Annotated in this window: 52 protein-coding genes, 2 pseudogenes and 1 other annotated feature (2 of these 55 only partly in view); of the genes and pseudogenes, 25 read left to right on the forward strand and 29 right to left on the reverse strand. The window is 57.1% G+C overall.

The window, feature by feature from the left end:
• Positions 1-71, forward strand: the 3' end of a protein-coding gene (locus ACZ6J2_RS13290) for a LacI family DNA-binding transcriptional regulator (protein WP_471725919.1). The gene continues 1,000 nt to the left of window position 1, outside the view; 71 of the gene's 1,071 nt are visible here — the last part of the coding sequence; its start codon lies beyond the left edge, outside the window; the stop codon is at positions 69-71.
• A gap of 102 nt (positions 72-173) precedes the next feature.
• Complete coding sequence (locus tag ACZ6J2_RS13295) at positions 174-3,266, forward strand: beta-galactosidase (RefSeq protein WP_471725920.1); 3,093 nt, start codon at positions 174-176, stop codon at positions 3,264-3,266.
• A 35-nt stretch (positions 3,267-3,301) separates the two neighbouring features.
• On the opposite strand, the gene ACZ6J2_RS13300 is transcribed toward ACZ6J2_RS13295, so the two are convergent.
• Entirely contained in the window at positions 3,302-4,117 is an 816-nt protein-coding gene (locus ACZ6J2_RS13300) for a nickel/cobalt efflux protein RcnA (protein ID WP_471725921.1), read from the reverse strand.
• Between the two features lie 134 nt (positions 4,118-4,251).
• On the opposite strand from ACZ6J2_RS13300, the gene ACZ6J2_RS13305 reads away from it, so the two are divergent.
• Positions 4,252-4,524 carry a metal-sensing transcriptional repressor gene (locus tag ACZ6J2_RS13305; protein ID WP_023310594.1) on the forward strand — a complete coding sequence of 91 codons (273 nt, stop codon included), beginning with the start codon at positions 4,252-4,254 and terminating at the stop codon, positions 4,522-4,524.
• On the opposite strand, the gene ACZ6J2_RS13310 is transcribed toward ACZ6J2_RS13305, so the two are convergent.
• Entirely contained in the window at positions 4,517-6,082 is a 1,566-nt protein-coding gene (locus tag ACZ6J2_RS13310; RefSeq protein WP_069303748.1) for an EAL domain-containing protein, read from the reverse strand. The genes ACZ6J2_RS13305 and ACZ6J2_RS13310 overlap by 8 nt on opposite strands.
• 219 nt (positions 6,083-6,301) lie before the next feature.
• Between ACZ6J2_RS13310 and ACZ6J2_RS13315 the strand changes: the two genes are divergently transcribed.
• Positions 6,302-6,562 carry a type B 50S ribosomal protein L31 gene (locus ACZ6J2_RS13315; RefSeq protein ID WP_006176933.1) on the forward strand — a complete coding sequence of 87 codons (261 nt, stop codon included), beginning with the start codon at positions 6,302-6,304 and terminating at the stop codon, positions 6,560-6,562.
• 2 nt (positions 6,563-6,564) lie between these two features.
• Positions 6,565-6,705 (forward strand): type B 50S ribosomal protein L36, encoded by a 141-nt coding sequence (gene ykgO / locus ACZ6J2_RS13320; protein ID WP_003859006.1) that lies wholly within the window; start codon positions 6,565-6,567, stop codon positions 6,703-6,705.
• Here the strand turns inward: ykgO and ACZ6J2_RS13325 are convergent.
• Positions 6,702-7,412 (reverse strand): GNAT family N-acetyltransferase, encoded by a 711-nt coding sequence (locus ACZ6J2_RS13325; protein WP_471725922.1) that lies wholly within the window; start codon positions 7,410-7,412, stop codon positions 6,702-6,704. The genes ykgO and ACZ6J2_RS13325 overlap by 4 nt on opposite strands.
• A 101-nt stretch (positions 7,413-7,513) precedes the next feature.
• Here ACZ6J2_RS13325 and pdxR point away from each other — a divergent pair, with 101 nt between their 5' ends.
• Positions 7,514-8,974: a MocR-like pyridoxine biosynthesis transcription factor PdxR gene (gene pdxR / locus ACZ6J2_RS13330; RefSeq protein WP_471725923.1), complete on the forward strand. Its 1,461-nt coding sequence runs from the start codon at positions 7,514-7,516 to the stop codon at positions 8,972-8,974.
• Here the strand turns inward: pdxR and ACZ6J2_RS13335 are convergent.
• The 6 genes from ACZ6J2_RS13335 to acrA all read right to left on the reverse strand — a co-directional run bounded on the left by ACZ6J2_RS13335 (position 8,946) and on the right by acrA (position 15,782).
• The gene (locus tag ACZ6J2_RS13335; protein WP_023310598.1) at positions 8,946-9,413 is read right to left on the reverse strand and encodes a YlaC family protein; all 468 of its coding nucleotides are present in this window, start codon (positions 9,411-9,413) and stop codon (positions 8,946-8,948) included. The genes pdxR and ACZ6J2_RS13335 overlap by 29 nt on opposite strands.
• Positions 9,414-9,530: 117 nt before the next feature.
• Entirely contained in the window at positions 9,531-10,082 is a 552-nt protein-coding gene (gene maa / locus ACZ6J2_RS13340; protein ID WP_471725924.1) for a maltose O-acetyltransferase, read from the reverse strand.
• A gap of 205 nt (positions 10,083-10,287) precedes the next feature.
• Positions 10,288-10,506, reverse strand: a complete 219-nt coding sequence (locus tag ACZ6J2_RS13345) for an HHA domain-containing protein (protein ID WP_008499287.1) — start codon at positions 10,504-10,506, stop codon at positions 10,288-10,290.
• A gap of 27 nt (positions 10,507-10,533) precedes the next feature.
• Positions 10,534-10,908: an Hha toxicity modulator TomB gene (tomB, locus tag ACZ6J2_RS13350; protein ID WP_008499288.1), complete on the reverse strand. Its 375-nt coding sequence runs from the start codon at positions 10,906-10,908 to the stop codon at positions 10,534-10,536.
• Between the two features lie 520 nt (positions 10,909-11,428).
• On the reverse strand, positions 11,429-14,566 hold the full coding sequence (gene acrB / locus ACZ6J2_RS13355) for a multidrug efflux RND transporter permease subunit AcrB (RefSeq protein ID WP_471725925.1): 3,138 nt from the start codon (positions 14,564-14,566) through the stop codon (positions 11,429-11,431).
• 22 nt (positions 14,567-14,588) lie between these two features.
• Positions 14,589-15,782, reverse strand: coding sequence for a multidrug efflux RND transporter periplasmic adaptor subunit AcrA (gene acrA, locus ACZ6J2_RS13360; RefSeq protein ID WP_029741963.1), 1,194 nt, complete (start codon positions 15,780-15,782; stop codon positions 14,589-14,591).
• Positions 15,783-15,923: 141 nt separating this feature from the next.
• Between acrA and acrR the strand changes: the two genes are divergently transcribed.
• Together acrR and mscK are read left to right on the forward strand one after the other, a co-directional pair.
• A complete protein-coding gene (gene acrR, locus ACZ6J2_RS13365) occupies positions 15,924-16,577 on the forward strand; it encodes a multidrug efflux transporter transcriptional repressor AcrR (protein ID WP_023310602.1) in 654 nt (217 codons plus the stop codon).
• 113 nt (positions 16,578-16,690) lie between these two features.
• Positions 16,691-20,038: a mechanosensitive channel MscK gene (gene mscK / locus ACZ6J2_RS13370; RefSeq protein WP_471725926.1), complete on the forward strand. Its 3,348-nt coding sequence runs from the start codon at positions 16,691-16,693 to the stop codon at positions 20,036-20,038.
• 11 nt (positions 20,039-20,049) lie between these two features.
• Here mscK and rsmS read toward each other — a convergent pair.
• Positions 20,050-20,248, reverse strand: a pseudogene (rsmS, locus tag ACZ6J2_RS13375) (pleiotropic regulatory protein RsmS).
• Positions 20,249-20,262: 14 nt separating this feature from the next.
• Positions 20,263-20,790, reverse strand: coding sequence for a primosomal replication protein N'' (gene priC / locus ACZ6J2_RS13380; protein WP_471725927.1), 528 nt, complete (start codon positions 20,788-20,790; stop codon positions 20,263-20,265).
• Positions 20,791-20,840: 50 nt separating this feature from the next.
• Here priC and ACZ6J2_RS13385 point away from each other — a divergent pair, with 50 nt between their 5' ends.
• The 9 genes from ACZ6J2_RS13385 (at position 20,841) to ACZ6J2_RS13425 (ending at position 30,207) form a co-directional block, all read left to right on the forward strand.
• Positions 20,841-21,218 (forward strand): DUF454 family protein, encoded by a 378-nt coding sequence (locus tag ACZ6J2_RS13385; protein WP_471725928.1) that lies wholly within the window; start codon positions 20,841-20,843, stop codon positions 21,216-21,218.
• A 150-nt stretch (positions 21,219-21,368) separates the two neighbouring features.
• The gene (gene apt / locus ACZ6J2_RS13390) at positions 21,369-21,920 is read left to right on the forward strand and encodes an adenine phosphoribosyltransferase (RefSeq protein WP_000127359.1); all 552 of its coding nucleotides are present in this window, start codon (positions 21,369-21,371) and stop codon (positions 21,918-21,920) included.
• Positions 21,921-22,008: 88 nt separating this feature from the next.
• Positions 22,009-23,937 carry a DNA polymerase III subunit gamma/tau gene (gene dnaX, locus ACZ6J2_RS13395; RefSeq protein WP_471725929.1) on the forward strand — a complete coding sequence of 643 codons (1,929 nt, stop codon included), beginning with the start codon at positions 22,009-22,011 and terminating at the stop codon, positions 23,935-23,937.
• Positions 23,267-23,331: a sequence feature (DnaX frameshifting element), on the forward strand. It overlaps the preceding gene by 65 nt.
• Positions 23,938-23,991: 54 nt before the next feature.
• Positions 23,992-24,324 carry a YbaB/EbfC family nucleoid-associated protein gene (locus ACZ6J2_RS13400; protein WP_003858972.1) on the forward strand — a complete coding sequence of 111 codons (333 nt, stop codon included), beginning with the start codon at positions 23,992-23,994 and terminating at the stop codon, positions 24,322-24,324.
• Complete coding sequence (recR, locus tag ACZ6J2_RS13405) at positions 24,324-24,929, forward strand: recombination mediator RecR (RefSeq protein WP_008499298.1); 606 nt, start codon at positions 24,324-24,326, stop codon at positions 24,927-24,929. The genes ACZ6J2_RS13400 and recR overlap by 1 nt, the downstream gene beginning before the upstream one ends.
• A gap of 110 nt (positions 24,930-25,039) precedes the next feature.
• Positions 25,040-26,914 carry a molecular chaperone HtpG gene (htpG, locus tag ACZ6J2_RS13410; protein ID WP_471725930.1) on the forward strand — a complete coding sequence of 625 codons (1,875 nt, stop codon included), beginning with the start codon at positions 25,040-25,042 and terminating at the stop codon, positions 26,912-26,914.
• Between the two features lie 194 nt (positions 26,915-27,108).
• Positions 27,109-27,753, forward strand: a complete 645-nt coding sequence (gene adk, locus ACZ6J2_RS13415; RefSeq protein WP_006809841.1) for an adenylate kinase — start codon at positions 27,109-27,111, stop codon at positions 27,751-27,753.
• Between the two features lie 124 nt (positions 27,754-27,877).
• Complete coding sequence (hemH, locus tag ACZ6J2_RS13420; RefSeq protein WP_045400736.1) at positions 27,878-28,840, forward strand: ferrochelatase; 963 nt, start codon at positions 27,878-27,880, stop codon at positions 28,838-28,840.
• Between the two features lie 62 nt (positions 28,841-28,902).
• On the forward strand, positions 28,903-30,207 hold the full coding sequence (locus ACZ6J2_RS13425; RefSeq protein WP_029741032.1) for an inosine/guanosine kinase: 1,305 nt from the start codon (positions 28,903-28,905) through the stop codon (positions 30,205-30,207).
• A gap of 181 nt (positions 30,208-30,388) precedes the next feature.
• On the opposite strand, the gene ybaL is transcribed toward ACZ6J2_RS13425, so the two are convergent.
• The gene (ybaL, locus tag ACZ6J2_RS13430) at positions 30,389-32,065 is read right to left on the reverse strand and encodes a YbaL family putative K(+) efflux transporter (protein WP_087822111.1); all 1,677 of its coding nucleotides are present in this window, start codon (positions 32,063-32,065) and stop codon (positions 30,389-30,391) included.
• Between the two features lie 229 nt (positions 32,066-32,294).
• Positions 32,295-33,503, reverse strand: coding sequence for an MFS transporter (locus ACZ6J2_RS13435; protein WP_471725931.1), 1,209 nt, complete (start codon positions 33,501-33,503; stop codon positions 32,295-32,297).
• A gap of 169 nt (positions 33,504-33,672) precedes the next feature.
• Between ACZ6J2_RS13435 and ushA the strand changes: the two genes are divergently transcribed.
• Positions 33,673-35,325, forward strand: coding sequence for a bifunctional UDP-sugar hydrolase/5'-nucleotidase UshA (gene ushA / locus ACZ6J2_RS13440; protein ID WP_471725932.1), 1,653 nt, complete (start codon positions 33,673-33,675; stop codon positions 35,323-35,325).
• Positions 35,326-35,434: 109 nt separating this feature from the next.
• Here the strand turns inward: ushA and ybaK are convergent, their stop codons facing one another.
• The 3 genes from ybaK to copA form a co-directional block, all read right to left on the reverse strand.
• On the reverse strand, positions 35,435-35,914 hold the full coding sequence (gene ybaK, locus ACZ6J2_RS13445) for a Cys-tRNA(Pro)/Cys-tRNA(Cys) deacylase YbaK (RefSeq protein WP_471725933.1): 480 nt from the start codon (positions 35,912-35,914) through the stop codon (positions 35,435-35,437).
• Between the two features lie 199 nt (positions 35,915-36,113).
• Positions 36,114-36,908 (reverse strand): TraB/GumN family protein, encoded by a 795-nt coding sequence (locus ACZ6J2_RS13450; RefSeq protein ID WP_471725935.1) that lies wholly within the window; start codon positions 36,906-36,908, stop codon positions 36,114-36,116.
• Positions 36,909-36,958: 50 nt separating this feature from the next.
• The gene (gene copA, locus ACZ6J2_RS13455) at positions 36,959-39,457 is read right to left on the reverse strand and encodes a copper-exporting P-type ATPase CopA (protein ID WP_471725936.1); all 2,499 of its coding nucleotides are present in this window, start codon (positions 39,455-39,457) and stop codon (positions 36,959-36,961) included.
• A 108-nt stretch (positions 39,458-39,565) separates the two neighbouring features.
• Here copA and cueR point away from each other — a divergent pair.
• Positions 39,566-39,975 (forward strand): annotated as a pseudogene (gene cueR / locus ACZ6J2_RS13460) (Cu(I)-responsive transcriptional regulator).
• Here the strand turns inward: cueR and ACZ6J2_RS13465 are convergent.
• Genes ACZ6J2_RS13465 through ACZ6J2_RS13475 form a run of 3 tightly spaced genes read right to left on the reverse strand, consistent with a single transcriptional unit; the run spans position 39,972 to position 42,231 of the window.
• Complete coding sequence (locus tag ACZ6J2_RS13465) at positions 39,972-40,424, reverse strand: NfeD family protein (protein WP_023310619.1); 453 nt, start codon at positions 40,422-40,424, stop codon at positions 39,972-39,974. The pseudogene cueR and the gene ACZ6J2_RS13465 overlap by 4 nt on opposite strands.
• Entirely contained in the window at positions 40,421-41,335 is a 915-nt protein-coding gene (locus ACZ6J2_RS13470; RefSeq protein WP_023310620.1) for an SPFH domain-containing protein, read from the reverse strand. The genes ACZ6J2_RS13465 and ACZ6J2_RS13470 overlap by 4 nt, the downstream gene beginning before the upstream one ends.
• Before the next feature lie 44 nt (positions 41,336-41,379).
• Entirely contained in the window at positions 41,380-42,231 is an 852-nt protein-coding gene (locus ACZ6J2_RS13475; RefSeq protein ID WP_471725937.1) for a hypothetical protein, read from the reverse strand.
• 143 nt (positions 42,232-42,374) lie between these two features.
• Between ACZ6J2_RS13475 and fetA the strand changes: the two genes are divergently transcribed.
• Together fetA and fetB are read left to right on the forward strand one after the other, a co-directional pair.
• Entirely contained in the window at positions 42,375-43,046 is a 672-nt protein-coding gene (gene fetA / locus ACZ6J2_RS13480; RefSeq protein WP_471725939.1) for an iron efflux ABC transporter ATP-binding subunit FetA, read from the forward strand.
• Entirely contained in the window at positions 43,039-43,821 is a 783-nt protein-coding gene (gene fetB, locus ACZ6J2_RS13485; RefSeq protein WP_023310623.1) for an iron efflux ABC transporter permease subunit FetB, read from the forward strand. Before fetA ends, fetB begins: the two co-directional genes overlap by 8 nt.
• A 49-nt stretch (positions 43,822-43,870) precedes the next feature.
• On the opposite strand, the gene ACZ6J2_RS13490 is transcribed toward fetB, so the two are convergent.
• From ACZ6J2_RS13490 to tesA, 3 genes are read right to left on the reverse strand one after another with little or no spacing between them, the layout of a single operon-like run.
• Complete coding sequence (locus ACZ6J2_RS13490) at positions 43,871-44,725, reverse strand: co-chaperone YbbN (RefSeq protein ID WP_023310624.1); 855 nt, start codon at positions 44,723-44,725, stop codon at positions 43,871-43,873.
• Between the two features lie 58 nt (positions 44,726-44,783).
• The gene (locus tag ACZ6J2_RS13495; RefSeq protein ID WP_048991462.1) at positions 44,784-45,554 is read right to left on the reverse strand and encodes an SDR family oxidoreductase; all 771 of its coding nucleotides are present in this window, start codon (positions 45,552-45,554) and stop codon (positions 44,784-44,786) included.
• Between the two features lie 28 nt (positions 45,555-45,582).
• Positions 45,583-46,206, reverse strand: a complete 624-nt coding sequence (gene tesA, locus ACZ6J2_RS13500; protein ID WP_032661743.1) for a multifunctional acyl-CoA thioesterase I/protease I/lysophospholipase L1 — start codon at positions 46,204-46,206, stop codon at positions 45,583-45,585.
• Between tesA and ybbA the strand changes: the two genes are divergently transcribed.
• From ybbA to ACZ6J2_RS13515, 3 genes are all read left to right on the forward strand, one after another.
• Positions 46,177-46,863 carry a putative ABC transporter ATP-binding protein YbbA gene (gene ybbA, locus ACZ6J2_RS13505; RefSeq protein WP_126796966.1) on the forward strand — a complete coding sequence of 229 codons (687 nt, stop codon included), beginning with the start codon at positions 46,177-46,179 and terminating at the stop codon, positions 46,861-46,863. The two genes, tesA and ybbA, sit on opposite strands and share 30 nt — an antisense overlap.
• A complete protein-coding gene (gene ybbP, locus ACZ6J2_RS13510; protein WP_471725941.1) occupies positions 46,860-49,274 on the forward strand; it encodes a putative ABC transporter permease subunit YbbP in 2,415 nt (804 codons plus the stop codon). Before ybbA ends, ybbP begins: the two co-directional genes overlap by 4 nt.
• 183 nt (positions 49,275-49,457) lie before the next feature.
• Entirely contained in the window at positions 49,458-50,603 is a 1,146-nt protein-coding gene (locus ACZ6J2_RS13515; RefSeq protein WP_023334757.1) for a porin, read from the forward strand.
• A 123-nt stretch (positions 50,604-50,726) separates the two neighbouring features.
• On the opposite strand, the gene mnmH is transcribed toward ACZ6J2_RS13515, so the two are convergent.
• From mnmH to ppiB, 7 genes are all read right to left on the reverse strand, one after another.
• Entirely contained in the window at positions 50,727-51,797 is a 1,071-nt protein-coding gene (gene mnmH, locus ACZ6J2_RS13520) for a tRNA 2-selenouridine(34) synthase MnmH (protein ID WP_471725942.1), read from the reverse strand.
• A gap of 84 nt (positions 51,798-51,881) precedes the next feature.
• Positions 51,882-52,949: a 5-(carboxyamino)imidazole ribonucleotide synthase gene (gene purK, locus ACZ6J2_RS13525; RefSeq protein WP_058841201.1), complete on the reverse strand. Its 1,068-nt coding sequence runs from the start codon at positions 52,947-52,949 to the stop codon at positions 51,882-51,884.
• Entirely contained in the window at positions 52,946-53,455 is a 510-nt protein-coding gene (gene purE / locus ACZ6J2_RS13530) for a 5-(carboxyamino)imidazole ribonucleotide mutase (RefSeq protein ID WP_023310631.1), read from the reverse strand. Before purE ends, purK begins: the two co-directional genes overlap by 4 nt.
• Before the next feature lie 161 nt (positions 53,456-53,616).
• Entirely contained in the window at positions 53,617-53,802 is a 186-nt protein-coding gene (locus ACZ6J2_RS13535; protein WP_029741050.1) for a hypothetical protein, read from the reverse strand.
• A 68-nt stretch (positions 53,803-53,870) separates the two neighbouring features.
• Positions 53,871-54,080: a YdgH/BhsA/McbA-like domain containing protein gene (locus ACZ6J2_RS13540; protein WP_023310633.1), complete on the reverse strand. Its 210-nt coding sequence runs from the start codon at positions 54,078-54,080 to the stop codon at positions 53,871-53,873.
• 137 nt (positions 54,081-54,217) lie between these two features.
• Positions 54,218-54,940 carry a UDP-2,3-diacylglucosamine diphosphatase gene (gene lpxH, locus ACZ6J2_RS13545; RefSeq protein WP_471725945.1) on the reverse strand — a complete coding sequence of 241 codons (723 nt, stop codon included), beginning with the start codon at positions 54,938-54,940 and terminating at the stop codon, positions 54,218-54,220.
• Between the two features lie 3 nt (positions 54,941-54,943).
• Entirely contained in the window at positions 54,944-55,438 is a 495-nt protein-coding gene (ppiB, locus tag ACZ6J2_RS13550; RefSeq protein ID WP_023310635.1) for a peptidylprolyl isomerase B, read from the reverse strand.
• A gap of 174 nt (positions 55,439-55,612) precedes the next feature.
• On the opposite strand from ppiB, the gene cysS reads away from it, so the two are divergent.
• Positions 55,613-56,312: the 5' portion of a cysteine--tRNA ligase gene (gene cysS / locus ACZ6J2_RS13555; protein ID WP_029741052.1), read on the forward strand. It continues 686 nt past the right edge of the window; the window shows 700 of its 1,386 coding nt (coding positions 1-700); its start codon is at positions 55,613-55,615; its stop codon lies beyond the right edge, outside the window.

Below are 56,312 nucleotides of genomic sequence, written 5' to 3' on the forward strand. Positions count from 1 at the left end.
CCGAACGCGAGGATCTGGCGCAGCAGCTCAGAAGCCTGGCACTGCTTGCCGAGCAGATTGCCCGCAAATAAAACTTTGTGATCGGACTCTCTACCCTGCGATCGCGTGCTTTACCGTCGCAGGATGCCAGGGCATGTTAACTAAAATTGTGAGCGCTTCGCAAAGAGGTTACTATGTCCACCACTTCACCGCTGACCCTCAGCGCCATTCTGGCCCGTCGGGACTGGGAAAATCCTGGCGTCACCCAGTGGAACCGTCTGGCCGCACACGCGCCGTTACACAGCTGGCGTCTTGAACAGCCTGCCCTGGATGATGCTGCATCCGCCAGCAGACGCTCCCTCAATGGGGTGTGGCGATTTAACTACTTTCCTGCACCTGAGCAAATCCCGGAGGCGTGGGTAACCGAAGATTGTGCAGACGCCGTTGCGATGCCCGTGCCGTCGAACTGGCAGATGCAGGGGTTTGACACGCCCATCTACACCAACGTCACCTATCCTATCCCCGTTAATCCGCCTTTTGTGCCGCAGGAAAACCCAACCGGCTGTTACTCGCTCACATTTAATGTGGATGACGCGTGGCTTCAGAGCGGGCAGACCCGCATCATCTTTGACGGCGTGAACTCTGCGTTTCATCTGTGGTGCAACGGGCGGTGGATGGGCTATTCCCAGGACAGCAGGCTGCCTGCCGAATTCGATCTCTCGACGGTCCTGCGGCCCGGTGAGAACCGCCTGGCGGTCATGGTGTTGCGCTGGTGCGACGGCAGCTATCTGGAAGATCAGGACATGTGGCGCATGAGTGGTATTTTCCGCGATGTGACGCTACTGCATAAACCCGAAACGCAGATTGCCGATTATCGCGTGGTGACGGACCTGAATGCGGAACTGGACCGCGCGGTGCTTAAGGCAGATGTCGCGCTGGCAGGGGCGGGCTTTGCAGACTGCGAGGTGGTCTTTACCCTGTGGCGCAAGGGTGAAAAATGCGCCAGCGTTTCCCGGCGTCCGGGGTCTGCCGTTGTGGACGAGCGCGGCAGCTGGGACGAACGCTTAACGGTGGCGATCCCCATTGACCGCCCCGCGCTCTGGAGTGCTGAAACGCCGGAACTGTATCGCCTGACGATGGCGCTTCTCGGCCCGCAGGGTGAGGTGCTGGAGGTTGAGGCGTGCGATGTGGGCTTCCGCCGCGTTGACATCAGCAACGGCCTGCTGAAGCTTAACGGTAAGCCGCTGCTGATCCGCGGGGTTAACCGACACGAGCATCACCCGGAAAATGGCCAGGTGATGGACGAAGCGACCATGCGCCGCGATATCGAAATCATGAAGCAGCACAACTTCAACGCCGTGCGCTGCTCGCACTACCCGAACCATCCCATGTGGTACCGGCTTTGCGACCGCTACGGGCTGTACGTCGTTGACGAAGCCAATATCGAAACGCACGGCATGGTGCCGATGAGCCGCCTTGCTGACGATCCGCGCTGGCTGCCCGCCATGAGCGAGCGCGTGACCCGCATGGTGCAGCGCGATCGTAATCATCCCTCGGTTATCATCTGGTCCCTGGGCAATGAGTCGGGCCACGGCGCGAATCACGATGCGCTGTACCGCTGGCTGAAAACCACCGATCCTACGCGTCCGGTGCAGTATGAAGGCGGCGGCGCGAACACGGCGGCGACCGATATTGTCTGTCCGATGTACGCCCGGGTCGATCGGGATCAGCCCTTCCCGGCAGTGCCAAAATGGTCAATCAAGAAATGGATCGGCATGCCGGACGAAACGCGCCCGCTGATCCTCTGTGAATACGCCCACGCGATGGGAAATAGCTTTGGCGGGGTTGCGAAATACTGGGAAGCGTTTCGCAGCCATCCTCGCCTGCAGGGTGGGTTTGTCTGGGACTGGGTCGATCAGGCCCTGACGAAACGGGACGAAAAGGGCAACGCGTTCTGGGCCTACGGCGGAGACTTCGGCGATAAGCCGAACGATCGGCAGTTCTGTCTTAACGGGCTGGTGTTCCCCGATCGCACGCCGCACCCGGCGCTGTACGAGGCGCAGCGCGCCCAGCAGTTCTTTACCTTTACGCGGGTCAGCACCTCTCCGCTGGTGATTGAGGTGCAAAGCGGCTATCTGTTCCGCCACACCGATAACGAAGTGCTGAACTGGACGGTTGCCCGGGACGGGGACGTGCTGGCCGCGGGCGAGGTGACGCTCTCGATGGCGCCTGAAGGCACCCAGCGTCTGGAAATTGACCTGCCGGCGCTGAACGCCGGGCCGGGAGAGCTCTGGCTGAACGTTGAAGTACGCCAGCCGCGGGCAACGCCGTGGTCTCCGGCTGACCATCGCTGCGCGTGGGAGCAGTGGCCGCTTCCGGCTCCCCTCTTTATTGCTCCGCCAGTCCCGGCGGGCGAGCCGCCGGTGTTAACGCAAAGCGATCGCATTCTGGAGATCGCCCATCGTCAACAGCGCTGGCAGTTCGATCGCGCAACCGGAAACCTGTCCCAATGGTGGCGAAACGGCGTTGAAACGCTGCTTTCACCTCTGACGGATAACGTCAGCCGCGCGCCGCTGGATAACGACATTGGCGTGAGTGAAGCGACGCAGATCGATCCGAACGCCTGGGTTGAACGCTGGAAAGCGGCGGGCATGTACGAACTCACCTCGCGCGTTCTGCACTGTGAGGCACAGCAGCACGCAGGCGACGTGGTGGTCACAACCCAACACGTGCTTGAGTATCGCGGCAAAGCCCTGTTCATGAGCCGTAAAGTCTGGCGGGTGGACGATCGGGGCGTTCTGCATGGCGATATTCAGGTCGATATGGCATCTGATATCCCTGAACCCGCGCGCGTTGGCCTGAGCGTTCATCTTGCCGAAACGCCGGAAAATGTTCACTGGCTGGGGCTGGGGCCGCATGAAAACTACCCGGACAGAAAGCTGGCGGCGCAGCAGGGTCGCTGGACATTACCTCTCGAGGCCATGCACACGCCGTATATCTTCCCGACGGAAAATGGTTTGCGCTGCGATACCCGGGAACTTGTGGTGGGAACGCATCAGCTGAACGGCCGGTTCCATTTCTCGGTGAGCCGCTACGGCCAGCAGCAGCTGCGTGAGACAACCCATCATCATCTGCTGCGCGAAGAGCCGGGATGCTGGCTCAATCTCGATGCGTTCCATATGGGCGTGGGCGGCGACGACTCCTGGAGCCCCAGCGTCTCTCCGGAATTCCTCCTGCAGACACGCCAGCTTCGCTATACCTTCAGCTGGCAGCAGACCCTTAGCTGACCATGAAGATGCGGCCACAGAGCGTGGCCGCAGTCTTACGCCAGAATGCCGCTCAGGCCATGCAGGCTCATGTAAATCCCTACTACGGTAATCAGCGCAGCGGAGATCCACGGCGCTTTACGGGAGAATTCGCTAAACCCGGGCCAGCGTTTGGTCGCGTGCTTGAGGCTTAAGGCGGCAATCGCGCCGGAAGCGACCAGCGTTAACGCCAGACCAATGCTGAAGCTGAACACCAGCGCCGCGCCGAGGGCGAAATGCTTCAGCTGCAGGCAGATCAGCAGTACGGTGATGGACGCCGGGCAGGGGATAAGCCCGCCGGTCAGGCCAAACATCACGATCTGTCCGGTAGTGACGTTTTGACCGCTGAAGCGCCGGTTAATATCCTGCGCGTGAGCGCGCTGGTGGGCGTCCTGCCACTCTTCTTCAACCAGCGTGTGTTCGTGGTGATGATGATGATTATGATGGTGGTCATGGTCATGGTGGTCGTGGTGGTGATGATGATCGTGCGGCTGGCTCTCTTTCCAGGTTCGCCACGCCATCCACAGGGCGATCGCAACGATCAGCACTCCGGAGATCAGCTGGAACCAGGGTTCGGACGTGTGTGCATCCCAGCCCCGACCAAACCATAATCCCGCCATCGCAACGAGCCAGACCACCGCCGTATGGGAGAGCGTGGCCGCCAGGCCGAGCAGCACCGCCTGTTTCAGCGTGCCTCGGATGGCAACAATAAAGGCGGCCATCATTGTTTTTGAATGGCCCGGTTCCAGGCCATGTAGCGCACCGAGCAGGATAGCGCTGGGAACAAACAGCCAGGCGTTGCCCTGCTGAAGGAGTGAAGCAAAATCGGTCATGGGAAATTCCGGAGTGGAAAGCGTGCGGAGATACTACTCCCCCCCAGTAGCGTAATACTACCCCCCAGTAGAAAAATACTCAGGGGGAGTAGCGCGTGGTATGCTTTAAAAGCCAAAAAATAAGGGGTACAGAGATGTCACATACCGTTCGAGACAAGAAGATGCTACTGACTCGCCTGAAGAAAATTCAGGGACAGAGCACCGCGCTGGAAAAAATGCTCAACAGCGATCACGAATGCGCCGAGGTGTTACAGCAGCTGGCGGCGATCCGCGGGGCGGTCAATGGCATGATGATGCAGGTGATCGAAGGGCATTTAACCGATCATGTGGTGAAAGAGCCTGAAGAAGCGCAGCGTGAAGCCGATCTTGGCGTGGTGTTGCGGGTGATGAAATCCTATCTTAAGTAGAATGCATGCCGAGGTTATTTTCTGCCCAAAGAATAAATTCCGTCTTTGGCAGCGCTTTGCTGTAGTACCACCCCTGCCCGTACTGCACGCCGTGGCGGTGTAGCCAGGCGAGTTGCCCTGCGGTTTCGACGCCCTCCGCTACCATCGCCAGCTTCAGCGACTTCGCTATTTCAATGATGTGCGGCGTCACATTTTTATACTCCAGCGCATCCACGAACGATTTATCAATTTTTAGCGTATCGACGTCCAGATCCTGCAGATAGCTCAGGCTGGAATAGCCCGTGCCAAAATCATCAATATAGACAGGGTGGCCCGAACGACGAAATGCGGCGATAGCCGGTGCGCTAATTTTGGGATCGGCAAAGCCGCGCTCGGTGAGCTCCAGGGCGATTTGCCGGGGGTGGATCTGCCACTTGTTCAGGAGCTGACTCAGCAGAGGCGGCAGGATGCCGGAGGTTAAATCGGCAGGGGCGAGGTTAATGGAGATATGCTGATCCGGATAGCGTTGCAGCCAGTGGCCCATATCTTCAAACACCTTTTCGATGACTAACTGCGTCAGCTTCGAGATGAGCCCCGTTTGCTCGGCAAGGGGGACAAAAATATCCGGCGAGAGGCAGCTTCCGTCTGGCTGTGGCCAGCGCGTCAGCGCCTCAGCGCCCACAATTTTTCCGCTACAGAGCGCCACGATGGGTTGATAGTGCACCACAAAATCCCGGCTGTTAATGGCGTCAAGCAGGCGATTGCGCGGCGACTGGATACGCCGCAGGATCCGCAGGACAAACAGTGCGGCGAGCAGGCTTATCAACATGCCGAACGGTAACCAGAAAAGAAGCTGCCGGTGCCAGGTTTCAGCCAGCGGTTTGAGCGTTGCCCATGCAACGACGGTAAACCCAAGCTCAGGTACAGACTTCATGACGTACATTGAACCGTTGTACTGCACGCTTTTCACACCCCGCTCCTGAACCATGTCGCGGATGTGAGAGTCGAGCTTGCTGCTGCTGGCGAATATGCGGTGCGTTGCGCTTCCTACCAGGGCGGCATCAATCGCTATCTCGCCGAAAGGGATCACGTCCACCAGCGAGGCAGGATCGATCATGACAAGGTAGTGGCCTTTTCCCAGCACCGTCATGTAGCGGTTAAATCCAAGATCGTTTTGCGTGGTCAGCCACGCGCTGTAACCATCTTCGGTAATGCGCATTGGAGGAGGGAAAGGGGATGCATGGCTGGTTTGCTCCAGGGAGGAGCAGAGCGGTCGAAGGTTGTCGATATAAATCACTTCCTGGACATATCGCCACGAGAAAGCGACCCGGCGCATTTCCCGTAATTGCAAGGGGCTACACGGCACTCCCTCAAAGGCCTGCAGGTGATCGAGCGCTTCTTTTGCCTGATCCACAACCCTGTCGGTGCGTACCAGCACGCGGGAGGCATAGTTATCCAGCGCATCGGCAAATTTATCTTCCGCCTGGCGGTGGGCCAGCCAGATGCTCAGGCAAATGGGGACCAGCACAGAAAAGATAAGTACGCCAGTCACCAGACTGACCAGATGTCGGGTTTTCATGCTGTCGTGTCCTTCCTCGTATACCCGTTCCTGGGCATTGAGTTCCCTGCCTGAAGAGAAAGATTTTACCGCGAAATGATATAGTTATAGCACGTGGTTGGCATGGTTTTCATTTTATCTCAGGCATACGAGAAATTATCGTCAGAAGAGAGGGGTTGTTTTTTCAAACTGGCCTGGATATTATTTTGTTATGTTATAACAAAACATAAAGGATTTACGATGAAACCCAATATCCACCCAGCCTATCGCACCGTGGTATTCCACGACACCAGCGCTAATGAATACTTTAAAGTCGGCTCAACCATTAAAACCGACCGCGAAATTGAACTCGACGGTGAGACATATCCGTACATCACCATCGAGGTTTCTTCAAAATCGCACCCGTTTTATACCGGTAAGCAAAAAACGTTCTCCACGGACGGCAGCGCAGCGCGCTTCCGCAAGCGTTTTGGCGGTTTTCTCAATGCGAAGCGGGGCTAACCATGCAGGTACTTAACTCATTACGCAGTGCAAAGCAACGTCACCCGGATTGCCAGATAGTCAAACGCAAGGGACGCTTATACGTGATTTGTAAATCTAATCCGCGCTTTAAGGCGGTTCAGGGACGTAAAAAAAGACGCTAAACGCGCGTTTCTCGCCAGCTTTCCAGGGATCTTTTCTGTTTGCCATCGGCAGTAAAATTGTCGGTGGCAAGCCAGTTTTCAAAGGCGTTAGCCAGCGCCGGCCACTCTTTGTCGAGAATCGAAAACCAGTCGGTATCCCGGTTACGGCCTTTTATGACCAGCGCCTGGCGAAAGCGTCCTTCAAACTGAAAGCCCAGACGCAGCGCCGCTTTACGGGAAGGCTCGTTCAGGCTATTGCACTTCCATTCATAACGCCGGTACCCCAGGGTATCGAATACGTATCGCATCAGCAGATACTGCGCTTCTGTCGACCCTGGCGTGCGGCTTAACAGAGGAGAAAAGTGAACGTGACCCACTTCCACGACCCCGTTTTTAGGATCGATCCGCATCAGGGACAGCGTCCCGACAGGAGACTGGGTCCGGTTGTCCATAACGGTAAAGTGGATGGGATCGGATAACTCACTCACCCTCGCCACCCATTCGGCAAACTCCTCTGCGGTGGCATCGGGTTCACGCAGCAGCCACGTCCAGCTTCGGGTATCTCCGGCCAGGGAGTAGGCTGAGAACAACGCGTGGGCATGCTCCACGCGCAGCGGCTCAAGCCGACAATAGTGACCCTGAAGGACCACCCGGGACGGGTGCTGACGAGGCTGCCAGTCGATAAGGGCTTCGCCTACAGGTTGTCCAAACTCGTTGAATGTATTCATCTTTATTTCCATGACGTTGAAAAGATCTCCAGATTAGTGAATTGCTGGTTCCTTAAAAAGAACCACCAGGCTATGTTTTTCTGGTACCACAAGGAGGGAAGATGAATATACCGGGTGATGAGCTTTACACTTTGCTTCATGCTGCGCTGAAAAAGCGTGGGCAGGAGACGCTTCAGCGCGCGCTCTATCTTGCTTTGCGGGAGGCCATACTGGGCGGAAGGCTTCGGTCCGGCAGCCAGCTGCCCGGTTCGCGAACGCTGGCGCAGCAGATCTCGGTTTCCCGAAACACCGTCAATGCGGCGCTGGACCAGCTCACGCTCGAAGGCTATTTGCTGCGTAACCGTCAGGGTACGCGGGTGGGGCAATTCGCTCATCGTACGATTGCCCGGACATTGCCGGATCCTGACGTCAGTCTGACAAAACGGGTCGCCCTGCTGCCCGCGCCCGTGCCGCGCGACACCCCGGTGATGGCGTTTACGCCGGGAACGCCTGCCATTAACTATTTCCCCTTGCCGCTGTGGCGGCGATTGTACGATCGCGTCCTGCGCGAGGCGGGGAGTGCCCTGTTAGGCTATGGCGACCCGGCCGGCGAGCCGTCGCTGCGCGCCGCGATTGCCCGGCATCTCGCTCTGTCCCGCGGTATCGACTGCGACGCCAGCCAGATTGTGATAACCGAAGGAGCGCTTGAGGGCGTCAACCTCTGCACGATGCTGTTAAGCGAGCCTGGCGATGTCGCCTGGGTAGAAAACCCCGGCTATAGCGGGGCAAAGAGTGCGTTTGTTAAAACCGGCCTGGCAATGACGGGAATACCGGTAGATGACGAGGGAATGTGCTGGGAAGGGTTGAATTCGCCCGCTCCTTCACTGATTTTTACCTCACCTTCGCATCAGTTCCCTTACGGGAGCGTGCTCAGCGCGCGGCGGCGGCTGGCGCTGCTGGAGCTGGCCCGGCAGCACAACGCGTGGATCATTGAAGACGATTACGACAGCGAGTTCCGCTTTGCCGGTGAGCCCGTACCGGCGATGCTGGGAATGGTCAACAATGCGCCCGTTGTGTATCTGGGGACGTTCAGTAAAACGCTATTTCCGTCACTTCGAATGGGGTTTATGGTTTTACCGCCAGCGCTGGCGAAAGCGGCTCGCCCGGCCATCGGCTCGCTGTTGCGCGGGGGGCATCGTGCGGAGCAGCGTACCCTGGCGCTGTTCATTGAAGAAGGTCACTATGCCCGTCATCTTGCCGCCATGCGTCGGCTCTATCGTAAACGCTACCGCCAGCTGCGGGAGGTGCTGAGCGCAGAGCTTCATTCTCCGCACCGTATTCTGGCAGGCGAAGGGGGAATGCATCTGGCGCTGGCGATAGACGGTATTGACGACCAGAAGCTGGTAGAGCAGGCGAGGGCGTTTCAGCTGGCACCCGCTGCGCTGAGCGGGTACTACCTGGAGGCGAAGCAGGGGCAAACCGGTCTGGTTTTAGGTTACGGCAATACCTCTGCTTCTCAGTTTGCGCCGGGGATCCGACGTCTACAGGCGTTAATTACGCAGCAGCAGGGCGGGAAAGGGTAAAGACATCATAGAAAGAGAGTTGACCTTTGGTGGAGACCATTTTCTGCAGCTTCTCTTTTTGCCCGGCTTCAACCGCCGGAGAGTGCATGATGTTTTCGATCAGCTCCTCTGGCACGTAACGCGTGTTGTACCATTCGCCGTTATAGCAGACCCGGAAATCGAGCACGTCGATATCTTCGTAACGGTAGCGCGGATTCACGTCGAAAAAGAAAAAGGCGTTAAAGACGACAAACAGTACAACCAGCAGCCAGACGGAGTCCACCAGCGTTTCGGACTTCAGCATCACAATCAGCGTCGCCAGCCAGGCGGCATACATGGCGACAAACAGTCCAGGATGTTTGCGAATAAAGCTAATGCTAAAGCGCGGGCGATTGTCGCGCTTTTCGCGGAGGTTAAGATCGTCGATGGTGGCGGTAAGCAGGCGCTGTATCTCGGTCATTTTTTGCCTTCATAAGAGTTGACAATACAGGGGGTCTGCCAATTTTAGGGGAGCCATCAGGCTGAAAAAAGTAACAGTCTGGCGCTAAAAGACTATAACAGTTGACTCCCCGCAACCTCACAGCGTTTTGATGATTTTTGCCGGGTTGCCGCCAACGACGACGTTAGCCGGGACGTCTTTCGTCACGACGGCCCCGGAGGCTACCACCGCATTATCACCAATGGTGACGCCAGGGTTAATGACAGCCCGGCCGCCAATCCAGACGTTATTGCCAATATTGACGGGTTTTCCAAACTCCACGCCGCTGTTTCGTTCTTCCGCGTCCAGGGGGTGGGTAGCCGTATAAATATGAACACCCGGCGCGAGCATGCAGTTATCGCCAATATGCACAGGGCAGACATCCAGCATCACGCAGTCGAAGTTAGCGTAAAAGTTTTTGCCCAGATAAATGTTATATCCGTAGTCGCAGCGGAAGCTCGGCTCAATATAAGCGCCTGCGCTTTGTCCCAGAAGTTCCGCCAGAATGTTCTGGCGTTCTGTTTTTTCATCAGGCGCGGTGTGGTTATAGCGGTAAACCAGATGGCGGGCCCGCAGTCGGTCAGCCCGTAACGTCTCATCGCCGGGGCGGTAATGTTCACCGGCAATCATTTTCTGTTTTTCTAAGCTCATAGGAAACCTCTCTGGATGTTATTACCGAAGGGTAATCGGAACAGGCCAGAAGGGGAACGTTCCCGAAAAGCCGATGTGACTGACGTCACAACATTGCTGCTGATGAACACGTTTTACACGGAGACCTGGCTTACGCACAGGGAGCATAACGGGACAGGTAAATACTCAGAACGAGGCGTAGAACTCTACAGACACCCTTCAAAGATTAACGGACAAATTTCCACACAGAAGTAGGGATTTTGTCATACAGTTTATTCATTGTCAGTTCAGCAAGACGATGGTCAGCGGCTGAATAAAATACCGCCAGTTCATTATCAGAAAGCTCGTATTTATTCTTTTCAATGACGCGCTCAAGCGTGTCAATTGACTGACAACGTCGTAAGCGCATCAAATAATCGATTTTTGTGAGTGGTTTATCAGACATAAATTCACCTTAGTAATTGTAATAATTTTAACAGGAAAGACTAACCGGGTTAGCTCTGCTCACGTTGACGAAACAGCGGAATAGCCGGTTTCCCGATTTACGCCATTTTTGCAAATCCTGGGCGTTAATGCCGTAACTGCTGAACAACATAAAGGTGTCGTCCAGGTATTCATCAATTTGCTCAATGAGCTTATTATCTTCATTGTACTTAATTTTATAATTAAGTGCGAAGGTTGCGATATGCTCTATCAGCTCATTCAACTGTAAATTGATAGCAGAAGTTGGATCGTTTACCCAGCCATGGTTGCTTTCATCAAGGTTGGCAAGGCAGTCATGGTACAAGGATTCGCAGAGAAATTTCAACTGCGCGATATCATGCCTTTTTGGCGAGTACTCGTCCATAGCGCATCCCCTTCTGAGTGATTTCTTACTCACCGAACATCATTGTCGGGATGGATACAACTGACTTAGCTACATGAGTGCTGTGTTCCTGATAACCTAACTATAAGCCACTCCTTCCTGGATTTCACCGCGCTATTACGAAAAATTACAAATAAAAACCGCAGGCTGGGAGCATGCACGCAAATGGTCACCCTGGACTCAACGTTTTTATCCAAATTAACGACGGGGTTTTATCCCTTCCTTACGTTTCATCGGCTTAGCAAAAATGATGAGAAAAGTTCAGATTCAGACTTATCTTTGTAAGAACTTCTTATTAGGAATATTCCTAATACCTTAAGCGGGGAAATGAAATTAAAAAAATCCTGAATTCACCGATTAAGGTATCAGTTAATTATGATATGTCTATTTAAGATGGCAGAAAATAAATAGAGCCACAATAAGCGTAATTTATGATTTTTTCTGAAAATGAAAAAGGCCGCTAATGCGGCCTTTTTATCATGTGGAACCGGTATCAGTGAGGTTATACCGAATGACTGTGTTCAACATCTTCATTCTTGCGGCTAAAGCGGCGGCGAACCACCACGAAGAACACCGGTACGAAGAAGATAGCCAGTACGGTCGCGGTAACCATACCGCCCATTACGCCTGTACCTACCGCGTTCTGCGCGCCGGAGCCCGCACCGGAGCTGATAACCAGCGGCATTACGCCGAGGATGAACGCCAGAGAGGTCATCAGGATTGGACGCAGACGCATACGCACCGCTTCAAGCGTCGCCTCGATAAGCCCTTTGCCTTCTTTCTCCATCAGATCTTTGGCGAATTCAACGATAAGTATCGCGTTCTTCGCCGACAAGCCAATGGTTGTCAGCAGGCCTACCTGGAAGTACACATCGTTGGTCAATCCGCGGAACGTTGCGGCAAGCAGCGCACCGATAACCCCGAGCGGAACCACCAGCATAACGGAGAACGGAATTGACCAGCTCTCGTACAGTGCCGCCAGACACAGGAAGACCACAATCAGTGAAATGGCGTACAGGGCAGGGGCCTGGTTACCGGACAGACGTTCCTGATAGGACATACCGGTCCAGTCATAGCCGATACCCGCAGGCAGTTTGCTTGCCAGCTCTTCCATCAGGTTCATGGCTTCACCGGTGCTTCGGCCCGGCGCGGCCTGACCCAGGATTTCCATCGACGGCAGACCGTTGTAACGTTCCAGACGCGGTGAACCGTATTCCCAGCGCGACGTCGAGAAGGCTGAGAACGGCACCATCTGGCCATTGCTGCCGCGAACGTACCAGTTGTTAATATCGTTCGGCAGCATACGGTACTGCGCCTCTGACATCACGTACACTTTCTTCACACGACCGCGGTCGATGAAGTCGTTAACGTAGCTACCGCCCCAGGCTGCGCCCAGCGTGGTATTGATGTCACTGATGGATACGCCCAGCGCCTGCGCTTTCTCCTGGTCGATATCGATCTTGTACTGCGGCGTATCTTCCAGGCCGTTTGGACGTACGCCAACCAGCAGGTCAGGGTGTTTAGCCACTTCGCCGAACAGCTGGTTACGCGCCTGCGTCAGTTTCTCGTGACCCAGACCGCCCTGGTCGATCAGCTGGAAGTCGAAACCGGTTGCCGTACCCAGTTCAACAATCGCTGGCAGGTTAAAGGCGAAGACCATCGCATCTTTAATCTGCGAGAAGGTTCCCATTGCACGGCCGGTGATGGCTTCAACCTTGTTCTTTTCGCCTGGACGTTCAGACCAGTCTTTCAGAGAAACGAAGGCAATACCGGTGTTCTGACCACGACCCGCAAAGCCAAAGCCGTTAACCGCAAACACGGACTCAACGTTGTCTTTCTCTTTGGTGAGATAGTAGTCCGTCACTTCATCCAGCACTTTCTGGGTACGCTCTTGCGAGGCACCCGCTGGAAGCTGTGCCATCGTCAGGAACACGCCCTGGTCTTCATCTGGCAGGAACGAGCTTGGCAGACGAACGAACAGGAAGGCCATGCCCACCACGATGATGATATAGAGCAGCAGGTAACGACCGGTGCTGCGCAGGATGTTACCCACGCTGTCGGTGTAGTGATGCGTGCTCTTATCGAACATGCGGTTAAACCAGCCGAAGAAGCCTTTATGCTCGCCGTGACCGCCTTTCTGAATCGGCTTCAGCATGGTGGCACACAGCGCAGGCGTCAGGATCAACGCCACCAGCACCGACAGCGCCATCGCGGAAACGATGGTAATGGAGAACTGGCGGTAAATCGCACCGGTAGAGCCCCCGAAGAAGGCCATCGGGATAAATACCGCAGACAGCACCATCGCGATACCGACCAGCGCGCCCTGGATTTGACCCATTGATTTACGGGTCGCTTCCTTCGGCGGCAAACCTTCCTCCGCCATTACGCGTTCGACGTTCTCGACCACGACGATGGCGTCATCCACCAGCAGGCCGATGGCGAGCACCATCCCGAACATCGTCAGGGTGTTTATCGAGTAGCCAAATATCGACAGGATCGCAAAGGTCCCGAGCAATACCACCGGCACGGCAATCGTTGGGATAAGCGTCGCGCGGAAGTTTTGCAGGAACAGGTACATCACCAGGAATACCAGGATGATCGCCTCAACCAGCGTCTTAACCACTTCATGAATCGAGATTTTCACGAACGGCGTGGTGTCGTACGGGTAAACGATTTTCAGACCTGACGGGAAGAACGGTTCCATCTTCTTCAGCTCTGCGCGGATCGCCGTGGCGGTGTCCAGGGCGTTAGCGCCTGTCGCCAGTTTGATACCCAGACCGGAAGCCGGTTTACCGTTAAACTTCGCGATGATGTCGTAGTTCTCACCGCCCAGCTCAACTTTCGCCACGTCGCGCAGGCGAACCTGCGAACCGTCCTGATTCACTTTCAGCAGAATTTTGCTGAACTCATCGGCAGAGGTCAGACGGGTCTGCGCGATGATCGAGGCGTTAAGCTGCTGGCCTTTCACCGGTGGTGTACCGCCTAACTGACCGGCCGCTACCTGGGCGTTCTGCGCTTTAATCGCGCTGATCACGTCAACCGGCGTCAGCTGGAAGTTGTTCAGCTTGTTCGGATCCATCCAGATACGCATCGCGTACTGGGAACCGAACAGCTGCACGTCGCCCACACCGGAAGTACGGCTAATAGCGTCCTTCATGTTGGCGCCCACGTAGTCGGAAATATCCTCCTGCGTCATGGTGCCGTTAGTGTTGATAACGCCGACAACCATCAGGAAGCTGCTGGACGATTTCTCGACGCTCACACCCTGCTGTTGTACTTCCTGCGGCAGCAAAGGCATCGCCAGCTGCAGTTTGTTCTGCACCTGAACCTGCGCAATGTCAGCATCCGTACCTGACTGGAAGGTCAGGGTGATCTGCACCGTACCGGTGGAGTCACTGTTTGAGGACATGTACATCAGGTTATCGATACCGTTCATGTTCTGTTCGATAACCTGGGTGACGGTGTCCTGCACCGTTTTCGCATCAGCCCCCGGGTAGGTTGCGGAAATTGTCACCGCCGGTGGCGCAATCGTTGGATATTGCGCAACAGGCAGCTTCAGGATCGCAAGTCCCCCGGCCAGCATGATGATTATGGCGATCACCCACGCAAATATGGGGCGATCGATAAAGAAATTAGGCATGTCTTAACGGCTCCTGTTTAAGTTAAGACTTGGTTTGTTCTGACTGGCCAGCGGCCGAAGCTTGTTGTTTATCGTCAGATTTCACTTCCTGTGCTTTAACCTGCGCGCCAGGACGAACTTTTTGCAAACCAGTAACAATCACGCGATCGCCATCTTTCAGACCTTCCGTCACCAGCCATTTATCGCCAATCGCCTGGGTGGCGGTGATATTGCGCGTTTCGACTTTGTCATCAGCCCCAACAACCAGCGCGCTCGCATCGCCGCGTGGCGTACGGGTCACACCCTGCTGTGGAACCAGAAGTGCGGTTGGATTCGTTCCTTCTTCCAGACGCGCGCGAACGAACATACCTGGCAGCAGATTCTTGTCAGGGTTCGGGAAAATCGCACGTAAGGTGATGGAACCGGTGGTCTGGTCGACCGTCACGTCAGAGAATTCCAGGGTACCTTCCTGCGGGAACTTGATACCGTCATTGGTAATCAGCTCCACTTTGGCTTTGCCGTTTTCCTGTTTCAGGGTGCCGTTAGCCAGCTCCTGTTTCAGGCGCAGGAAATCGTTGCTGGACTGCGTCACGTCAACGTAGATCGGATCAAGCTGCTGCACGGTTGCCAGCGCATTGGTCTGACCGTTCTGCACCAGCGCCCCTTCCGTGACGGAAGATTTACCAATACGACCGCTGATAGGAGAGGTCACTTTGGTATAGGCCAGGTTAATACGCGCGGTTTCGACGGCCGCTTTGGCTGCCACCACGGCCGCGTTAGCCTGCTGTGCGTCTGCCAGGGCGGTATCGTAATCCTGTTGGCTGATGTACTTGGTACCGAGCAGCTTTTGGTAGCGGTTCAACGTCAGCTGAGCAATTTTGGCCGCGGCTTGTGCTTTCGCCAGGTCACCTTTCGCACTTTCATAAGAGGCCTGATAGGTTGCTGGATCAATCTGATACAGAGACTCACCGGCTTTCACATCACCACCTTCGGTGAAGTTACGCTTCAGGATAATGCCGCTAACCTGAGGACGCACTTCCGCAATGCGGTAAGCATTGGTACGGCCTGGTAATTCGGTGGTGATTTGTAGAGGTTCAGATTTGAGCGTAACGACGCCTACTTCTGGCGCCTGCTGAGCTCCTTGTTGAGCTGGTTTGTCGTCACATCCTGTTAGCGCTAAGCTGCCTGAGAGCATCAGAACGACCGCCAGAGGCGTTAACCCTCTGTTTTTGTTCATATGTAAACCTCGAGTGTCCGATTTCAAATTGATCAAGGGTCCTGAGTCTAAAAACCCATTGCTGCGTTTATATTATCGTCATGCTATGGTACATACATTCACAAATGTATGTAAATCTGACTCCTGTAAATTCACCCACCTATGGCACGAAAAACTAAACAACAAGCGCTGGAAACCCGACAACATATTCTGGATGTGGCAATACGTTTGTTCTCGCAGCAGGGTGTTTCATCCACCTCGCTGGCGCAGATTGCTCAGGCTGCCGGTGTGACGCGAGGAGCGATTTACTGGCATTTTAAAGATAAGTCAGATCTGTTCAGTGAAATCTGGGAGCTTTCAGAGTCCAGCATTAGCGATCTCGAGAGTGAGTATCGGGCAAAATTCCCTGACGATCCACTCTCAGTATTGAGAGAAATATTAGTATATATCCTTGAAGCAACGGTAGTTGAAGAACGTCGCAGATTAATGATGGAGATTATTTTTCATAAATGCGAGTTCGTGGGCGAGATGGCGGTGGTGCAGCAGGCGCAACGCAGCCTTAGCCTGGAGAGCTATGATCGTATTGAACAGAACCTGAACCTGTGTATGCAGGCAAAACTATTACCGGCCAATCTCTTGACCCGACGGGCGGCAATCCTGATGCGCAGCTACATTTCAGGTCTGATGGAAAACTGGCTTTTCGCGCCGCAATCCTTTGACCTCAAAGAGGAAGCCCGCAGCTACGTGGCGATTTTACTGGAAATGCTACAGCTCTGCCCCACGCTGCGCAGCGACGCGCCTTCGCTAACGGCCTGATCCCTTTCCAGGATTTATCTCAGAGGATAACGTTCGCGCTATTCTGCTTTCAGCGAGCGTGATATTCTTCACGCCGGACTATTTTCGGTCATCTTCTGACATCATTCACAACTATGCTGCCCATCAATCGCTCGCAACATCCTGTTTTTGCATTGCTCTTTGCGATGCTGTTTTTCTTCGCCACGGCGCCGCTGACCTGGGCCCGCGCCGATAACAGCAATGATATTCCCTCGCGCAGTGAAATTCAGTCGCAGCTCGACACGCTGAACAAACAAAAAGAGCTTTCTCCTCAGGATAAGCTCATCCAGCAGGATCTGACGGAAACGCTGGAAACGCTGGATAAAATTGAACGCGTCAAAGCAGAAACCGTCCAGCTTCGTCAGAAGGTGGCGCAGGCGCCTGAAAACATGCGTAAGGCCACCGACGCGCTGAATGCCCTCAGCGATGTGGATAACGACGACGAGACGCGCAAGACGCTCTCGACGCTCTCTTTACGCCAGCTGGAGTCCCGCGTCGCGCAACTGCTCGACGACCTGCAAACCGCGCAGTCGGATCTCGCAACCTATAACAGCCAGCTTGTCTCCCTGCAGACCCAGCCCGAGCGCGTGCAAAACGCGATGTACGCCGCGTCTCAGCAGCTGCAGCAAATCCGCAACCGTCTGAACGGCACGACGGTAGGTGAAGGCACGCTGCGCCCGACGCAGCAAACCCTGCTGCTGGTACAGCAGACCTTGCTCAATGCGCAAATCGAACAGCAGCGTAAAAGCCTTGAAGGGAATACGGTGCTGCAGGACACGCTTCAGAAACAGCGTGATTACGTCACCGCGAACATTAATCGCCTGGAACACCAGCTTCAGCTGTTGCAGGAGGCGGTAAACAGCAAACGCCTGACCCTGACGGAAAAAACCGCCCAGGAGGCCGTATCGCCTGACGAAACCGCCCGCATTCAGGCGAATCCGCTGGTGAAACAGGAGCTCGAGGCCAACCACCAGCTTAGCCAGCGCCTGATACTGGCGACGGAAAACGGTAACTCGCTGGTTCAGCAAAATATCAAAGTGAAGAACTGGCTGGATCGCGCGCTGCAGGCTGAGCGCAACATCAAAGAGCAGATTGCGGTCCTGAAGGGCAGCCTCCTGCTGTCGCGTATTCTCTACCAGCAGCAGCAGACGCTCCCGTCCGCCGATGAGCTGGAAGACATGACCAACCGCATTGCGGATTTACGTCTGGAACAGTTTGACGTCAACCAGCAGCGCGATGCCCTTTTCCAGAGCGATGCCTTTGTCGCCAAAATTGAAGAGGGGCATTCCAGCGACGTGAACCCGGAAGTGCACGACGCGCTGCTCCAGGTCGTCGATATGCGTCGCGAGCTGCTGGACCAGCTCAACAAACAGCTGGGCAACCAGCTGATGATGGCCATTAACCTGCAAATCAACCAGCAGCAGCTGGTGAGCGTCTCGAAAAGTCTGCAGGAGATCCTGACCCAGCAGATTTTCTGGGTGAACAGCAACAAACCGATGGACTGGGACTGGATTAAATCCTTCCCGGAGACGCTGAAAACGCAGATTAAGAGCATGAAGATCACCGTAAACTGGGAGAAAGCCTGGCCTGCGGTAATGATTGCTTTCCTGGCCGGTTTACCGCTGCTGCTGATTGCCGGCCTGATCCGCTGGCGTCTGGGCTGGCTGAAAAAATATCAGGCGAAGCTGGCCTCCGAAGTGGGGCAGCTGCGCAACGATAGCCAGCTCCATACGCCAAAAGCGATTCTCATCGATCTCATCCGCGCCCTGCCGGTGTGTCTGATTATTCTGGCTGTGGGCCTGATTCTGCTCACCATGCAGCTCAACGTCAGCGATCTGCTGTGGGCGTTCAGTAAAAAACTGGCGCTGTTCTGGCTGGTCTTTGGCGTGTGCTGGAAGGTGCTGGAAAAGGACGGCGTGGCGGTGCGTCATTTCAACATGCCAGCGCAGCTGACTAGCCACTGGCGTCGTCAGATTGTGCGCATCAGCCTGGCGCTCCTGCCGCTGCACTTCTGGTCGGTTGTCTCTGAACTTTCTCCGCTGCACCTGATGGATGACGTGCTGGGCCAGCTGGTCATTCTGCTGAACCTGCTGCTGATTGCGATCCTGATGTGGCCGATGTGCCGCGACAGCTGGCGTGATAAAGAGTCCCACAATATTCGCCTGGCCACCGTGACGGTGCTGGCGATCATTCCGCTGGCGCTGATGGTGCTGACGGCAACGGGCTACTTCTATACCACGCTGCGCCTGTCCGGGCGCTGGATTGAAACGGTCTATCTGGTGATCGTCTGGAACCTGCTCTATCAGACCGTGCTGCGCGGCCTGAGCGTGGCGGCTCGCCGCATTGCCTATCGCCGTGCTATCGCGCGTCGTCAGCATCAGGTGAAAGAGGGGGCCGAAGGCGCGGAGCCGCAGGAAGAGCCGACCATCGCCCTGGAGCAGGTTAACCAGCAGACGCTGCGCATCACCATGCTGGTGATGATCGCCCTGTTTGCGGTGATGTTCTGGGCCATCTGGTCCGATCTTATTACCGTTTTCGCCTATCTCGACAGTATTACCCTCTGGCAATACAACGGTACCGAAGCGGGCGCGGCGGTCATGAAAAGCGTGACCATGGGCAGCCTGCTGTTTGCGCTGGTGTCGTCGGTGGTGGCCTGGGCGTTGATTCGCAACCTGCCTGGCCTGCTGGAAGTGCTGCTCCTGTCACGTCTGAATCTTCGCCAGGGGGCATCCTACGCCATTACCACGATCCTCAACTACGTGATCATTATTGTTGGGGCGATGACGGTCTTCGGCTCGCTTGGCGTCTCGTGGGATAAACTGCAGTGGCTGGCGGCCGCCCTCTCGGTCGGTCTTGGTTTTGGCCTGCAGGAGATCTTCGGTAACTTCGTGTCCGGCCTGATCATCCTGTTCGAACGTCCGGTACGAATCGGCGATACCGTCACCATCGGCACCTTCTCCGGTACGGTCAGCAAGATCCGTATTCGTGCCACCACCATCACCGACTTCGATCGCAAAGAGGTGATCATCCCGAACAAAGCGTTCGTGACCGAGCGCCTAATCAACTGGTCGCTCTCGGATACGGTAACGCGCGTGGTGATCCGCCTGGGCGTAGCCTATGGATCGGATCTGGAGAAGGTGAAAGAGGTGCTGCTCAAGGCGGCGTCAGAACATCCGAAAGTGATGCACGATCCGGCTCCGGCGGTCTTCTTCACCACCTTTGGGCCGAGCACGCTGGATCACGAGCTGCGTTTATACGTGCGCGAGCTGCGCGACCGCAGCTACACGGTGGATGAACTCAACCGCTCTATCGATCGTCTGTGTCGTGAAAACGATATTAATATCGCTTTCAACCAGCTCGAGGTTCACCTGCGCAACGAGAAAGGTGATGAGCATACGGAAGTGAAGCGCGACATTAAGGGTGACGATCCTACACCTGCTTAATCTATTTTCTCTCAGCCCTCAGGGGCGAGGGAACGATTTTCCCCCTCTCCCTCAGGGAGAGGGCTGGGGTGAGGGTAATTTACCTTCAAAATCCCGCCGCACAATCTCCAGCGCCTTGAGTACCGTCTCGGCGGGGATCTCATGATTCTCGAGAAGCATAATCAAATCGACGGCCAGCTTGACCTCATCGGGTGCATTTTCCAGTGACATGGGTGTGGCTCCTGTTAACGGGTCAAACGTTCGATGACGCGCTCAATTTCATCCCGCGCCTGACGGCAGCGGACGATACGTCCTTCCAGCGCGCTAATCTCGCGCATCAATAGCTGCTGCTCTTCCAGCGTCTCGCTGTTGTTTAGCCGCGTCTCGCGCTCGCGCTTCATCTCAAAGAGCCGGCGCTCAAACTCCTGGTTCTCCAGCCGCTTGCGCTGCCATTTACCGAGCCCCGGCGAGGCGCTGTCCCAGGCGCGCAGCGGCCAGGCGGCGATTTCGCGATGCAGAGCGGTGATCTGCTCTGTGAGATGCTCCGCAAGCCACGCCACCTGTTCCTGCTGTTCATTTTCAACCGCATGGCGAAGCTCGTCGAGGTTGGTCTGCGCTTCCGCCAGGTAATCCTGAATGACGGTGCTGCGGGTACGAAATAGCTGCCGGTCAAAGCGCGGTTTCAGCGTGGCGTGGCCCATCAGCGGTGTGGCCTGCTCCCGCAGAGCAATCAGCTGATTTTGCAGCCTCTCAAGAAGCAGTGCTGTTTTCAAGGCGCTCTCCAGTGGTAAAGTAGCCGTTCAGTTTGATAACGATTCGCATTATGAAGCGTACTATTTTAATCATCATTGGCTGGCTCGCGGTAGTGCTTGGCACGCTGGGTGTGTTTTTACCCTTGCTGCCGACCACCCCGTTTATCCTGCTGGCGGCCTGGTGCTTCGCCCGCTCGTCGCCGCGTTTTCACCACTGGCTGCTCTATCGCTCGTGGTTTGGCGGCTATCTGCGGCACTGGCAAAAACACCGGGCCATGCCGCCAGGCGCGAAGCCGCGCGCGATCGCGGTGATCTTCATCACCTTCGCTATTTCATTATGGCTGGTGAAAATGATGTGGGTACGTATTCTGCTGCTGGCGATCCTCTCCTGCCTGCTTTTCTTCATGTGGCGGATCCCCGTGGTTGATGAAAAGCAACAAAAGCACTGAAGCCTCATCATGGCTGTTGCAATTATCACGCGCAGCCAGTAAATTCGACCGTTTTCGAGCACAGGTGCGCCTGGTCAAAGGTTAAACAATTGTTGCCTTGGCCGACTCGTTGCGCGCTGTGAGTAACACTGTTTCATTTAGGCAAAACCGATGACCGCAACTGCACAGCAGCTTGAATATCTGAAAAACAGCATCAAAAGCATCCAGGACTATCCAAAGCCTGGCATTCTTTTCCGTGATGTCACCAGCTTGCTGGAAGACCCGAAAGCGTACGCGCTCAGCATTGAACTGCTGGTCGAGCGTTATAAAAACGCCGGGATCACCAAAGTAGTAGGTACCGAAGCCCGTGGCTTCCTGTTTGGCGCACCGGTTGCGCTGGCAATGGGCGTGGGTTTTGTGCCGGTGCGTAAGCCGCGCAAACTGCCGCGTGAAACCATCGCAGAAAGTTACGAACTGGAGTACGGCACCGATCAGCTTGAGATCCACGTTGACGCGATCAAGCCTGGCGACAAAGTGCTGGTGGTGGACGATCTGCTGGCGACCGGCGGCACCATTGAAGCGACCGTAAAGCTGATCCGCCGTCTGGGTGGGGAAGTGACCGACGCGGCCTTCATCATCAACCTGTTCGATCTCGGCGGTGAACAGCGCCTGGAAAAACAGGGCATCACCAGCTACAGCCTGGTGCCTTTCCCGGGTCATTAATCCCGGTTTTCACAACCTCGCTCAATGGGTGAGGTTGTGATAGCATTCCCCTCCATAAATTCACCTTCCAGCGTTGCAGAGCCTGCCCATGAGTTATCAGGTGTTAGCCCGTAAATGGCGACCACAAACCTTTGCTGACGTTGTCGGTCAGGAACATGTGCTGACGGCCCTGGCGAACGGCTTGTCGCTAGGTCGCATCCATCACGCCTATCTTTTCTCCGGCACCCGCGGCGTCGGTAAGACCTCTATTGCCCGTTTGCTGGCAAAAGGTCTCAACTGCGAAACCGGGATCACCGCCACGCCGTGCGGCGTGTGTGATAACTGCCGGGAGATCGAGCAGGGGCGTTTTGTCGATCTGATCGAGATCGACGCCGCCTCGCGCACCAAAGTGGAAGATACGCGCGATCTGCTCGATAACGTGCAGTACGCCCCGGCGCGCGGCCGCTTCAAGGTCTACCTGATCGATGAAGTGCACATGCTGTCGCGCCACAGCTTTAACGCCCTGCTGAAAACGCTGGAAGAGCCGCCTGCGCACGTGAAGTTCCTGCTGGCGACCACCGATCCGCAAAAGCTGCCGGTCACGATTTTGTCGCGCTGCCTGCAGTTCCACCTGAAGGCGCTGGACGTTGAGCAGATCCGCGCGCAGCTTGAGCACATTCTTGATGAAGAGAAAATTGTCCACGAACCGCGCGCCCTGCAGCTGCTGGCCCGCGCGGCGGACGGTAGCCTGCGTGATGCGCTCAGCCTGACCGACCAGGCGATTGCCAGCGGTGACGGCAAGCTCTCCACCGAGGCGGTCAGCACCATGCTCGGCACGCTGGATGACGATCAGGCGCTGTCGCTTATCGAGGCGATGATCGCCGCCAACGGCGAACGCGTGATGTCGCAGGTGAACGCGGCCGCTGCCCGGGGTATCGAATGGGAAGGACTGCTGGTTGAGATGCTCAGTCTGCTGCACCGCGTGGCGATGCTGCAGCTTTCTCCGTCCGCCATCGGTGCGGATATGGCCGCCATTGAACAGCGGATGCGTGAACTTGCCCGCACCGTGCCGCCTGCTGACGTGCAGCTGTACTATCAGACGCTGCTGATTGGCCGCAAAGAGTTACCTTTCGCGCCGGATCCACGAATGGGCGTTGAAATGACGCTGCTGCGCGCGCTGGCGTTCCACCCGCGCATGCCATTGCCGGAGCCGGAAGCGCCGCGGCAGTCTTTCGCGCCGGTCGCCCCTACGGCGGTGATGTCGCCGCAGCAGGTGCCACCGCAGCAGACACCGCCGCCACAGCAGAACGTTCCGCTGTCGGATGCCACCAGTTCGGTGCTTGCCGCACGCAGCCAGCTGCAGCGTGCGCAGGGAGTAACCAAACCAAAAAAGAGTGAACCGGCAGCGCCAGGAAGAGCGCGGCCGGTGAACAACGCCGCGCTTGAACGACTGGCCTCGGTAACGGAGCGCGTACAGTCGCGTCCTGCACCGTCCGCGCTCGAGCAGAAAGCCCCGGTGAAAGAAGAGGCTTACCGCTGGAAGGCAACCACCATCACCGAAGAGGTGAAGGAAGAGGTCGCCACGCCGAAAGCGCTGAAAAAGGCGCTGGAGCATGAGAAAACGCCGGAGCTTTCCGCGAAGCTTGCCGAAGAGTCCATTGCGCGCGACGCCTGGGCCGCCGAGGTCAGCAAACTCCAGCTGCCGAAGCTGGTCGAGCAGGTCGCGCTGAATGCCTGGAAAGAGCAGGACGGCAATCAGGTGCGTTTGCACCTGCGTCCGGGCCAGCGGCACCTCAATTCCCCTGGCGCGCAAAAGGCGCTGGCCGAGGCGCTCACCGCATTACAGGGTGCGCCGGTTGAATTGACTATCATTGAAGATGATAATCCGGCAGTGAAAACGCCGCTCGAGTGGCGCCAGGCCATTTATGAAGAAAAGCTCGCGCAGGCGCGCGAGGCGATTATTGCGGATAACAACATTCAGACCCTGCGCCGGTTCTTCGACGCCGATCTGGATGAAGAGAGTATTCGCCCCATTTGATCGTGAGTCTGACTTACGGTTGTAATCCTTAAACGTGAAAGAAGAGAGAAGCCTATGTTTGGTGGAAAAGGCGGTCTGGGTGGCCTGATGAAGCAGGCTCAGCAGATGCAGGAAAAAATGCAGAAGATGCAGGAAGAGATCGCTCAGCTGGAAGTCACGGGTGAGTCCGGTGCCGGTCTGGTCAAAGTGACCATCAACGGTGCGCATAACTGCCGTCGCGTGGAAATCGACCCGAGCCTGCTCGAAGACGACAAAGAGATGCTGGAAGATCTGGTTGCAGCCGCGTTTAACGATGCCGCTCGCCGTATAGACGAAACTCAGAAAGAGAAAATGGCCTCTGTTTCCAGCGGTATGCAGCTGCCGCCTGGCTTCAAGATGCCATTCTGATGCAAACCAGTCCGCTGCTCACGCAGTTAATGGAAGCACTGCGCTGCCTGCCGGGCGTTGGCCCGAAGTCGGCGCAGCGCATGGCGTTTACGCTATTGCAGCGCGACCGCAGCGGCGGGATGCGCCTGGCGCAGGCTTTAACCCGCGCCATGTCAGAAATTGGTCACTGTGCGGATTGTCGCACCTTTACCGAGCAGGACGTGTGTAACATCTGTACGAACCCGCGTCGTCAGGAAAACGGTCAGATTTGCGTGGTGGAGAGTCCGGCGGACATCTACGCCATCGAACAAACCGGGCAGTTTTCCGGCCGCTACTTCGTGCTGATGGGGCATCTCTCCCCGCTGGACGGTATTGGCCCGGATGATATCGGTCTTGACCGCCTTGAACAGCGTCTTGAGTCCGAAACCATCAAAGAGGTGATCCTCGCCACCAACCCGACGGTGGAAGGGGAGGCAACCGCCAACTACATCGCCGAACTGTGTTCGCAGTACGGCGTTGACGCCAGCCGCATCGCCCACGGCGTGCCGGTGGGCGGCGAGCTGGAAATGGTCGACGGCACCACGCTGTCGCACTCTCTGGCCGGGCGACACAAGATTATTTTCTGACCAAACGGAGGCTGCGCGCGCGGCCTCCGCTTGAAAATTTCCCCCCTTATCCCCATCTCTCACTCAACGTTTTAAAACCCCATTAAATGGCATTGTTGAGGTCGACATAGATGAAAGGACAAGAAACCCGTGGTTTCCAGTCAGAAGTAAAACAGCTTCTGCACCTGATGATCCATTCCCTGTATTCCAACAAAGAAATTTTCCTGCGTGAGCTGATTTCCAACGCCTCGGACGCGGCGGACAAGCTGCGCTTCCGCGCGCTGTCTAACCCGGACCTGTACGAAGGCGACGGCGAGCTGCGCGTGCGCGTCTCGTTCAATAAAGAGAACCGCACCCTGACCATCGCCGATAACGGCATCGGGATGAACCGCGACGAGGTGATCGACCACCTCGGCACCATCGCCAAATCCGGCACCAAAGCGTTCCTTGAGTCCATGGGCTCTGACCAGGCGAAAGACAGCCAGCTCATTGGTCAGTTCGGCGTCGGTTTCTACTCGGCGTTTATCGTGGCCGACAAAGTTACCGTCCGTACCCGTGCTGCAGGCGACAGCGCCGAGAACGGCGTCCTGTGGGAATCCAAAGGGGAAGGCGAATATACCGTTGATGACATCACCAAAGCGGATCGCGGTACCGAAATCACCCTGCACCTGCGTGAAGGGGAAGATGATTTCCTGAACGACTGGCGCGTGCGCTCCATCATCAGCAAATATTCTGACCACATCGCGCTGCCGGTTGAGATTGAAAAACAGGAAGAGAAAGACGGTGAAACCGTGGTTTCCTGGGAGAAGATCAACAAGGCGCAGGCGCTGTGGACGCGCAATAAGTCTGAAATTAAAGACGACGAATACAACGAGTTCTACAAGCACATCGCCCACGACTTTACCGACCCGCTGACCTGGAGCCACAACCGCGTGGAAGGTAAGCAGGAGTACACCAGCCTGCTGTACATCCCGGCACAGGCACCGTGGGACATGTGGAACCGCGATCACAAGCACGGCCTGAAGCTGTACGTGCAGCGCGTGTTCATCATGGACGACGCCGAGCAGTTCATGCCGAACTACCTGCGCTTTGTGCGCGGTCTGATAGATTCTAACGATCTGCCGCTGAACGTCTCCCGTGAGATCCTGCAGGACAGCACCGTCACCCGTAACCTGCGCAACGCCCTGACCAAACGTGCGCTGCAGATGCTGGAAAAACTGGCGAAAGACGATGCGGAAAAATATCAGACCTTCTGGAAACAGTTCGGCCTGGTGCTGAAAGAAGGCCCGGCAGAAGACACCGCGAACGTTGAAACCATCGCCAAACTGCTGCGCTTCGCCTCTACGCACACCGACTCCTCCGCGCAGACCGTGTCGCTGGAAGAGTACGTCTCCCGCATGAAAGAAGGGCAGGAGAAGATCTACTACATCACCGCCGACAGCTACGCGGCGGCGAAGAGCAGCCCGCACCTGGAGCTGCTGCGTAAGAAAGGCATCGAAGTGCTGCTGCTTTCTGACCGCATCGACGAGTGGATGATGAACTACCTGACCGAGTTCGACGGTAAGGCGTTCCAGTCCGTTGCCAAAGCCGACGAGTCTATCGACAAGCTGGCGGATGAAGTGGATGAGAACGCGAAAGAAGCCGAGAAGGCGCTGGAGCCGTTCGTTGAGCGCGTGAAAACCCTGCTGGGCGACCGCGTGAAAGAGGTGCGCTTCACTCACCGTCTGACCGATACCCCGGCGATTGTCACCACCGATGCGGACGAAATGAGCACCCAGATGGCGAAACTGTTCGCTGCGGCGGGCCAGGCGATGCCGGAAGTGAAATATATCTTTGAGCTTAATCCGGATCATCCGCTGGTGAAACGCGCGGCGGATACCCAGGACGACGCCCGCTTTGCCGAGTGGGTTGAGCTGCTGCTGGATCAGTCCCTGCTGGCCGAGCGCGGTACGCTGGAAGATCCTAACCTGTTCATTAAACGTGTGAATGCGCTGCTGCTGGCGTAACTGACCACGCCTCCCCTGGTCTTCTCCCTCTCCCGTGGGAGAGGGCCGGGGTGAGGGCTCCATACCTTACTAACCCAAATATTCTCCCCCCGTTAACCGTTTCAGCCTTCCCGCCTTCCTTGAGCGATGCCCGTTCTGGTGGTATTGTTTAGCGCTTTTGAAAAATTGAAACGACTTTTGAGGGGATTTTCGCAATGCGTATTATTCTGCTTGGCGCTCCGGGCGCGGGTAAAGGAACTCAGGCTCAGTTCATCATGGAGAAATACGGTATTCCGCAAATCTCCACCGGTGACATGCTGCGCGCCGCTGTTAAATCTGGCTCCGAGCTGGGTAAACAAGCGAAAGACATCATGGACGCAGGCAAGCTGGTGACCGACGAGCTGGTTATTGCTCTGGTCAAAGAGCGCATTGCGCAGGAAGACTGCCGTAACGGTTTCCTGCTGGACGGCTTCCCACGCACCATTCCTCAGGCTGACGCCATGAAAGAAGCGGGCATCAACGTGGACTACGTTCTGGAGTTCGACGTACCGGACGAGCTGATCGTTGACCGTATCGTTGGCCGTCGCGTACACGCTGCTTCTGGCCGCGTTTACCACATCAAATTTAACCCGCCTAAGGTTGAAGGCAAAGACGACGTGACCGGCGAAGAGCTGACCACCCGTAAAGACGATCAGGAAGAGACCGTGCGTAAACGCCTGGTGGAATACCATCAGATGACCGCGCCGCTGATCGGCTACTACACCAAAGAAGCGCAGGCGGGTAACACCAAATACGCCAAAGTTGACGGCACCAAAGCCGTGGCTGACGTACGTGCAGAGCTGGAAAAAATCCTCGGCTAATCGCGCGCCTCTCACCCGGGCTCCCGGGTGAGAAATATTCTCATCTTACCTATTACAGCAATGGGTTTCGTTTAAACGCATTTCCGCTACAATTGACAACCTATCAAATGGTTAAGAGGCGTGAATGAGTCAGGCGAAAACCGGCATCCTGCTTGCCAATCTGGGCACTCCAGAAGCACCTACATCAGACGCGGTAAAACGCTACCTGCGACAATTTTTAAGCGACACGCGCGTCGTGGATTTCCCGAGACTGCTGTGGTGGCCGCTGCTGCGTGGCGTCATTCTGCCGATTCGTTCTCCGCGCGTCGCCAAACTCTATCAGTCCGTCTGGATGGAAGAGGGCTCGCCGCTGATGGTATACAGCCGTCGCCAGGAAAAAGCGCTGGCCGCCCGCCTGCCGGAGATGCCCGTCGCGCTCGGCATGAGCTACGGAAAACCGTCCCTCGAAAGCGCGGTTGAATCACTGCTGGCGCAGGGCGTGGACCATATCGTCGTGCTGGCGCTTTACCCGCAGTACTCCTGCTCGACGGTGGCCGCCGTCTGGGACGAGCTGGCCCGCATTCTGGCGACCCGCCGCCGCATTCCGGGCGTGACCTTTATTCGCGACTACGCGGATAACGATCTCTACATCAAGGCGCTTGCCAACAGCGCGCGTGCGTCGTTTGAAAAGCACGGCGAGCCGGATCTGCTGCTGCTCTCCTATCACGGTATCCCACAGCGTTTCGCCAATGAAGGGGATGATTATCCGCAGCGCTGCCGCGATACCACGCGCGAGCTGGTCTCCGCCCTTGGCCTGCCGCCGGAGAAGGTGATGATGACCTTCCAGTCGCGCTTCGGCCGCGAGCCGTGGCTGACGCCTTATACCGATGAAACCCTCAAAATGCTGGGCGAGAAGGGCGTGAAGCACATTCAGGTGATGTCGCCGGGCTTCTCGGCTGACTGTCTGGAAACGCTGGAGGAGATCGCGGTGCAAAACCGGGAATTTTTCCTTGAGGCTGGCGGCGAAAAGTACGAGTACATTCCGGCGCTTAACGACTCGCCTGAGCATATCGACATGATGGTCTCGCTGGTAACGAACAGCCGCTGATCGCACTCCGGGTCGGGTTTATGCTAACATTCCCGGCCCATATTCTTCGTACAGTTCAGACCATGAAATTTCCCGGTAAACGCAAATCCAAACACTACTTCCCCGTCGATGCCCGCGACCCGCTCCTGCAGCAAATCCAGCCAGAAAACGAAACCAGCGCGGCATGGGTCGTCGGTATCGATCAGACGCTGGTGGACATTGAAGCGAAAGTGGATGATGCGTTTGTCGCCCGTTACGGTCTGAGCGCCGGTCACTCGCTGGTGATTGAGGACGACGTTGCCGAAGCGCTGTACCAGGAGCTGGTGCGCGAAAACCTGATTACCCATCAGTTCGCCGGTGGCACCATCGGCAATACCATGCATAACTACTCCGTGCTGGCCGACGACCGCTCGGTGCTGCTCGGCGTGATGTGCAGCAATATCGAAATCGGTGGCTATGCCTACCGCTATCTCTGCAACACCTCCAGCCGTACCGATCTGAACTACCTTCAGGGCGTCGACGGGCCTATTGGCCGCTGCTTTACGCTGATTAGCGATTCCGGCGAGCGTACTTTTGCCATCAGCCCGGGCCATATGAACAAGCTGCGCGCCGAGAGTATTCCGGAAGAGGTGATTGCGGGCGCCTCGGCGCTGGTGCTGACCTCCTACCTGGTGCGCTGTAAGCCGGGCGAGCCGATGCCGGAAGCGACCATGAAAGCGATCGAGTACGCGAAGAAATACAACGTGCCGGTCGTTCTGACGCTGGGCACAAAATTCGTTATCGCCGATAACCCGGAGTGGTGGCAGGCCTTCCTGAAAGAGCACGTCTCGATTCTGGCGATGAACGAAGAAGAGGCCGAAGCGCTGACCGGCGAAAGCGATCCGCTGCTGGCGTCTGACAAAGCGCTGGACTGGGTGGATCTGGTGCTCTGCACCGCCGGCCCGGTGGGGCTGTACATGGCGGGCTTCACGGAAGAAGAGAGCAAGCGCAAAACCCAGCATCCGCTGCTGCCCGGTGCGATTGCCGAGTTCAACCAGTACGAGTTCAGCCGCGGCATGCGCTACAAAGATTGCGTGAATCCGCTGCGAATCTACTCTCATATCGCGCCGTATATGGGCGGGCCGGAGAAGATCATGAACACCAACGGTGCGGGCGACGGCGCGCTGGCCGCGCTGCTGCACGACATCACCGCTAATGCCTACCATAAAACCAACGTGCCGAACTCCAGCAAGCACAAGTTCAGCTGGCTGACCTATTCCTCGCTGGCACAGGTGTGTAAATATGCCAACCGCGTGAGCTATCAGGTGCTAAACCAGCACTCCCCGCGCTTAACGCGTGGGTTGCCGGAACGGGAAGACAGCCTCGAAGAGGCTTACTGGGACAGATAAAAGCAAAACGGCAACCCTGGTTGCCGTTTTTAGTGTTTGTTCCCTCTCCCTGTGGGAGAGGGTGAGGGCATCAGGCCGCACAAGGTAAAAGCAAAACGGCAACCTGTGGTTGCCGTTTTTAGTGTTTATTCCCTCTCCCCGTGGGAGAGGGCCAGGGTGAGGGCATCAGGCCGCTCAAAACTTACCCCGTCACCCCTTCTTCAACCGGCGGATTCTCCAGCAGCGTCAGCATCGTATTCGCAATCTCGCGCTCGCCCATCACCACCTTATTCGCACCGCGCTCGGTAATGTACTCCACCTCATCGTCATAGTGCGCCCGGGCGATAATCTCAATCGTTGGGCACTTCTCGCGCGCGGAAGCCACAATCTCGCCCGCTTCATAGCCGTTCGGGATGGTCAGCAGCAGCCAGCGCGCGCAGTCCAGGTGCGCCAGATTCATGATCTCTTCGTTTGCCGCATTGCCCAGCACCGCACGAATACCGCGCTCGCGCAGCTCGTCGACGCGGGTGCGTGAGGTCTCGATCACCACCAGCGGAATGCCCTGCGCCATCAGCTTCTCACCGAGCAGGCTGCCCACGCGGCCAAAGCCGACCAGCAGGGCGTGATTGCAAATATCCACCGGGATCTGCTTCTCTTCTTCGATGGCCTCTTCCAGCGTCTGTTCTTCCAGCGTTTCGGTTTTATCGAGGTATTTTTCCAGCAGGGCAAACAGCACCGGGTTCAGCATAATCGACAGAATCGCCCCCGCCAGCACCAGGTTTTGCCCCGCCTGCGGCAGCAGGTTCAGGGCCATGCCCAGACCGGCCAGAATAAAGGCGAACTCACCGATCTGCGCCAGGCTGGCGGCGATGGTCAACGCCGTGCGCGGGGAGTGGCCGAACATTCTCACCAGGAAGAAGGCGGCAAGCGACTTACCAAAGATGATGATCGCCAGCGTGCCCAGCACGGCCAGCGGCTGGTGAATCAGGACCATCGGGTCAAACAGCATCCCGACGGAGACGAAGAACAGCACGGCGAAGGCATCGCGCAGTGGCAGCGTGTCGTGCGCCGCGCGGTGGCTCAGCTCGGACTCGTTCAGCACCATCCCGGCGAAGAACGCGCCCAGGGCAAAGGAGACATCAAACAGCTCTACGGCACCAAAAGCGATACCCAGCGCCAGCGCCAGCACGGAGAGGGTAAATAGCTCGCGTGAGCCGGTTGCCGCGCTGCGGGACATGATCCACGGCACCAGACGGCGTCCCACCAGCATCATGATGGCGATAAACGCCACCACCTTACCGATGGTGATACTCATATCCAGCGCCAGCGAGGCAAAGCCGACGTTGTCTTTTTCCATCATCCCGGCGACGGCTGGCAGCAGCACCAGCGTCAACACCATCACCAGGTCTTCCACAATCAGCCAGCCTATCGCGATTTGCCCGCGCTGGCTGTCTATCAGCTGTCTCTCTTCAAGCGCGCGCAGCAGCACCACGGTGCTGGCGGTTGAGAGACACAGCCCAAATACGATACCGGTCATTAACGACCAGCCCAGCACCGCCGAAAGCGCCATCCCCAGCAGCGTCGCCACCCCAATCTGGGCGATCGCTCCCGGTATGGCGATCGACTTTACCGCCATCAGATCCTTCAGGGAGAAGTGCAGGCCGACGCCAAACATCAGCAGAATCACGCCCAATTCCGCCAGCTCAGGGGCCAGCTTGGTATCCGCCACGAAGCCTGGCGTAAAGGGTCCCGCCAGTACACCCGCTAACAGATAGCCGACAAGAGGAGAAATACGCAGCTTATTGGCAATCATGCCGAGGATAAAAGCGAGCACAAGTCCACCAACAATGGTGGTGATAAGCGGTGTGGCGTGGTGCATTCCGTCTCCTTTCGTTGTGGGTGTTCCTTTTTGGCAAAAACCAAAAAACCGAGTAATAGTTTATGACAATTTTTACCCTTATGTTTATGAATTATTGTTGAAGTTTGAATAAAACAGCAATATGCACGTAAAAAAGCGCGTTTTGATAAATTCAGCGAGGGGAAGAAGAAGAAACCCTTATGGCATCAGGGTATCAGGTAGCCAAAGTTAAACTTTGGCTACCCGTAATTTACGCTTTATGACGGTTATCAGGCAGGAATATGGTCAACATCCCAAGAAGCGGCAGGAAAGCGCAGATTTTATAAACCAGGAAGATGCTGGTGTGATCCGCCACCATCCCCAACACCGCCGCGCCAAGCCCGCCCATGCCGAAGGCGAAACCGAAAAAGAGCCCGGAAACCATACCGATACGGCCAGGCATCAGCTCCTGGGCATAGACCAGAATGGCGGAAAAGGCGGATGCGAGGATAAAACCAATAATCACGGTTAAAATCCCCGTCCATTCAAGGCTCGCGTACGGCAAAATAAGGGTAAACGGCGCCACGCCGAGGATAGAGCCCCAAATGACATATTTACGCCCAATCTTATCACCCACAGGCCCGCCAATAACCGTACCGGCCGCGACGGCGAACAGGAAGGCAAACAGGTGGATTTGCGCATTCTGTACCGTTAATCCGAATTTTTGCATCAGATAAAAGGTGTAATAGCTGCTGATGCTCGCCATATAGAAGTATTTCGAGAAAATCAGTACCAGCAGCACGGAAACCGCCAGGATAACCTTGTTGCGCGGAAGGGGATTGATAACCTTCGCTTTAGGTTTACCTTTATTCACGCGATGCTGAGCGGCATACCAGCGGCTGATCTGCGCCAGCACGATAATGGCCAGCAGCGCGGCCAGCACAAACCAGGCCACGTTGCCTTTACCGTAAGGGGCAATAATCACCGCGGCCAGCAGCGGGCCCAGAGAGCTACCGAAGTTACCGCCTACCTGGAAGAGCGACTGCGCCAGACCGTGACGTCCCCCGGAGGCCATGCGCGCTACGCGGGAGGACTCCGGATGGAAAACGGACGAGCCGGTGCCCACCAGCGCGGCGGCAATCAGCACGGCTTCAAAGCTCCCCGCCATGGCCAGCAGCACCAGCCCGCTTAGGGTGAAGCACATGCCGATCGGCAGCGACCACGGCATCGGGTATTTATCCGTCCAGTAGCCCACCACCGGCTGCAGCAGTGAGGAAGCCAGCTGGAAGGTCAGGGTGATCATCCCGATCTGCACGAACGTTAACGAAAACTCGGACTGCAGCAGCGGATAAATTGCCAGAATCAACGACTGGATCATGTCGTTGAGCAGGTGCGAGAGACTGATTGCGCCTAAGACTTTAAAGGAGGTGCGCGACGCCGGCGCGCCCGGAACGGGCTGGGTTGATTCACTGATTGCCATAGAGAGAAGTACCACGTTTTTCGTTATTAGAGATGCAGGGTGTAATTATTATCTGACTAACATACCCGTCCGGGACATTTGAAGAAAGTCGCAATTCTGAAAACTTATTTGTCTATTCTTGTTAGTCACTGTAATTTTTGCCTTTGTCTATTGGTCAGGGAGAGAGAAGATGAAGTTAATGAAGCGGGGCGTCGCGCTGGCGCTCATCGCCGCATGGGGCCTGGTAAGCCTGCCCGCGCAGGCGTATGAAAAAGACAAAACCTATAAAATCACCATTCTGCACACCAACGATCACCACGGTCATTTCTGGCGCAGCGAATATGGCGAATATGGACTGTCGGCACAAAAAACGCTGGTGGACGGCATTCGTAAAGAGGTGGCGGCCAAGGGCGGTAGCGTGCTGCTGCTGTCGGGTGGCGATATCAATACCGGCGTGCCGGAATCCGATTTACAGGACGCGGAACCTGATTTTCGCGGCATGAACCTGATTGGCTACGACGCGATGGCCGTGGGTAACCACGAGTTCGATAATCCGCTGACCGTGCTGCGTCAGCAGGAAAAATGGGCCAAATTCCCCTTCCTCTCCGCCAATATTTACCAGAAAAGCACCGGCGAGCGTTTGTTTAAGCCGTGGGCGCTGTTTAAGCGTCAGGATCTGAAGATCGCGGTCATCGGCTTAACCACTGACGATACGGCGAAAATTGGCAACCCCGAGTTCTTTACCGATATCGAATTCCGCAAACCGGCAGACGAAGCGAAGCTGGTGATTCAGGAGCTGCAGCAAAACGAGAAGCCGGACGTGATTATCGCCACCACGCACATGGGGCACTACGACAACGGCGAGCACGGCTCTAACGCGCCCGGCGACGTGGAGATGGCGCGCAGCCTGCCTGCGGGCTCGCTGGCAATGATTGTGGGCGGTCACTCACAGGATCCGGTGTGCATGGCCTCGGAGAACAAAAAGCAGGTGGACTACGTGCCGGGCACGCCGTGTGCGCCGGACCGTCAGAACGGTATCTGGATTGTTCAGGCGCACGAGTGGGGCAAATACGTCGGGCGGGCGGATTTCGAGTTCCGTAACGGCGAGATGAAGCTGGTTCATTATCAGCTCATCCCGGTCAACCTGAAGAAGAAAGTCACCTACCCGGACGGGAAAAGCGAGCGCGTACTCTACACGCCAGAAATCGCTGAAAACCAGCAGATGCTCTCCCTGCTGACGCCGTTCCAGAACAAAGGCAAGGCGCAGCTGGACGTGAAGATCGGCACGCTGAACGGTCGTCTGGAGGGGGACCGCAGTAAAGTTCGCTTCGTGCAGACCAACATGGGCCACCTGGTGCTGGCGGCGCAAATGGCGCGCACCGGCGCTGACTTCGGCGTGATGAGCGGCGGCGGCATTCGTGATTCCATCGAGGGCGGAAACATTACCTATAAAGACGTCCTGAAGGTGCAGCCGTTCGGCAACGTGGTGGTCTATGCGGACATGAGCGGGAAAGAGGTGATTGACTACCTGACCGCCGTGGCGCAGATGAAGCCGGATTCCGGGGCCTATCCGCAGTTTGCCAACGTCAGCTTTGTGGCGAAAGACGGCAAGCTTAACGACCTGAAGATCAAAGGCGAACCGGTTGACCCGGCTAAAACCTACCGTCTGGCGACGTTAAGCTTTAACGCCACCGGCGGCGACGGCTATCCGCATATTGATAACAAACCGGGATACGTGAATACCGGCTTTATCGACGCGGAAGTGCTGAAGCAGTTCATCGAGCAGAATTCGCCGATTGACGTGAATGCCTACGAGCCGAAAGGTGAGGTGAGCTGGCAGTAGCGTTGTGCGGCCTGATGCCCTCACCCACCGGGAGAGGGCGCGAACACAAAAAACGGTAACGCCTGTTACCGTTTTGCTTTTACCTCGCAGCCGCCACCGGGCAATTTTCTCAATCCCGCCGCGCAATATCCGCAAACTTCGCGTCCAGCATTTTCGCCAGGTCGCCCGCCGCCAGCTCGATATCCAGCCCGCGTTTGCCGCCGGATATAAAGATGGTTTCAAACTCCTGTGAAGGCGCATCGATCAGCGTCGGCAGGCGTTTTTTCTGCCCGAGCGGACTGATCCCGCCCACCAGATAGCCCGTGGTGCGCTGCGCCACCATCGGATCCGCCATATCCACCTTCTTCGCCCCCAGCGCTTTGGCGACTTTCTTCAGATCCAACTGCCCCGCCACCGGAGTCACCGCGACGGCGAGGTGTTTCATATCGCCATTCACCGCCACCAGCAGCGTTTTATAAACCTGGTCCGCGTTCAGCCCCAGCTTGCGCACCACTTCATCACCAAAGTTAGTTTCATTCGGATCGTGATCGTAAGTGTGGATCCGGAAAGAAATGCTGTTTTTTTCGAGTAATTTAACGGCGGGAGTCATAGCTATCCTTCTTACGACAGACAAATCATGCCTACAGCATACGCCTGACGTTTGTCTAAAAAATAGCACCATCTTGCGCAATAGTATTGGCAGTGATGGTCACTTTGAGCGACAATCGGCTCAACCGAAGGTCTCCTTCGGCATAATAAAAACGATGAAATTCCTCTTTGACGGGCCAATAGAAATATTGGCCATTTTTTTATTTCAACAGTGACGGCAAATTCCCTTCTCCGTACAAATGTAACGCCCCAACCGCCACCACGTAATGCCCCGCAGGTAACGCATGCAGCGTCTGCCGCCAGGCTTTGTTGCGCGCATTCATCAGCACATCATACAGCGATTCGCTGAACGTCGACGGTAACGCCAGCTTACCGTCCTCAGGCGGCGCGTCCAGCCACCAGCCAATCATGGTCTGCAGCAGGCGCGCGTTGGTGTGCCAGTGGGTCAACGTATCATCCAGCAGCATCAGGCCGTCGTCGGGAAGCTGCCGCAGAAGCGCAATCTGGCTGTCCGTCCCTTCCAGCTCGATGACGGGCAGGCTGCGCGCCCTTGCCGCGTTCAGCAGCTGGTAATCAATGCCGTAGTCACCGCGCAGTCCCAGACGCTGCGCCTGCGTGGCCTGCAGCACCATCGCAATTTGCCAGAGCGGCAGGGTGTCAATCATGGAGAGCGACACGCCGGTTTCATCCGCGACGCGCGTCAGTTCCGCAAGCCGGGTATCATCCAGACGTTCCGCCAGAGTGAGATCGCTTTCCAGCCCGACAAACGGCGACTCCTGACCCGAAATGTCCGCCTCAACGACCAGCGCGTCGGCGCGTTTCAGCAGTTTAATCAGCCCGGGTGGCAGGGGAGACATATCCTGCGTACCCATATGAATGCTGCCAACCAGGTGCAGGTGCTGCCCGCCGGGGAGAGAGATATCCAGACCGGGCCAGGCATAACGGCGAGGAAAGAGGGCGCGAAACGATGCTTTTATACGATTAAACAGACCCATACGCGCTCCATGAATGGAAAGGTTCATGCTAGCGCGTACGGGTACAAGGTTCAATCCTTCGGTTTAAAGCGCAGCAGGCGGTTGGCGTTGCTCACCACGGTAATGGAGGAGAGCGCCATCGCCGCACCCGCGACCACCGGGTTAAGCAGCGTGCCGGTCAGCGGCCACAGAATACCGGCCGCGATTGGGATACCGAGGGTGTTATAGACGAACGCTCCCAGCAGGTTCTGCTTCATGTTGCGCAGCGTGGCTTTTGAAATGGCCAGCGCGTCGGCAACGCCCATCAGGCTATGGCGCATCAGCGTAATGGCAGCGGTTTCGATGGCGACATCGCTCCCGCCGCCCATGGCAATCCCGACGTCCGCCTGGGCCAGCGCCGGGGCATCGTTGATGCCGTCGCCGACCATCGCCACCTGACGACCCTGACTTTGCAGTTTCTTGATGGCGTCCGCTTTACCGTCCGGCAGTACGCCTGCAATGACCTCATCAATTCCGGCTTCTTTCGCGATAGCGTTGGCCGTTGTCGGATTGTCCCCGGTCAGCATCACCAGACGATAGCCCGCACGGTGCAGACGCTGCAGGGCGTCCACGCTGTCCTGGCGAAGCGGATCGCGCACGGCCAGCAGCGCGGCGGCTTTGCCATCCACCGCCAGCAGAACCGGCGTGGCGCCCTGAGACGCCTGCGCCTTCAGCTCGCTTTCCAGCGCGGCGGTATCAATACCGTTTTCATTGAGTAATGCCTGGTTCCCCAGCAGCAGCGCGTGGCCTTCTGCTTCACCGCTGACGCCGAGCCCGCGCAGGGTGCGGAAATTGCTGACCTGCGGCAGGGCAGAAGCATTCGCTTTATCGAGAATGGCGCGCGCCAGCGGATGGCTGGAGCCTTGCTCCAGCGCGGCGGCGAGGCGCAGCGCCTCCTCTTGCGCAATGCCTGCGGTAGTGACGGCCACCACCTGCGGTTTGCCTTCGGTCAGCGTGCCGGTTTTATCAAACACCAGCGTGTCGAGGGTGCTGGCCCGCTGCAGCGCGTCCGCATCCCGCACCAGTACGCCAAACTCGGCCGCGCGGCCTACGCCAGAGATAATCGACATCGGCGTCGCCAGGCCAAGGGCGCAAGGACAGGCGATGATCAGCACCGTGGTGGCAATCACCAGGGTGTAAACAATCTGCGGTGCCGGGCCGAAGAAATACCAGATCGCCGCGCTCAGCAGGGCAATGCCGACCACTACTGGAACAAAAACGGCGGAGATCCTGTCAGCAAGCTGGCCAATTTCCGGCTTGCTGCTCTGCGCCTGGCGCACCATGCGGATAATACGCGACAGCGTCGTGTGGCTGCCGACGGCGCTGGCGGTAAACAGCACGCTGCCGTCCTGCACCACCGTACCCGCATGAACGGCGTCGCCATCTGATTTCTGCTGGGGAATGGGCTCGCCGGTCAGCATCGCTTCATCCAGCCAGGCTTCGCCCTGGGTTATCTTGCCGTCAACGGGAACGCGATCGCCCGTCGTCAGGCGCAGCGTCATGCCGGGCTGAACTTCCGCCAGCGGGACGCTTTTCTCCCCCTCGTCCGTGACCACGCGGGCCGTCGGCGGCGTTAAATCAAGCAACCTTTCCAGCGCTTTCGAGGAGCGCTGGCGCGCGCGGGCTTCCAGCATGTGGCCCAGGTTAATCAGGCCGATAATCATCGCGCTGGCTTCGTAATAGAGATGGCGCGCCTCCATCGGGAACCACTGTGGCCAGACGTTCACGCTCATCGAATAGAGCCACGCCGCGCCGGTACCGAGCGCCACCAGCGTATCCATCGTCGCGGTGCGGTTTTTCAGGCTCTTCCAGGCGCTGGTATAGAAATGCCCGCCTGCAAACACCATCACCGCAAGGGTAATCAGACTAATCACCAGCCACAGCGTGCGGTTGTCAGCGGTGACCATCATGTTGTCACCCATCATGCCCCACACCATCACCGGAATACCCACCAGCAGGGCGACGATCGCCTGCCAGCGGAAGCGCTTCATGGTGGCGATAGCCGTTTCCTGCTGACGCTCGCGGCGCTCGGCATCATCTTCGATGGCCTCTGCGCCGTAGCCCGCTTTCTCAACGGCCTGTACTAAATCTGCGGCGGAGGCGCTGCCCATCACCAGCGCAGTGCGCTCCGCAAGGTTGACCCGTGCCTGCGCGACGCCCGGTACCGCCTGCAAGGCGTTTTGTACCCGGGAGACGCAGCTGGCGCAGCTCATGCCGTTGATCAGCAGCTGTTGGCTGTCGTCAATATCATCAGCTGCCGGAAGCTCAGGAGTGGCCGCTGTCAGTGCTTCCGACGGGGATGATGACTCTGCCAGCGGTTTAGCCTTTGGGTGGCTTAACTCCGCCCCGTAACCGGCCTGCTTGATGGTATCGATCAGCGCATCCGCGCTGGCGCTGCCGGTCACGGCGGCATGATCGATAGTCACATCAGCGCTTTCAACGTCAGGGCGCTGTTCCAGGCTTTCTTTAACGCGTTTGACGCAGTGGCCGCAGGAGAGGCCGTCCAGCGTCAGGTCGATAGTGTGAGACATAACAAAACTCCCGTATAATGAACTGGTCAGTAGTTGACCGGAGTAACGCTTTTCGCTAACTGTTATGAAGGTTAAACCTTCCATCAAGGGGAAGGTCAAGGGGGAAATGTGAATATCAGTGACGTGGCAAAAAAACCGGCTTAACCAGCAAGGCAATCCGCTTTTATGAAGAGAAGGGGCTGGTGACGCCACCGCTGCGCAGCGAAAACGGCTACCGCAGCTATACGAAACTGCATATTGATGAGCTGACGCTGCTGCGCCAGGCAAGACAGGTCGGTTTTAACCTGGAAGAGTGCGGCGAGCTGGTGAACCTGTTTAACGATCCGAAGCGTCACAGCGCCGACGTTAAAAAACGCACGCTGGAAAAAGTGGCCGAAATTGAACGCCACATCATCGAGCTGCAGGCGATGCGCGAACAGCTGCTGCAGCTCGCGGAATCCTGTCCGGGGGATGACGGCGCCGACTGCCCGATTATCGACAATCTTGCCGGCTGCTGTCATCGTAAGGCTCCTGCTTAGCAGGCTTTCACCCGCAGGGTAATGCCTTCCACCGCAATGACCTCAACCCGCGTGCCGGCGCTGAGGTCGTCGTCGGCGACCACCGGCCACGAGCTGTCGCCCACGCGCATGTGCCCGCGCCCGTTTACCAGCGCGGTGTCGAGCGTAAAACGCTTGCCGACAATCTGCTGTCCGCGCTGGTTGAGGTGCGCGTCCAACGGTTTCTGCTCGTTAACCCGCCGGTTTAGCCAGCGCCACCACAGCCACGCAGCCACCAGCGTCAGCACGGCAAATAGCGCGCCCTGCCACGCCCAGTCCAGCGGAAGGATCCAGACCAGAAGACCCGTAATGACGGCGGCAACACCGCTCCAGAGCAGGTAGCCGTTGCCGCCCAGCATCTCCGCCGCCAGCAATAAGCCGCCGAGGCTTAGCCAGAAGGCATGAGGATGTGCAGCGATCAGCTCAATCATTTTTTACGCTCGTTTCCGCTGTCTTTGATCAGTTCGGCAATACCGGCGATAGAGCCCATCAGGCTGCTGGCCTCCAGCGGCATCATCACCACTTTGCTGTTGTTCGCGGAGCCGATCTGTTTCAGCGCGTCGGTATATTTTTGCGCGACAAAGTAGTTCACGGCCTGGATATCACCGGCGGCAATCGCCTCGGAGACCATCTGCGTCGCACGGGCTTCCGCTTCTGCCGAACGTTCACGCGCTTCCGCCTGTAAGAATGCAGACTGACGATCGCCCTCGGCTTTCAGGATCTGCGACTGTTTTTCACCTTCCGCTTTGAGGATCTCCGCCTGACGCACCCCTTCGGCTTCCAGAATGTAGGCGCGCTTGGTTCGCTCGGCCTTCATCTGGGCGTTCATGGAGGCGATCAGCTCCGCCGGCGGGCGCACGTCGCGGATCTCAATACGGGTGACTTTGATCCCCCACGGGTTCGTTGCCTCATCGACAATGTGCAGCAGGCGGGTGTTAATGCTGTCGCGCTGGGAAAGCATTTCGTCCAGCTCCATCGAGCCGAGCACGGTACGGATGTTGGTCATCGTCAGGTTGACGATCGCCAGCTCCAGGTTGCTGACCTCATAGGCCGCTTTCGGTGCATCAATCACCTGAATAAAGCAGACGGCGTCGATGGTGACGTTGGCGTTATCCTTGGAGATGATCTCCTGAGAAGGAATGTCCAGTACCTGCTCCATCATGTTGATCTTGCGACCAATCCGGTCCATGAACGGAACAATCAGGCTTAAGCCTGGCTGGAGGGTATTGGTGTAGCGACCGAAACGCTCGACGGTCCACTGATAGCCCTGAGGGACAATTTTGACGCCTGCGCCCACGATAACCAGCGCAACGAAAATAAGGACAGGAACAACGATAAGCATAAAAACCTCCTGTTTTGCATGCTGTGACGAGTGAAAGTGTGTGTTTATTGCTCGTAAGTATAGGTAAAGTCAGAGATGAATCCATCACCCGCTTCGGCAATGGCTTTGGATAATCCCTGGTAGTACTTCTCCAGCCCCAGCGCTTCGATACGCTGGATCTGTTCGCGAATGGGGGCGCAGAACAGAACGGCATTCCCCGCTTCAACGCGCTTGTTATTGGGAGGAAGATCGCCCGCGATGGCTTTGAACCACGTTCTGATACCCTGCTTTAAATTATGCGGCGCTTTAGTCAGGTTATCCATGCCCGTCAGGACCTGCAGGGTGGGAAACTCATCGGCCAGCACGGCGGTTTTCATGCGCGCAAAGAACTGGCTGAACAATTCAAACGATCCCAGATCGGTCACGCGCGGTTTGGTCGTTTTGCCGTTTTTATTGCCGATTTTCCCTGCGGCTGACGCTGCGGCCGGAACCGCACTCACCTTTTCCAGCTCCAGCCCGAATAACAAATTACAGTGCGCACGGCGCTCTTTCAGCGGGTAGGACATCAGCACGTCAATGAATTGGGTGGCCTTTACATCCGCAAGATCGTGGTTGATAAGCCACTGGGTACGAGAAAATTCAGCCGGAGAGACGAACCAGTCGGGTACTTCATTGAAACGTTTTGATTTTCCCTTGCCGTCAAATTCCAGGAAGTGTGTCCCGTTGTCGAAGGCGAAATAGCAATTTTTGAAACTGCCGATCGTGGTGTTCACGATGAGCGCCTTCTTAACAAAATCCACCACCTCTGCACCGATGACAAAACGCGTGAGTTCCGAAGATTTGATGACTTCCATTAATGTTTCGACATCAGGAACACCAGGCTTCAGGGAAGGAAACTCATAAAAGATATGTGCCATGCTGCTTACTTCCTGTAGTGATGGTGGAGACAAATGACAAACAAAAAGTTTAACACTTGCTTTAGCGTGAGGCTATTCGCTCTGTGCGCACGAAAGGATTATGCTACAGGCGGTTATTACACGAAGCGGTTAACGGAAGCGTAATGAACGATAAAAAAGAACTATTACATCTCAGGGATATTGGATTTCGTGTTGGAGAAAATATTATTCTTCAGCACGTCGGGTTTAGCCTGTCGCCGGGCGAGTTTAAATTAATCACGGGCCCCTCAGGCTGTGGTAAAAGCACGCTGCTGAAAATTGTGGCCTCACTCCTCAGCCCAACGGAGGGCACCCTTCTTTTCGAAGGACAGGATATCGCATCGCTTTCCCCGGAAAGCTATCGCCAGCAGGTCTCCTACTGCGTGCAAACGCCCGCGCTGTTTGGCGATACGGTTTATGACAACCTGATTTTCCCGTGGCAAATCCGCAATAAAACGCCGGAGCCGGAAAAGTTTATCAGCGATCTGGCCCGCTTTGGCCTGGCGCAGGAGACGTTAACCAAATCCATCACCGCGCTGTCGGGCGGAGAAAAGCAGCGCGTCTCGCTGATCCGCAACCTGCAGTTTTTACCGAAGGTGCTTTTACTGGACGAAATTACCAGCGCGCTCGATGACCTCAACAAACGCAACGTTAACGAGATTATTCATCGCTACGCCCGGGAGCAGAATATTGCCGTGCTGTGGGTGACGCACGACGCTAACGAAATAACCCATGCTGATGACGTGATTACGCTTCAGCCGCACGGCGGGAAAATGCAGGAGGCTAACCGTGGGTGAGCATAACATTACCAATGAATCCCTGGCGTTTTCGATGGTGCTGGTGCTGATTGCGATTGTGGTCAGCTACCGGGAAAAGCTGGGACTGGAAAAAGATATCGTGTGGAGTATCTGCCGCGCGGTGGTTCAGCTCATCATCGTCGGCTATGTGCTGAAGTATATTTTCAACGTCAACCACGCGGTGCTGACGCTGCTGATGGTGCTCTTTATCTGTTTTAACGCGGCGTGGAATGCGAAGAAACGCAGTAAATACATTGATAAGGCGTTTATCTCGTCGTTTATCGCCATTACCACCGGGACGGCGCTCACGCTGGCGGTACTGGTGCTCTCCGGCTCGATTGCCTTTACGCCGATGCAGGTTATCCCTATCTCCGGGATGATTGCGGGGAACGCTATGGTGGCCGTTGGGCTCTGTTATAACAATCTCGGCCAGCGCTTCAGCAGTGAACAGCAGCAGCTGCAGGAGAAGTTAAGCCTGGGGGCGACGCCTAAGGTAGCCTCGGCGCGGCTGATTCGTGAGAGCATTCGCTCATCGCTGATCCCAACTGTAGATTCAGCCAAAACGGTGGGGCTGGTGAGCCTGCCGGGCATGATGTCGGGGCTGATTTTTGCCGGTATCGATCCGGTAAAAGCGATTAAGTATCAGATCATGGTGACGTTTATGCTGCTTTCCACGGCAAGCCTGTCAACCATCATTGCCTGCTACCTGACCTATCGGAAGTTCTACAACGCGCGTCACCAGCTGGTGGTGACGCAATTAAAGAAAACGGGTTAAGCCTGTGTTTGTAGGCCCGGTAAGCGTTAGCGCCACCGGGCTTTTTTTGTTAGTAGAGCAACGCGTACAGCTGACGACGATACTTCGACGCCAGCGCGTCTCCGGTGCCCAGCGCGGCCAGAATTTCCTGGAACATCTTACGCGCCTGACCGTCTGCGGCTGCCAGGTCTTTTTGCAGGTGGCTGAACAGCAGCTCCAGCGCCTCTTCGTTACGCCCTACCTGGTGCAGCTGCAGCGCCAGCTGGCTTGCCAGCGCGGCATCGGCCGGGTTGTCGGCAACCTGCTGCTGCAGCTGCTGAATTTCCGGGGTGTCCGCGGCCTGTTTCAGCAGCTCAATTTGTGCGACCAGACCTTGATAGCGGGTGTCCTGATCCTGGAGCGGAACCGTCTTGAGAACGGCTTCCGCGTCTTCTGAACGGTGCAGGGCGATCTGCGTTTCCGCAAGCAGCAGGCCGATCTGGCTGTTCTGATTCGACAGCTGCCACGCCTCTTTGAGCAGCGGCAGCGCCTCGTCGTATTTACCTTCCTGCATCAGCGCCATGCCTTCCTGCGCTTTCAGCTCTTCTTCGCGCGGCAGCACTTTATCCAGCAGGGCGCGAATCGCCTCTTCCGGCTGCGGCCCCTGGAAACCGTCAACGGGCTGACCGTTCTGGAACAGATAGACGGTAGGAATGGCGCGCAGACCAAACTGAGACGCCACCATCGGCTCGGCGTCACAGTCCAGTTTGGCGAGAATGAACTGACCGTTGTACTGGGCGGCAAGGCTTTCCAGTACCGGCGTCAGCTGCAGGCAGTGTTGGCTGCGTTCAGACCAGAAGTAGAACAGGACCGGTTTGGTCATCGACTGTTCAAGGGTCTGTTGCAGGTTAGCTTCTGTAATATTGACGATATTCTGTACGGACATGCGGCTTTCTCTTTTGTCGGTTTGTTCTTTACATGGGGATGAGCGTCGTCGCTTCAACTCAACCGTGCAAAATTTTGTCCATCACCCGGCCCGGCAGCAGGCGCTTTAACCAGCCTACGGCGTGGGTGACCAGCGTTACCGGATAGCGCATTTTGGGATGTTCGCTCTCAAAAGCATGGCGCACTTTGGCCACCACCGCCTCTGGCCCGAGGGTAAAACGTGCGGCAATGCCGGGGTTCTCGACCGGTTTATCCGCCTGCGTCTGGTTCACGTTTTCGGTAAAGCGGGTGCGGATCGGGCCGGGCTCAATCAGGCTGACCTTAATGCCGCTGTGGCGCAGCTCCATGCGCAGGGCGTCGGACCAGGCCTCCAGCGCATATTTGCTGGCGGCGTAGGCGCCGCGGCCCGGGGTGGAAATCAGCCCCATCACTGACGATGTCATCACGATGCGTCCTTCACCGTGCGGCAGCATCGCGGGGAGCAGACGCATGGTGAGCTGATGCACGCCGAAGAAGTTGGTCGAAAACTGTTTCTCCAGCGTTTCGCGGGAGAGCGTATCCAGCGGACCATACACGCCGTAGCCGGCATTGTTAAAGAGCCCGTACAGACGATTGTCGGTCAGCGCGATCACTTCATCGGCGGCGCGTTCAACGCTCTCCGGCGAGTCCATATCCAGCAGCACGCCGGTAAAGCCAAGCCCGTTCATGCGTTCGACATCGTCGGGTTTGCGACAGGCCGCCAGGACCCGAAACCCCTGGCGCTTCAGTTCGAGCGCGCTTTCCAGGCCGATTCCACTGGAACATCCTGTAATTAAGACCGATTTTTGCATAACTTTACCTGTCAGGATCTCCGCTTAATCAGGAGTCATGTTTAACTAAAGGAGCCAGCCGCGTTGCCATCCAGTCGGCAATAAACGGCTGAGCATCGCGATTGGGGTGGATCCCGTCGTCTTGCATCCACTGGGGTTTGAGATACACCTCTTCCATGAAAAATGGCAGCAGCGGAATATCAAACTCTTTGGCAAGCTTAGGGTAGATCGCGCTAAAGGCTTCATTATACCGACGACCGTAGTTGGCGGGCAGGCGAATTTGCATCAGCAGCGGCTGGGCGTTTGCCGCCTTAATGTCCTGCAAAATGGTGCGCAGCGTTTGCTCGGTTTGCTGAGGCTGGAAACCGCGCAATCCATCGTTACCGCCAAGCTCCACCAGCACCCAGCGCGGCTGATGCTGTTTGAGCAGCGCAGGCAGGCGCGACAGGCCCTGCTGCGAGGTATCGCCGCTGATGCTGGCGTTGATTACCGACGTCTTGCTCTGCCATTTGTCGTTGAGCAGAGCGGGCCAGGCCGCGCTGGCCGCCATGCGATAGCCTGCGCTGAGGCTGTCGCCGAGAACCAGTAACGTGTCCGCTGCCGCCGCGCGGAAGGTCATCAGAATCAAAAACAGGAAGGGCAAATGCCAGCGGAAAACAGTGTTGAAGTTCATCATCTTAAGAAGTCCGTCGGTCAGGGGGAACACGAGCTTTCCATCCTTACTGGAGTTGAACTCGTTGTCAAACGCGCTGAAACCATCGCGCTGATTGGCGAATCCGGCTCCGGCAAGTCCACGCTGCTGGCGATTCTGGCCGGTCTGGACGACGGCAGCAGCGGCGAGGTCCATCTTGTCGGGCAACCGCTGCATCAGCTTGATGAAGAGGCGCGGGCCGCGCTGCGCGCGCGTCACGTTGGTTTTGTCTTTCAGTCCTTTATGCTGATCCCCACTCTGAACGCGCTGGAAAACGTCGAACTCCCGGCGCTGTTGCGCGGTGAAAACAGCCGTGAAAGCCGGGCGCACGCGAAGGCGCTGCTGGATCAGCTCGGTCTGGGCAAGCGTCTCGACCACCTTCCCGCACAGCTTTCCGGCGGCGAGCAGCAGCGCGTAGCGCTGGCGCGGGCGTTTAACGGTCGTCCCGAAGTCCTGTTTGCCGATGAGCCCACCGGTAACCTTGACCGTAAAACCGGCGACAAAATTGCCGACCTGCTGTTTTCGCTCAACCGCGAGCATGGCACCACGCTGATCCTTGTAACCCACGATCCGCAGCTCGCCGCCCGCTGCGATCGCCGCCTGCGGCTGGTGAACGGTATTCTTCAGGAGGAGGCATGATTACCCGCTGGTTCTGGCGCGAGTGGCGCTCGCCCTCGCTGCTGATTGTCTGGCTGGCGCTAAGCCTGGCGGTGGCCTGCGTGCTGGCGCTCGGCAGCGTCAGCGACCGCATGGAAAAAGGGCTTAGCCAGCAGAGCCGGGAGTTTATGGCGGGTGACCGGGCGCTGCAAAGCTCCCGCCCTGTGCCGTCGGGCTGGATTGCAGAGGCGCGTAAAGAAGGGCTGAAGGTGGGGGAGCAGATAAGCTTCCAGACCATGACCTTTGCGGGCGACACGCCGCAGCTCGCCAGCGTTAAAGCCGTCGATGATATCTACCCGATGTACGGCGAACTGCAGACCAACCCGCCAGGGCTGAAGCCAAAGCCCGGCACGGTGCTGCTGGCATCACGTCTGATGGCGCTTCTGAACCTGAAACCCGGCGATGGCATCGACGTCGGCGACGCCACCCTCAACATTGCCGGGGAAGTGGTGCAGGAGCCCGATTCCGGCTTTAACCCCTTCCAGCTCGCGCCGCGCCTGCTGATGAACACCGCGGATGTTGCGGCAACCCATGCTGTTCAGCCGGGAAGCCGCGTCACCTGGCGCTATAAGTTTGGCGGCACGCCTGCCCAGCTTGCCGCGTACGAAAAATGGCTTCTGCCGCAGCTCAAACCAGAGCACCGCTGGTACGGGCTGGAGCAGGACGAAGGAGCGCTCGGTAAATCTCTTGAGCGTTCTCAGCAGTTCCTGCTGCTTTCGGCACTGTTGACCCTGCTGCTGGCGGTGGCGGCGGTTGCCGTGGCGATGGGGCATTACTGCCGCAGCCGCTACGACCTGGTGGCAATCCTCAAAACCCTGGGGGCGGGCAGGGCGCAGCTGCGCAAGCTGATTGTCGGCCAGTGGCTGATGCTTCTGGTTCTGTCGGCGCTGACCGGCGGCATAATAGGGCTGCTGTTTGAAAAACTGCTGATGGTGATGCTGAAGCCGGTGCTCCCGGCCGCTTTGCCGCCGGCCAGCCTCTGGCCGTGGCTGTGGGCAATCGGCGCGATGACGGTGATTTCGCTGCTGGTGGGGCTACGCCCCTACCGCCTGCTGCTCGCCACGCAGCCGCTGCGCGTGCTTCGCAACGATGTGGTGGCGAACGTCTGGCCGCTGAAGTTCTACCTTCCGGTGATTATTGCCGTAGCGGTGGGGCTGATGGCGTGGCTGATGGGGGGCAGCACGCTGCTGTGGGCGGTACTGGCCGGGGCGGTTGTGCTGGCGCTGCTGTGCGGCGTGCTGGGCTGGTTACTGCTCAACGTCCTGAAGAGGCTGACGGTAAAATCGCTGCCCGTGCGCCTGGCGGTCAACCGCCTGCTGCATCAGCCGTGGTCAACGCTCAGCCAGCTGTCGGCGTTTTCGCTGTCGTTTATGCTGCTGGCGCTGCTGTTAGTGTTGCGCGGCGATCTGCTGGATCGCTGGCAGCAGCAGCTTCCCCCGGAAAGTCCGAACTATTTCCTGATCAACATTGCCCCTGAGCAGGTCACGCCGCTGAAGGGCTTCCTGGCGGAGCATCACATTATCCCTGAGTCGTTCTATCCCATCGTGCGCGCGCGTCTGACGCAGATCAACGGCCAGCCAGCGGAGGGGAATAAGGACGAGTCGCTGAACCGCGAGCTGAACCTGACCTGGCAGGAGAAACGCCCTGACCATAACCCGATAACCGCCGGCACCTGGCCGCCGAAAGCGGGGGAAGTCTCGATGGAAGAGGGGCTGGCGACGCGGCTGAACGTGAAGCTCGGGGACAGCGTCACCTTTACCGGCGATACCCAGGATTTTACTGCGAAAGTCACCAGCCTGCGTAAAGTGGACTGGGAAAGCCTGAGGCCAAACTTCTTCTTTATCTTCCCGCCGGGCGCGCTGGACGGGCAGCCGCAGAGCTGGCTGACAAGCTTCCGCTGGGAAAACGGCAACGGCATGCTGACCCAGCTCAACCGGGAGTTTCCGACGGTCAGCCTGCTGGATATTGGCGCGATCCTGAAGCAGGTAGGGCAGGTGCTGGAGCAGGTGAGCCGCGCGCTGGAGGTCATGGTGGTGCTGGTGACGATCTGCGGCGTGCTGTTGCTGCTGGCCCAGGTGCAGGTGGGGATGCGCCAGCGCCATCAGGAGCTGGTGGTCTACCGCACGCTGGGGGCCGGAAAGCGACTGCTGCGGATGACGCTATGGAGCGAGTTTGCGCTGCTGGGGCTGGTGGCGGGTCTGGTAGCGGCCATTGGCGCAGAGACGGCGCTGGCGGTGCTGCAGACAAAGGTTTTCGACTTCCCGTGGGAGCCTGACTGGCGTCTCTGGTTGGTCCTGCCTCTCAGCGGCGCGGTGCTGCTTTCTCTCTGCGGAGGCTGGCTTGGCACGCGGCTGTTAAAGGGGAAAGCCCTGTTCCGTCAGTTTGCGAGTTGATTTAGAACCGTGATAGTTGCGCGCCGGGTTTTAATGCCGGTGCGCAGCGTTTAAATAGCACAAAGTGATAATACCCACTCATTTAGTAGCACAAAACATTAAAAACCCGACCACACGGCCCGATTATTTCCAGTTAATATTCACCCGCTAAATATTTAGCAGCGTGTCTATTAAGGAAAAATAATGACTATAAAAAAATCAGCGCTGGCGGCAACGATCGGCGCGGCAGTGGCATTGACTACCTTCGCTTCTCAGGCGGAAATCACCGTTCTTAAGCAGGATCCTCAGGCGGGTAATCCGCTGAGCCGCCTGAACTTCACCGTTGGCGGCAGTATCCGTCCTCAGTTCCAGAACATGACCGGCGACGACGGTAAAAACAGCTACAAGCGTAACGGCTTTGACGGCGGCACCCGTTTCCGTTTCGCGGCTGATTACTACCTGTTTGATGACATCAGCTGGATCAGCTACTACGAGCTGGGTGTCAATATTCCTGCGCAGTTTAACTGGGATCACCACTACGCCGACGGCGCACACGACACCACGCGTCGTATGCTCTACACCGGTTTGAAGAGCGATACCTGGGGTACGCTGACCTTCGGTCAACAGAACAGCGTTTACTATGATGTGGTGGGCGCGAAAACCGATATCTGGGACTACGACATGATCGGTCAGGCGCCAGGTAACGGGATCAACGGCGATTACGACGGTTCTTACCGTTCACGCCAGATGCTGAAATATAAGAAAACCGTGGGTGATGCCGACATTTATGCATCCTACCTGTTTGAAGACAGCGAATACCTGCCGGGCAACGGCCTGCGCTACAAGCGTAAAGGCGGCGGCTCGCTGGGTCTGGATTACCACCTGACCACCGACCTGACCTGGGGCGCCGCGTGGAACTACACCCGTGCGGACATGCGTAACCCGGATAACGGCGACAGCAAAACCTACGACCAGAACATCCTCGGTACCGCGCTGAGCTGGACGCCGGACAACTGGACCTTCTCCGCTGGCGGCGGCTGGTACCAGAACTTCCTGACCACCAAAAAAGTGTCTGTTAACGACTACTTCGCCGGTGATGCATGGGGTATTGAATACTTTGCGGGCTACAAGTTCCCAATCGGTCAGTACGCGGTTAAATCCATCCAGCCATACTTCATGGGCGACCGCATTCAGTACGTGAACGGCCGTAACTACCAGCGCATCGACAACGGCGTGGGTATCAGCTTCCAGCTGGATTACGGCTTCCGCGTGGATTACGAACACGTGTTCACCTCCAGCACCGACAACCTGGGCGACATGAACCTGGTGCGTCTGCGCTACGACTTCTAAGTCGTCTTGTAGGGTGCGGCCTGATGCCCTCACCCTGACCCTCTCCCACGGGGAGAGGGAACAAACATTAAAAACGGCAACCCTGGTTGCCGTTTTGCTTTTACCTCGCCACCCGGCTTTGTTTTAGCGATTAAGCCAGTCAGCGACCTCGCCATACGTCCCGCGATACACAATCTTCTCCGCCTTTTTCTCCAGCTGATAGCCGTACATCGGGTCGTAATAGTCCTTCAGCAGCGGCGCAAGCCAGCTGAAGTGCGCCTCTGTGCTGCCGGAGCGTTGCTGTTCCAGCAGCGCGGAATCTAACAGCGCGGTGAATTCTGCATACCGCTGCAGCCCCAGACGGCGGCGGATGGCGAACAGGCCGTGGTGCAGATACTCGCTGTACTCCTTCCAGCCCGCGTCTTCACCGTAGGCAGCAGAAAAATCCGCCCACATGTGGTCGAAATACTCTTCGCGCAGGCGCTCAAGGCGGACGTCAAAGGGGTCTTCGACGACAACGATAGGGGCTTCAGCCATGCGGTCGCGCAGGCACTCCGGCAGGTGGTTGGAGCCAATCATCCGGCCCTCGTCTTCCAGCACCCAGCGCGCGGCGTCTTTTTTCAGTAGCTCAGCCGCAAGGTGGTTTTCAAAGCTGGCCTGGGAAAGCTGCGGCGTGAGCGTGCGACCAAACGACGAACCGCGATGGTGCGCCAGCCCTTCCAGATCGATACCCTGCGCATGCTGCTTCACCAGCAGGGTTTTACCGTTTCCGGTGCAGCCGCCAATCAGCACCATCGGCTTTTGTGACTGCTCGATGGTAACCTGAATCGCCGTCTGACGCAGGGCCTTATAGCCGCCGCGGATCAGCGGGTAGTCGACGCCCGCCTCTTTCAGCCAGGCCTGAGAGATATGCGAACGCTGGCCGCCGCGCGCGCAGCAGAGATAGCCCTCAGGATGGGCAAGGCTGGCTTCCCGCCAGGCGTTGATGCGTGCCTCACGCGTCTCGCCGTTCACCAGCTGATGGCCGAGCGCCAGTGCGGCCTCGGGGCCCTGGCGTTTATAGCAGGTACCGACGGAGGCGCGCTCGTCGTCGTTCATTAAGGGCAGGTTGATCGCCGCAGGCATCGCGCCCTGGGCAAATTCGATCGGCGCGCGAACGTCGATTAAAGGGGTATCAGACGCGAGGATCGCGCGATAGTCCGTTCCATCGTTCATGGTTATTCCAGAAGAAAACTCAGCAGCAATGGGCGGGGATTGTACGCCGGGGAAGGGGAAGATCAACTCCCCGGCGCAGATGTCTTACTTGAGCTTTGACTGTGCCCAGACAATACCGCTCGCATATTCCGGCGGCAGGAGCGGGATCATCGCTTCCAGGGTAGCGCTCAGGCGGCCCGTGTCGCTGTCGTTCAGGTTCAGGTGACCGACCTTACGACCCGCGCGGACCTCTTTGTCATACCAGTGCAGATGCACGAGCGGCAGCTTCAGCCAGTCGTAGTTCAGATCGGTGCCGATCAGGTTGATCATCACCGACGGGCTGTTCACCACCGGCTGCGGCAGCGGCAGGTCGGCGATCGCGCGCAGGTGCAGCTCGAACTGGCTGATGGACGCGCCGTTTTGCGTCCAGTGCCCACTGTTGTGCACGCGCGGCGCAAGTTCGTTGATCAGCAGACCGGACGGGGTGATAAAGCACTCCATCGCCATGACGCCCACATACCCGAGTTCGTGCATGATGGCAGAGAGCATATCTTCCGCCTGCGCCTGCTGGTCAGCATTGGCGTGCGGGAAGGCGACGCTGGTGCGCAGAATGCCGTCCTGATGCAGGTTATGCGTCAGCGGATAAAAGACGGTATGCCCGTCGTGCCCGCGCGCGCCAACCAGCGACACTTCACCGCTGAAGTTAATGCCCTGCTCAACGATGCACTCGCCGTAGCAGTCGTCCGGTAGTTCTGCCGTTTCATCTGCACGCAGGCGCCACTGGCCGCGGCCGTCGTAACCGCCCACGCGGCGCTTCACGATTGCCAGCTCGCCCAGCATCGCGAAAACGTCATTCCACTCGCTTTTATCGGACAGGAGCTGCCACGGCGCGGTCGGCAGACCGAGCTTGTCGAACAGCTGCTTCTGCGTCAGACGGTCGGCGATGATCGGGAACACGTCGCGGTTAACGAAGGCGTTATGACGCGCCAGCTCGCGGGTCAGAGCCGTTTCCGGCCAGCGTTCGATCTCGGCGGTGATCACGCTCTGGTGGAACGGTACGGCTTCCGGTTCGGCGTCCAGCCCGACGGGCCAGACGGCAATACCCAGCGGCTCACCGGCCTGACGCAGCATACGGCCCAGCTGGCCGTTACCGAGGACGCAAACCTGCTTCATGCCGCACCCCGCGGGTCCGGATTGTCCAGCACCTCGTCGGTCTGGGCTTTACGCCACTCCGCCAGACGCTGGTGTAATGCTTTATCGTGCGTCGCAAGAATTTGCGCCGCCAGCAGGGCGGCATTGGCAGCACCCGCTTTACCAATCGCCAGCGTGCCGACAGGAATACCGCGCGGCATCTGGACGATGGAGTAGAGGCTATCCACACCGCTTAACGCGGCGCTTTGGACCGGAACGCCCAGTACCGGCACCAGGGTTTTGGCGGCAATCATGCCTGGCAGATGTGCTGCGCCGCCCGCACCGGCAACGATCACCTCATAGCCGTTCTCTTCGGCGCTTTCGGCGAAGCTGAACAGTTTGTCCGGTGTACGGTGCGCGGAGACCACTTCAACGTGGTGCGGAACATTCAGGATTTCAAAGATTTCGGCGGCGAACTGCATGGTAGCCCAGTCGCTTTTGGACCCCATCACGATGGCGACACGCGCCGGATTATTGCGGGAAGACATGCGTCTTAAAACTCCTGTGGTGCGAAACACACTGCTTTCGAGGGCACAGAGAATAGCATGTTATACGGGCAAGGAAAACGGTTGCGCGGTTAAAAGACGAGCAGTTATGGCGAGAAAGCGATAACAAAAAAGACCGCACGATGGCGGTCTTTTATGTGATGTTACTGAAGATCCCCTGCGGACAGGTTCTCGTTGTCGAACGCGCGGCTGACATCGATATGATTCACCATGCTGGTGTCGGCATTCGAGCCCGATTTTGGCACGGAGAAGCGATTCTCCGCGGCCTGTGCGCCAGTGGACACCACGACTGCCAGCAGCAGGGTACTTACGATGCTGATGTTTTTCATTCTCTGTTCCTTCCTCATCGTATTGTCGCTGTCGCACGTCTTAGCTGGCGGCACGGCAATCAGGGTTTTTATTTAGTCAGTTCCGCGGTCATGTACACGCGGTTGTTGACCTTCGCGCTCGTGATTTTATAAGAGGCATTCTGCTCGGCGGCCTGCGCGGCAATTTTCGCTTCTGCGCGGTCAAGGGTAGAGGCGGTTGCGCTCACGCTTTGAGCGAAAGAACCGAAAGAAACCAGGGAGAGAGCGGCAACTGCAACGAAAGTTTTGATAGATTTCATGGTCGTATTCCTTAAGTATTTTATCTGGGATAGGGCGTGTCGCCCTGATGTGATAAATAATAGGCCGACCACGGGCTGATTAAAATCGAAACAATTTGCCGATATTGTTCAAAAAAATAGAATGATGGTGTGAGGGGTTAAAATGGAAACGCGATCAGCTCCACGCCCTCTGGCGTGACTTTGACCATGGAGCCTTCGGTGTGCCAGGCACCCAACACCACGCGATGGGCCGCTTCGCCGTTGGCGATAAGGGAATGGACGTCAGGACGATGGGTATGACCGTGGATCAACCACTGAACGCCATGCTTTTCCATCACGCTCACCACGGCCTGCGGGTTCACGTCCATGATGGTCATGGATTTGCTGCTGTTGGCGGCTTTACTGCCCGCGCGCATTCTGGCGGCGATGCGGTTGCGGATAAACAGCGGCAGCGCAAGGAACACCTTTTGGATCCAAGGGGTGTGGACTTTGGCGCGAAACGCCAGGTACCCGTTATCGTCGGTGCAGAGCGTGTCGCCGTGCATGATCAGGACCCTGCGGCCATAGAGGTCGAGCTCCTGTTCTTCCGGCAGCAGCGTCATGCCGCTTTCGCGGGCGTAGCGCTTACCGATCAGGAAATCACGGTTGCCATGAATGAAGTAGCAGGGGACGCCGGAATCCACGAGCGCGTGAATGGCGTCTGCCATTTCACGGTGCAGCGGGTTAGGGTCGTCGTCGCCAATCCAGGCTTCAAACAGGTCGCCCAGGATGTACAGCGCATCGGCGCTTTTCGCTTCACCGCGTAAAAAACGCAGAAAACCGGCGGTTATCGCCGGTTCTTCTGTTTGCAGATGCAGATCCGCAATAAAGAGTGTCGCCACGAATTACTCGCTGACGGTCACGCTTGTAATCACAACGTCTTCTTTAGGAACGTCCTGGTGCATACCGCTGCGGCCAGTAGCGACGGCTTTGATCTTGTCAACCACGTCCATCCCTTCAACCACTTCTGCGAATACGCAGTAGCCCCAACCCTGCAGGCTTTCGCCGGAGAAGTTCAGGAAGTCGTTGTCCGCCACGTTGATGAAGAACTGCGCGGTGGCAGAGTGTGGCGCCTGAGTACGGGCCATTGCCAGCGTACCGCGGGTGTTTTTCAGACCGTTGTTCGCTTCGTTTTTGATCGCTTCTTTGGTCTCTTTCTGGTTCATGCCAGGTTCGAAACCGCCGCCCTGGATCATAAAACCGTTGATCACGCGGTGGAAAATGGTGTTGTTGTAGAAACCTTCGCGGCAGTAGTCCAGGAAGTTTTTAACTGTTTCAGGCGCTTTGTCATCAAAGGTTTTGATTACGATATCGCCATGATTAGTGTGGAAAGTAACCATTTTTGCATCCTGTTCCGTTATTGTGGTACGTCGACCCGCGTTCGGGTCATCTATAGGGGCTTGTTATAGCATAACCACAGGATGCGATCACCTTGCATTGTGTGCTGCTTCAGGTTTGAATTACGGGTAGAATAGCCGGTTTTCAACCACACACGTGTTTACATGGAATCTTCGATGTTAAAAATCTTTAATACAATGACGCGCCAGAAAGAGGAATTTAAACCTATCCATGCCGGGGAAGTCGGCATGTACGTGTGTGGTATTACGGTTTACGATCTCTGTCACATTGGCCATGGCCGTACCTTTGTCGCCTTCGACGTGGTGTCACGCTACCTGCGTTTTCTGGGCTACACCCTGAAATACGTGCGTAATATCACCGACATCGACGACAAAATCATCAAGCGCGCTAATGAAAACGGCGAAAGCTTTGTTGCGCTGGTCGATCGCATGATCGTCGAAATGCACAAAGATTTCGACGCCCTGAATATTCAGCGCCCGGACAGCGAGCCGCGCGCGACCCACCATATTCACGAAATCATCGAGATCACCGAAAAGCTGATCGCACGCGGTCATGCCTACGTTGCGGACAACGGTGACGTGATGTTCTCGGTGCCGACGGACCCAACCTACGGTTCGCTTTCCCGTCAGGATCTGGACCAGCTTCAGGCCGGCGCGCGCGTTGACGTGGTTGACGTGAAGCGTAACCCGATGGACTTCGTGCTGTGGAAAATGTCCAAAGAGGGCGAGCCAAGCTGGCCATCACCGTGGGGCGAAGGCCGCCCGGGCTGGCACATTGAGTGTTCCGCGATGAACTGCAAACAGCTGGGCAAGCACTTCGACATTCATGGCGGCGGTTCGGACCTGATGTTCCCGC

The organism is Enterobacter sp. E14S (assembly GCF_055666685.1).

Excerpts from the sequence above, each read along its gene's own strand:
- ACZ6J2_RS13295 (WP_471725920.1), top strand. The coding sequence starts at position 174 with ATGTCCACCACTTCACCGCTGACCCTCAGCGCCATTCTGGCCCGTCGG.
- ACZ6J2_RS13300 (WP_471725921.1), bottom strand. The coding sequence starts at position 4,117 with ATGACCGATTTTGCTTCACTCCTTCAGCAGGGCAACGCCTGGCTGTTT.
- ACZ6J2_RS13305 (WP_023310594.1), top strand. The coding sequence starts at position 4,252 with ATGTCACATACCGTTCGAGACAAGAAGATGCTACTGACTCGCCTGAAG.
- ACZ6J2_RS13310 (WP_069303748.1), bottom strand. The coding sequence starts at position 6,082 with ATGAAAACCCGACATCTGGTCAGTCTGGTGACTGGCGTACTTATCTTT.
- ACZ6J2_RS13315 (WP_006176933.1), top strand. The coding sequence starts at position 6,302 with ATGAAACCCAATATCCACCCAGCCTATCGCACCGTGGTATTCCACGAC.
- ykgO (WP_003859006.1), top strand. The coding sequence starts at position 6,565 with ATGCAGGTACTTAACTCATTACGCAGTGCAAAGCAACGTCACCCGGAT.
- ACZ6J2_RS13325 (WP_471725922.1), bottom strand. The coding sequence starts at position 7,412 with ATGAATACATTCAACGAGTTTGGACAACCTGTAGGCGAAGCCCTTATC.
- pdxR (WP_471725923.1), top strand. The coding sequence starts at position 7,514 with ATGAATATACCGGGTGATGAGCTTTACACTTTGCTTCATGCTGCGCTG.
- ACZ6J2_RS13335 (WP_023310598.1), bottom strand. The coding sequence starts at position 9,413 with ATGACCGAGATACAGCGCCTGCTTACCGCCACCATCGACGATCTTAAC.
- maa (WP_471725924.1), bottom strand. The coding sequence starts at position 10,082 with ATGAGCTTAGAAAAACAGAAAATGATTGCCGGTGAACATTACCGCCCC.
- ACZ6J2_RS13345 (WP_008499287.1), bottom strand. The coding sequence starts at position 10,506 with ATGTCTGATAAACCACTCACAAAAATCGATTATTTGATGCGCTTACGA.
- tomB (WP_008499288.1), bottom strand. The coding sequence starts at position 10,908 with ATGGACGAGTACTCGCCAAAAAGGCATGATATCGCGCAGTTGAAATTT.
- acrB (WP_471725925.1), bottom strand. The coding sequence starts at position 14,566 with ATGCCTAATTTCTTTATCGATCGCCCCATATTTGCGTGGGTGATCGCC.
- acrA (WP_029741963.1), bottom strand. The coding sequence starts at position 15,782 with ATGAACAAAAACAGAGGGTTAACGCCTCTGGCGGTCGTTCTGATGCTC.
- acrR (WP_023310602.1), top strand. The coding sequence starts at position 15,924 with ATGGCACGAAAAACTAAACAACAAGCGCTGGAAACCCGACAACATATT.
- mscK (WP_471725926.1), top strand. The coding sequence starts at position 16,691 with ATGCTGCCCATCAATCGCTCGCAACATCCTGTTTTTGCATTGCTCTTT.
- ACZ6J2_RS13385 (WP_471725928.1), top strand. The coding sequence starts at position 20,841 with ATGAAGCGTACTATTTTAATCATCATTGGCTGGCTCGCGGTAGTGCTT.
- apt (WP_000127359.1), top strand. The coding sequence starts at position 21,369 with ATGACCGCAACTGCACAGCAGCTTGAATATCTGAAAAACAGCATCAAA.
- dnaX (WP_471725929.1), top strand. The coding sequence starts at position 22,009 with ATGAGTTATCAGGTGTTAGCCCGTAAATGGCGACCACAAACCTTTGCT.
- ACZ6J2_RS13400 (WP_003858972.1), top strand. The coding sequence starts at position 23,992 with ATGTTTGGTGGAAAAGGCGGTCTGGGTGGCCTGATGAAGCAGGCTCAG.
- recR (WP_008499298.1), top strand. The coding sequence starts at position 24,324 with ATGCAAACCAGTCCGCTGCTCACGCAGTTAATGGAAGCACTGCGCTGC.
- htpG (WP_471725930.1), top strand. The coding sequence starts at position 25,040 with ATGAAAGGACAAGAAACCCGTGGTTTCCAGTCAGAAGTAAAACAGCTT.
- adk (WP_006809841.1), top strand. The coding sequence starts at position 27,109 with ATGCGTATTATTCTGCTTGGCGCTCCGGGCGCGGGTAAAGGAACTCAG.
- hemH (WP_045400736.1), top strand. The coding sequence starts at position 27,878 with ATGAGTCAGGCGAAAACCGGCATCCTGCTTGCCAATCTGGGCACTCCA.
- ACZ6J2_RS13425 (WP_029741032.1), top strand. The coding sequence starts at position 28,903 with ATGAAATTTCCCGGTAAACGCAAATCCAAACACTACTTCCCCGTCGAT.
- ybaL (WP_087822111.1), bottom strand. The coding sequence starts at position 32,065 with ATGCACCACGCCACACCGCTTATCACCACCATTGTTGGTGGACTTGTG.
- ACZ6J2_RS13435 (WP_471725931.1), bottom strand. The coding sequence starts at position 33,503 with ATGGCAATCAGTGAATCAACCCAGCCCGTTCCGGGCGCGCCGGCGTCG.
- ushA (WP_471725932.1), top strand. The coding sequence starts at position 33,673 with ATGAAGTTAATGAAGCGGGGCGTCGCGCTGGCGCTCATCGCCGCATGG.
- ybaK (WP_471725933.1), bottom strand. The coding sequence starts at position 35,914 with ATGACTCCCGCCGTTAAATTACTCGAAAAAAACAGCATTTCTTTCCGG.
- ACZ6J2_RS13450 (WP_471725935.1), bottom strand. The coding sequence starts at position 36,908 with ATGGGTCTGTTTAATCGTATAAAAGCATCGTTTCGCGCCCTCTTTCCT.
- copA (WP_471725936.1), bottom strand. The coding sequence starts at position 39,457 with ATGTCTCACACTATCGACCTGACGCTGGACGGCCTCTCCTGCGGCCAC.
- ACZ6J2_RS13465 (WP_023310619.1), bottom strand. The coding sequence starts at position 40,424 with ATGATTGAGCTGATCGCTGCACATCCTCATGCCTTCTGGCTAAGCCTC.
- ACZ6J2_RS13470 (WP_023310620.1), bottom strand. The coding sequence starts at position 41,335 with ATGCTTATCGTTGTTCCTGTCCTTATTTTCGTTGCGCTGGTTATCGTG.
- ACZ6J2_RS13475 (WP_471725937.1), bottom strand. The coding sequence starts at position 42,231 with ATGGCACATATCTTTTATGAGTTTCCTTCCCTGAAGCCTGGTGTTCCT.
- fetA (WP_471725939.1), top strand. The coding sequence starts at position 42,375 with ATGAACGATAAAAAAGAACTATTACATCTCAGGGATATTGGATTTCGT.
- ACZ6J2_RS13490 (WP_023310624.1), bottom strand. The coding sequence starts at position 44,725 with ATGTCCGTACAGAATATCGTCAATATTACAGAAGCTAACCTGCAACAG.
- ACZ6J2_RS13495 (WP_048991462.1), bottom strand. The coding sequence starts at position 45,554 with ATGCAAAAATCGGTCTTAATTACAGGATGTTCCAGTGGAATCGGCCTG.
- ybbA (WP_126796966.1), top strand. The coding sequence starts at position 46,177 with ATGCCAGCGGAAAACAGTGTTGAAGTTCATCATCTTAAGAAGTCCGTC.
- tesA (WP_032661743.1), bottom strand. The coding sequence starts at position 46,206 with ATGAACTTCAACACTGTTTTCCGCTGGCATTTGCCCTTCCTGTTTTTG.
- ybbP (WP_471725941.1), top strand. The coding sequence starts at position 46,860 with ATGATTACCCGCTGGTTCTGGCGCGAGTGGCGCTCGCCCTCGCTGCTG.
- ACZ6J2_RS13515 (WP_023334757.1), top strand. The coding sequence starts at position 49,458 with ATGACTATAAAAAAATCAGCGCTGGCGGCAACGATCGGCGCGGCAGTG.
- mnmH (WP_471725942.1), bottom strand. The coding sequence starts at position 51,797 with ATGAACGATGGAACGGACTATCGCGCGATCCTCGCGTCTGATACCCCT.
- purK (WP_058841201.1), bottom strand. The coding sequence starts at position 52,949 with ATGAAGCAGGTTTGCGTCCTCGGTAACGGCCAGCTGGGCCGTATGCTG.
- purE (WP_023310631.1), bottom strand. The coding sequence starts at position 53,455 with ATGTCTTCCCGCAATAATCCGGCGCGTGTCGCCATCGTGATGGGGTCC.
- ACZ6J2_RS13535 (WP_029741050.1), bottom strand. The coding sequence starts at position 53,802 with ATGAAAAACATCAGCATCGTAAGTACCCTGCTGCTGGCAGTCGTGGTG.
- ACZ6J2_RS13540 (WP_023310633.1), bottom strand. The coding sequence starts at position 54,080 with ATGAAATCTATCAAAACTTTCGTTGCAGTTGCCGCTCTCTCCCTGGTT.
- ppiB (WP_023310635.1), bottom strand. The coding sequence starts at position 55,438 with ATGGTTACTTTCCACACTAATCATGGCGATATCGTAATCAAAACCTTT.